This window comes from Pelagibacterium mangrovi (assembly GCF_036662815.1).
GTDB lineage: Bacteria > Pseudomonadota > Alphaproteobacteria > Rhizobiales > Devosiaceae > Pelagibacterium > Pelagibacterium mangrovi.
The window spans coordinates 1-56342 of sequence record NZ_JBAFXA010000002.1 but is presented as its reverse complement, the minus strand read 5'-3'; the positions used below and the strand labels follow the sequence as shown (position 1 = coordinate 56342).

Annotated in this window: 53 protein-coding genes, 1 tRNA gene and 1 pseudogene (1 of these 55 running past the window's edge); 29 read left to right on the top strand and 26 right to left on the bottom strand. The window is 63.0% G+C overall.

The genetic code is table 11. The features are described from left to right. The 7 genes from V4T21_RS03010 to V4T21_RS02980 form a co-directional block, all read right to left on the bottom strand. A protein-coding gene (locus V4T21_RS03010) for a sn-glycerol-3-phosphate import ATP-binding protein UgpC (protein ID WP_332712870.1) crosses the window boundary here: on the bottom strand, positions 1–838 show its 5' portion. 230 nt of this gene lie to the left of the window's left edge; the window shows 838 of its 1068 coding nt (coding positions 1–838); it begins with the start codon at positions 836–838; its stop codon lies off the left edge, out of view. Positions 839–840: 2 nt separating this feature from the next. Continuing rightward, positions 841–1680, bottom strand: coding sequence for a sn-glycerol-3-phosphate ABC transporter permease UgpE (ugpE, locus tag V4T21_RS03005; protein WP_332712868.1), 840 nt, complete (start codon positions 1678–1680; stop codon positions 841–843). Positions 1681–1694: 14 nt separating this feature from the next. Continuing rightward, complete coding sequence (gene ugpA / locus V4T21_RS03000) at positions 1695–2579, bottom strand: sn-glycerol-3-phosphate ABC transporter permease UgpA (RefSeq protein ID WP_332712865.1); 885 nt, start codon at positions 2577–2579, stop codon at positions 1695–1697. 71 nt (positions 2580–2650) lie between these two features. Next, positions 2651–3982 (bottom strand): sn-glycerol-3-phosphate ABC transporter substrate-binding protein UgpB, encoded by a 1332-nt coding sequence (gene ugpB / locus V4T21_RS02995; RefSeq protein WP_332712862.1) that lies wholly within the window; start codon positions 3980–3982, stop codon positions 2651–2653. Positions 3983–4274: 292 nt separating this feature from the next. Further along, on the bottom strand, positions 4275–5474 hold the full coding sequence (locus tag V4T21_RS02990) for a class I SAM-dependent RNA methyltransferase (RefSeq protein ID WP_332712859.1): 1200 nt from the start codon (positions 5472–5474) through the stop codon (positions 4275–4277). Next, the gene (locus V4T21_RS02985) at positions 5471–6376 is read right to left on the bottom strand and encodes a ribokinase (protein WP_332712856.1); all 906 of its coding nucleotides are present in this window, start codon (positions 6374–6376) and stop codon (positions 5471–5473) included. Before V4T21_RS02985 ends, V4T21_RS02990 begins: the two co-directional genes overlap by 4 nt. A 68-nt stretch (positions 6377–6444) precedes the next feature. Then, the gene (locus tag V4T21_RS02980) at positions 6445–7593 is read right to left on the bottom strand and encodes a hypothetical protein (protein WP_332712853.1); all 1149 of its coding nucleotides are present in this window, start codon (positions 7591–7593) and stop codon (positions 6445–6447) included. A 117-nt stretch (positions 7594–7710) separates the two neighbouring features. Here V4T21_RS02980 and V4T21_RS02975 point away from each other — a divergent pair, with 117 nt between their 5' ends. Further along, entirely contained in the window at positions 7711–8310 is a 600-nt protein-coding gene (locus V4T21_RS02975; protein WP_332712850.1) for a helix-turn-helix domain-containing protein, read from the top strand. Between the two features lie 20 nt (positions 8311–8330). Here the strand turns inward: V4T21_RS02975 and V4T21_RS02970 are convergent, their stop codons facing one another. After that, on the bottom strand, positions 8331–8723 hold the full coding sequence (locus tag V4T21_RS02970) for a hypothetical protein (RefSeq protein ID WP_332712847.1): 393 nt from the start codon (positions 8721–8723) through the stop codon (positions 8331–8333). Between the two features lie 224 nt (positions 8724–8947). On the opposite strand from V4T21_RS02970, the gene V4T21_RS02965 reads away from it, so the two are divergent. Then, a complete protein-coding gene (locus tag V4T21_RS02965; protein ID WP_332712844.1) occupies positions 8948–9745 on the top strand; it encodes a YbaY family lipoprotein in 798 nt (265 codons plus the stop codon). Here the strand turns inward: V4T21_RS02965 and V4T21_RS02960 are convergent. The 4 genes from V4T21_RS02960 to V4T21_RS02945 all read right to left on the bottom strand — a co-directional run bounded on the left by V4T21_RS02960 (position 9737) and on the right by V4T21_RS02945 (position 12109). Then, positions 9737–10228 (bottom strand): MmcB family DNA repair protein, encoded by a 492-nt coding sequence (locus tag V4T21_RS02960; RefSeq protein WP_332712842.1) that lies wholly within the window; start codon positions 10226–10228, stop codon positions 9737–9739. The two genes, V4T21_RS02965 and V4T21_RS02960, sit on opposite strands and share 9 nt — an antisense overlap. Before the next feature lie 404 nt (positions 10229–10632). After that, positions 10633–11016, bottom strand: coding sequence for an MliC family protein (locus V4T21_RS02955; protein ID WP_332712839.1), 384 nt, complete (start codon positions 11014–11016; stop codon positions 10633–10635). 77 nt (positions 11017–11093) lie between these two features. Continuing rightward, positions 11094–11414, bottom strand: coding sequence for an AzlD domain-containing protein (locus tag V4T21_RS02950; protein ID WP_332712836.1), 321 nt, complete (start codon positions 11412–11414; stop codon positions 11094–11096). Beyond that, positions 11411–12109: an AzlC family ABC transporter permease gene (locus tag V4T21_RS02945; protein WP_332712833.1), complete on the bottom strand. Its 699-nt coding sequence runs from the start codon at positions 12107–12109 to the stop codon at positions 11411–11413. Before V4T21_RS02945 ends, V4T21_RS02950 begins: the two co-directional genes overlap by 4 nt. Positions 12110–12278: 169 nt before the next feature. Between V4T21_RS02945 and V4T21_RS02940 the strand changes: the two genes are divergently transcribed. From V4T21_RS02940 to infB, 10 genes are all read left to right on the top strand, one after another. Next, the gene (locus V4T21_RS02940) at positions 12279–12890 is read left to right on the top strand and encodes a hypothetical protein (RefSeq protein ID WP_332712831.1); all 612 of its coding nucleotides are present in this window, start codon (positions 12279–12281) and stop codon (positions 12888–12890) included. Between the two features lie 127 nt (positions 12891–13017). After that, the gene (gene lnt, locus V4T21_RS02935) at positions 13018–14640 is read left to right on the top strand and encodes an apolipoprotein N-acyltransferase (protein WP_332712828.1); all 1623 of its coding nucleotides are present in this window, start codon (positions 13018–13020) and stop codon (positions 14638–14640) included. 326 nt (positions 14641–14966) lie between these two features. Continuing rightward, positions 14967–16136, top strand: a complete 1170-nt coding sequence (gene metK / locus V4T21_RS02930; protein ID WP_332712825.1) for a methionine adenosyltransferase — start codon at positions 14967–14969, stop codon at positions 16134–16136. Positions 16137–16211: 75 nt separating this feature from the next. Next, a complete protein-coding gene (gene trmB / locus V4T21_RS02925) occupies positions 16212–16916 on the top strand; it encodes a tRNA (guanosine(46)-N7)-methyltransferase TrmB (RefSeq protein ID WP_332712823.1) in 705 nt (234 codons plus the stop codon). 38 nt (positions 16917–16954) lie between these two features. After that, positions 16955–17209 carry a type II toxin-antitoxin system HicA family toxin gene (locus V4T21_RS02920; RefSeq protein ID WP_332712821.1) on the top strand — a complete coding sequence of 85 codons (255 nt, stop codon included), beginning with the start codon at positions 16955–16957 and terminating at the stop codon, positions 17207–17209. Further along, positions 17206–17544 carry a type II toxin-antitoxin system HicB family antitoxin gene (locus tag V4T21_RS02915; protein WP_332712818.1) on the top strand — a complete coding sequence of 113 codons (339 nt, stop codon included), beginning with the start codon at positions 17206–17208 and terminating at the stop codon, positions 17542–17544. Before V4T21_RS02920 ends, V4T21_RS02915 begins: the two co-directional genes overlap by 4 nt. 114 nt (positions 17545–17658) lie before the next feature. Beyond that, positions 17659–18291: a ribosome maturation factor RimP gene (gene rimP / locus V4T21_RS02910; RefSeq protein WP_332712815.1), complete on the top strand. Its 633-nt coding sequence runs from the start codon at positions 17659–17661 to the stop codon at positions 18289–18291. Between the two features lie 5 nt (positions 18292–18296). Beyond that, entirely contained in the window at positions 18297–19916 is a 1620-nt protein-coding gene (gene nusA, locus V4T21_RS02905) for a transcription termination factor NusA (protein WP_332712812.1), read from the top strand. Positions 19917–19943: 27 nt separating this feature from the next. Further along, complete coding sequence (locus V4T21_RS02900; protein WP_332712809.1) at positions 19944–20561, top strand: RNA-binding protein; 618 nt, start codon at positions 19944–19946, stop codon at positions 20559–20561. Further along, positions 20558–23170 carry a translation initiation factor IF-2 gene (gene infB, locus V4T21_RS02895; RefSeq protein WP_332712806.1) on the top strand — a complete coding sequence of 871 codons (2613 nt, stop codon included), beginning with the start codon at positions 20558–20560 and terminating at the stop codon, positions 23168–23170. Before V4T21_RS02900 ends, infB begins: the two co-directional genes overlap by 4 nt. Before the next feature lie 375 nt (positions 23171–23545). Here the strand turns inward: infB and V4T21_RS02890 are convergent, their stop codons facing one another. Beyond that, entirely contained in the window at positions 23546–24328 is a 783-nt protein-coding gene (locus tag V4T21_RS02890) for a LytTR family DNA-binding domain-containing protein (protein WP_332712803.1), read from the bottom strand. A gap of 93 nt (positions 24329–24421) precedes the next feature. On the opposite strand from V4T21_RS02890, the gene V4T21_RS02885 reads away from it, so the two are divergent. Then, positions 24422–24907, top strand: coding sequence for a DUF2306 domain-containing protein (locus tag V4T21_RS02885; RefSeq protein WP_332712800.1), 486 nt, complete (start codon positions 24422–24424; stop codon positions 24905–24907). Here V4T21_RS02885 and V4T21_RS02880 read toward each other — a convergent pair. From V4T21_RS02880 to V4T21_RS02870, 3 genes are all read right to left on the bottom strand, one after another. Continuing rightward, entirely contained in the window at positions 24902–25765 is an 864-nt protein-coding gene (locus tag V4T21_RS02880) for a LysR family transcriptional regulator (RefSeq protein ID WP_332712797.1), read from the bottom strand. The two genes, V4T21_RS02885 and V4T21_RS02880, sit on opposite strands and share 6 nt — an antisense overlap. A 198-nt stretch (positions 25766–25963) precedes the next feature. Next, positions 25964–26944 carry an iron exporter MbfA gene (mbfA, locus tag V4T21_RS02875; protein ID WP_332712794.1) on the bottom strand — a complete coding sequence of 327 codons (981 nt, stop codon included), beginning with the start codon at positions 26942–26944 and terminating at the stop codon, positions 25964–25966. Between the two features lie 35 nt (positions 26945–26979). Next, entirely contained in the window at positions 26980–27903 is a 924-nt protein-coding gene (locus V4T21_RS02870) for a LysR substrate-binding domain-containing protein (protein WP_332712791.1), read from the bottom strand. A 93-nt stretch (positions 27904–27996) separates the two neighbouring features. On the opposite strand from V4T21_RS02870, the gene V4T21_RS02865 reads away from it, so the two are divergent. After that, complete coding sequence (locus tag V4T21_RS02865; RefSeq protein ID WP_332712788.1) at positions 27997–28137, top strand: hypothetical protein; 141 nt, start codon at positions 27997–27999, stop codon at positions 28135–28137. Here V4T21_RS02865 and V4T21_RS02860 read toward each other — a convergent pair whose 3' ends face one another. Then, the gene (locus V4T21_RS02860) at positions 28138–28911 is read right to left on the bottom strand and encodes an extensin-like domain-containing protein (RefSeq protein WP_332712786.1); all 774 of its coding nucleotides are present in this window, start codon (positions 28909–28911) and stop codon (positions 28138–28140) included. Positions 28912–29043: 132 nt separating this feature from the next. On the opposite strand from V4T21_RS02860, the gene lepA reads away from it, so the two are divergent. After that, positions 29044–30858 (top strand): translation elongation factor 4, encoded by a 1815-nt coding sequence (lepA, locus tag V4T21_RS02855; protein WP_332712784.1) that lies wholly within the window; start codon positions 29044–29046, stop codon positions 30856–30858. A 106-nt stretch (positions 30859–30964) separates the two neighbouring features. Beyond that, a tRNA-Arg gene (locus V4T21_RS02850) sits at positions 30965–31041 on the top strand. Here the strand turns inward: V4T21_RS02850 and V4T21_RS02845 are convergent. The 3 genes from V4T21_RS02845 to V4T21_RS02835 form a co-directional block, all read right to left on the bottom strand. Next, positions 31012–32676, bottom strand: a complete 1665-nt coding sequence (locus V4T21_RS02845) for a recombinase family protein (protein ID WP_332712782.1) — start codon at positions 32674–32676, stop codon at positions 31012–31014. The genes V4T21_RS02850 and V4T21_RS02845 overlap by 30 nt on opposite strands. A gap of 653 nt (positions 32677–33329) precedes the next feature. Next, on the bottom strand, positions 33330–33674 hold the full coding sequence (locus V4T21_RS02840) for a hypothetical protein (RefSeq protein ID WP_332712781.1): 345 nt from the start codon (positions 33672–33674) through the stop codon (positions 33330–33332). Between the two features lie 9 nt (positions 33675–33683). Continuing rightward, on the bottom strand, positions 33684–33809 hold the full coding sequence (locus V4T21_RS02835; RefSeq protein ID WP_332712779.1) for a hypothetical protein: 126 nt from the start codon (positions 33807–33809) through the stop codon (positions 33684–33686). A 494-nt stretch (positions 33810–34303) separates the two neighbouring features. On the opposite strand from V4T21_RS02835, the gene V4T21_RS02830 reads away from it, so the two are divergent. Then, positions 34304–35170 (top strand): site-specific integrase, encoded by an 867-nt coding sequence (locus V4T21_RS02830; RefSeq protein ID WP_332712776.1) that lies wholly within the window; start codon positions 34304–34306, stop codon positions 35168–35170. A 234-nt stretch (positions 35171–35404) separates the two neighbouring features. On the opposite strand, the gene V4T21_RS02825 is transcribed toward V4T21_RS02830, so the two are convergent. The 4 genes from V4T21_RS02825 to V4T21_RS02810 form a co-directional block, all read right to left on the bottom strand. Next, on the bottom strand, positions 35405–35923 hold the full coding sequence (locus V4T21_RS02825) for a TIGR02444 family protein (protein ID WP_332712774.1): 519 nt from the start codon (positions 35921–35923) through the stop codon (positions 35405–35407). After that, positions 35920–36498, bottom strand: a complete 579-nt coding sequence (locus V4T21_RS02820) for a UbiX family flavin prenyltransferase (RefSeq protein ID WP_332712771.1) — start codon at positions 36496–36498, stop codon at positions 35920–35922. Before V4T21_RS02820 ends, V4T21_RS02825 begins: the two co-directional genes overlap by 4 nt. Then, positions 36495–38132: an FAD-dependent monooxygenase gene (locus tag V4T21_RS02815; protein ID WP_332712768.1), complete on the bottom strand. Its 1638-nt coding sequence runs from the start codon at positions 38130–38132 to the stop codon at positions 36495–36497. Before V4T21_RS02815 ends, V4T21_RS02820 begins: the two co-directional genes overlap by 4 nt. A 103-nt stretch (positions 38133–38235) precedes the next feature. Further along, complete coding sequence (locus V4T21_RS02810; RefSeq protein WP_332712765.1) at positions 38236–39192, bottom strand: LysR family transcriptional regulator; 957 nt, start codon at positions 39190–39192, stop codon at positions 38236–38238. A 286-nt stretch (positions 39193–39478) separates the two neighbouring features. Between V4T21_RS02810 and V4T21_RS02805 the strand changes: the two genes are divergently transcribed. From V4T21_RS02805 to V4T21_RS02790, 4 genes are all read left to right on the top strand, one after another. Further along, on the top strand, positions 39479–39829 hold the full coding sequence (locus V4T21_RS02805; protein ID WP_332712763.1) for a non-heme iron oxygenase ferredoxin subunit: 351 nt from the start codon (positions 39479–39481) through the stop codon (positions 39827–39829). Positions 39830–39859: 30 nt separating this feature from the next. Next, positions 39860–41140, top strand: a complete 1281-nt coding sequence (locus V4T21_RS02800; protein WP_332712761.1) for a Rieske 2Fe-2S domain-containing protein — start codon at positions 39860–39862, stop codon at positions 41138–41140. A 45-nt stretch (positions 41141–41185) separates the two neighbouring features. Beyond that, positions 41186–42049, top strand: coding sequence for an SDR family NAD(P)-dependent oxidoreductase (locus tag V4T21_RS02795; RefSeq protein ID WP_332712758.1), 864 nt, complete (start codon positions 41186–41188; stop codon positions 42047–42049). 82 nt (positions 42050–42131) lie between these two features. Continuing rightward, positions 42132–42575 carry a hypothetical protein gene (locus V4T21_RS02790; RefSeq protein ID WP_332712756.1) on the top strand — a complete coding sequence of 148 codons (444 nt, stop codon included), beginning with the start codon at positions 42132–42134 and terminating at the stop codon, positions 42573–42575. A gap of 89 nt (positions 42576–42664) precedes the next feature. Here V4T21_RS02790 and V4T21_RS02785 read toward each other — a convergent pair whose 3' ends face one another. Together V4T21_RS02785 and V4T21_RS02780 are read right to left on the bottom strand one after the other, a co-directional pair. Beyond that, positions 42665–43666, bottom strand: coding sequence for a 2Fe-2S iron-sulfur cluster-binding protein (locus V4T21_RS02785; RefSeq protein ID WP_332712753.1), 1002 nt, complete (start codon positions 43664–43666; stop codon positions 42665–42667). 85 nt (positions 43667–43751) lie between these two features. Continuing rightward, positions 43752–45185: an aldehyde dehydrogenase family protein gene (locus tag V4T21_RS02780; RefSeq protein WP_332712750.1), complete on the bottom strand. Its 1434-nt coding sequence runs from the start codon at positions 45183–45185 to the stop codon at positions 43752–43754. A 211-nt stretch (positions 45186–45396) separates the two neighbouring features. On the opposite strand from V4T21_RS02780, the gene V4T21_RS02775 reads away from it, so the two are divergent. From V4T21_RS02775 to istA, 8 genes and pseudogenes are all read left to right on the top strand, one after another. Beyond that, a complete protein-coding gene (locus V4T21_RS02775) occupies positions 45397–46845 on the top strand; it encodes a UbiD family decarboxylase (protein ID WP_332712748.1) in 1449 nt (482 codons plus the stop codon). Between the two features lie 35 nt (positions 46846–46880). After that, the gene (locus tag V4T21_RS02770; protein ID WP_332712745.1) at positions 46881–47891 is read left to right on the top strand and encodes a TAXI family TRAP transporter solute-binding subunit; all 1011 of its coding nucleotides are present in this window, start codon (positions 46881–46883) and stop codon (positions 47889–47891) included. 66 nt (positions 47892–47957) lie between these two features. After that, positions 47958–49892, top strand: coding sequence for a TRAP transporter permease (locus V4T21_RS02765; RefSeq protein ID WP_332712742.1), 1935 nt, complete (start codon positions 47958–47960; stop codon positions 49890–49892). Position 49893: 1 nt separating this feature from the next. After that, a complete protein-coding gene (locus tag V4T21_RS02760; protein ID WP_332712739.1) occupies positions 49894–51582 on the top strand; it encodes a thiamine pyrophosphate-requiring protein in 1689 nt (562 codons plus the stop codon). Positions 51583–51654: 72 nt separating this feature from the next. Beyond that, on the top strand, positions 51655–52668 hold the full coding sequence (locus V4T21_RS02755; RefSeq protein WP_332712736.1) for an amidohydrolase family protein: 1014 nt from the start codon (positions 51655–51657) through the stop codon (positions 52666–52668). A gap of 343 nt (positions 52669–53011) precedes the next feature. After that, positions 53012–53335 (top strand): helix-turn-helix transcriptional regulator, encoded by a 324-nt coding sequence (locus tag V4T21_RS02745; RefSeq protein WP_332713992.1) that lies wholly within the window; start codon positions 53012–53014, stop codon positions 53333–53335. 883 nt (positions 53336–54218) lie between these two features. After that, positions 54219–54671, top strand: a complete 453-nt coding sequence (locus V4T21_RS02740) for a hypothetical protein (RefSeq protein ID WP_332712733.1) — start codon at positions 54219–54221, stop codon at positions 54669–54671. 132 nt (positions 54672–54803) lie between these two features. After that, a pseudogene (gene istA / locus V4T21_RS02735) lies at positions 54804–56302 on the top strand (IS21 family transposase). The last annotated feature ends 40 nt before the right edge of the window (positions 56303–56342 follow it).

The following is a 56342-nucleotide window of genomic DNA, read 5'->3' as shown; positions in this document are numbered from 1 at the left end:
CGGCGGGCGGGACGAGAGCGATATCCTCGGGGCGGATGCCGATGGTGCCGCAACCGGACCCGACGCGATCGGGAAGACCACCGGCCAGCGTGCGCAAGGCATCGGTGGCAATCAGGTTCATGCCCGGCGACCCCATGAAGCCGGCGACGAACAGCGAGGCGGGATCGGAATAGATGTCGAGGGGCTTGCCGATCTGCTCGATCACCCCGCCATTCATGACCACGAGCTTGTCGGCCAGCGTCATGGCCTCGAGCTGATCGTGGGTGACATAGACCGATGTGGTGCCCAGCGCACGCTGCAGGCGGCGGATTTCTACCCGCATCTGGCCGCGCAGCTTGGCGTCGAGGTTGGAAAGCGGTTCGTCGAACAGGAACGCCTTGGGCTGGCGCACGATGGCGCGCCCCATGGCGACGCGCTGGCGCTGGCCACCCGAAAGCTGGCGCGGCTTGCGCTCGAGGAATTGCTCGATCTCAAGAATGCGCGCCGCTTCGGCGACGCGGCGATCGATCTCTTCCTTGGGCGTCTTGCGGTTCTTGAGCCCGTATTCGAGGTTCTGGCGCACGCTCATGTGCGGATAGAGCGCATAGTTCTGGAACACCATGGCGATGTCGCGCTCGGCCGGTTCGAGCTTGTTGACGATGGTCTCCCCGATGCGAATTTCCCCGCCGGTGATGGTTTCCAGCCCCGCGATCATGCGCAAAAGCGTGGACTTGCCGCAGCCCGAGGGGCCGACGAGAACGACGAGTTCGCCGTCCTCGATCGAAAGGTCGAGCCCGTGGATGGCCGTCACATTGCCCTGATAGGTCTTCTTGACGGAATTGAGCGTTATCGATGCCATTATTATTTCTCCGTTTCGACCAGGCCTTTGACGAACAGGCGCTGCATGGCGATGACGATGAGGACGGGGGGCAGCATGGCGAGCACCACCGCCGTCATGATAAGGTTCCACTGCGGATCGACTTCCTGAGCGCCGGCCATCTGGCGGACCCCCATCATCAGCGTGAAGTGCTCTTCGCGCGTTGTGACCAGAAGCGGCCAGAGGTACTGAACCCAGCCATAGATGAACAAGATGATGCACAGTGCCGCGATATTGGTGCGCGAAAGCGGCAGGAGGATATCGCGGAAGAATTTGAGCGGACCGGCGCCATCGACCCGGGCGGCTTCCATCATCTCGTCGGGGATGGTCATGAAGAACTGCCGGAAGAGGAAGGTCGCCGTGGCCGAGGCGATGAGCGGAATGGTCAGGCCAGCATAGGAGTTGAGCATGCCCAGATTGGCGACCACCTCATAGGTGGGGATGATGCGCACTTCGACCGGAAGCATCAGCGTGATGAAGATGATCCAGAAGGCCAGCACCCGGAAGGGGAAGCGGAAATAGACGATGGCGTAGGCCGAGATGATCGAGATGGCGATCTTGCCGACCATGATGATGAACGCCATCACCGTGGAATTCCACACCATCAGCCAGAAGGGTGGGGCGCCCGGCGGATCGAAGGTCCAAACGGCAATGAGATTGGATATCAGCTCGGCACCCGGCAGCAGCGGCGCGCCGCTGTTCAGCGTCACGTCGGTGTGGGTCATGGCGATGACGGCGACATAGACTGGAAAGGCCACGATGATGACGCCGACGACCAGCACCAGGTGGGTGAGAATGTTGAGAAAAGGCCTGTTTTCAACCATAGAACCGTTCCCCCTCAGTAGTTTACGCGGCGTTCCACATAACGGAACTGGATGAAGGTGAGGGCGATGACGAACAGCATCAGGACGACCGACTGCGCCGAGGACGAACCGATGTTGAGCCCGATGAAACCGTCCGAATAAACCTTGTAAACAAGGATATTGGTCGCCTGGTTGGGGCCGCCATTGGTGGTGGCTGCGATGATGCCGAAGGTGTCGAACATCACGTAATTGATGTTGACGATGAACAGAAAGAAGGTCGTCGGCGAAAGCAGCGGGAAGACGATGGTCCAGAACCGCTTGAACGGACCCGCGCCGTCGATGGCGGCGGCCTCGGTCAGCGAGTGGGGAACCGATTGCATTCCGGCCAGAAAGAACAGGAAATTATAGGAAATCTGCTTCCAGGCGGCGGCGATGATGATGAGGATCATCGCGTGGTCGCCATTGAGGTTGGCATTCCAGACCACGCCGAAATAACGCAGCATATAGGGCAGGATGCCGGTGGAGGTGTTGAACAGAAACCACCACAGGATGCCCGCGACGACCGGGGCGACCGCATAGGGCCAGACCAGGAGTGTCGTATAGGCGTGCGAGGAACGGATCAGCCGGGAAACGGCGGCCGCGAACAGCAGCGCCAGCCCCATGGAAATCGCCGTGACCGCGATGGCGAAAATCACCGTGCGGCCGATGGAATTGATATAGAGGGGGTCCTGGAACAGGCGGATATAATGGGTCAGCCCGACGAACTGGGTCGAGAGCCCGAAGGGATCGGCGCGCTCGAAGGAGGATTTGACCGCCTGGCTGGCCGGCCAGATGAAGAACACCAGCGTGATGATCAGCTGGGGCGCCACAAACAGATAGGGCAGCGCCTTGTTGGGAAATACTGTGCGTTTGGTTTCCATCGCCTGCCCGTCGCGAAAAATGTCGAAAGGCCGGCGCTATGGGCCGGCCTTTCTATCCTCATGGATACCGCTTACTGATAGGCGGCTTCGAACTCGCGCAGGATCTGGTTGCCGCGCTCGACAGCCGAATCCAGGGCTTCCTGGGCGGTCTTGCTGCCCGAGAGAACAGCCTGAAGCTCTTCGTCGATAACGGTACGGATCTGGGGCATGTTGCCAAAGCGCACGCCCTTGGAGTTTTCGGTGGGTTCGTTGAGGTTGATCTGACGGATGGCGATATCAGAACCCGGGTTTTCTTCGTAATAGCCCTGTTCCTGGCTCAGCTCGTAAGCGGCGAGGGTGACCGGGAGATAGCCGGTGGCCTGGTGCCAGGCAGCCTGGACTTCGGCCGAAGAAAGATAGGTGAGGAATTCGGCGACGCCTTCATATTCGGCGTCTTCGTGACCGGCCAGCGTCCAGAGCGTCGCGCCACCGATGATCGAGTTCTGCGGAGCGCCATCGACGTCAGCAAACACCGGGAGCATGCCGAAGCCGACTTCGAAACCGTCGGCATTGGCCATAACACCGGCGCGCGAAGCCGAGGAGTTCATGTAGATGGCGCATTCGCCGGAATAGAATTTGGGCGCGTTGTCGGCACCGCCGGCGGGGCCGCCGTACGAATAGATGCCCGCATCCTGCCATTCGGCAAGCTTTTCCCAGAGACGAACAGAGAGCTCGTGGTTGAAGGCCAATTCGCTCGACAGACCGCCGAACCCGTTTTCCAGCGTGCCATAAGGAACGTTGTGCAGGGCCGAGAGGTTTTCAGTGCCCAGCCAGGTGCCGGTGTAAGCCATCACGAAACCGCATTCGGCAGCGCCCGAATCGATGATCTGCTGGGAGAAGGATTCGATTTCTTCCCAGGTCGCGGGAGCGACTTCGGGGTCGAGGCCGGCGGCTTCGAACACGTCCTTGTTGTAATAGAGGATCGGGGTCGAGGAGTTGAACGGCATCGAAAGCATGTTGCCTTCGGTGTCGGTGTAATAGCCGGTGACGACCGGGAGGAAGGCGGAGGGATCGAAATTCGAACCGTGGTCGGCCATCAGCTGGTAAACCGGATAGACGGCGCCCGGGGCAGCCATCATCGTGCCGGTGCCCACTTCGTAGATCTGTACGATATGGGGCTGTTCATTGGCGCGGAAGGCGGCGATGGTGTTGACCATCGATTCCTCGTATTCGCCGCGATAGGACGGAACCACGACGTATTCGTCCTGGCTGGCGTTGAAATCGTCGGCAATGCCCACGAGGCGTTCGCCGAGCTCGCCGCCCATCGAATGCCACCAGTTGATTTCGGTCTGGGCAAAAGCCGAAGAGGCGCCCAGAGCGAGAGCCATGGCGGCGGTGCCGCTGGCCAGAAGTGTCTTTTTCATGATGTTCTCCCGATCAAATTCTGTCTCGGCCGCATCCGGCCGGTGGCGCGAACCACGGGGCAGATGCCTAGACCGGACGTGCAAAGCTCAGGTGACGATGACATGACGATTGCATGACGGTGGAAAAGCCCGCGCTTCCCGCGCGTGCGGCGCCATGCGATGGCCGTTCTCCTCCCTTGAACTCCTCCCGACGTCACGATCGCCGTCTTAGCCGGCAGCGCATATTTGCGTCTGCCGACGGAACTATTGTGACAGGATTGTCATGATTGGCAACCGAGGCCGCACGCAGAAATCAGACTCTGTTGAAAACCGCGAAGACTTCGGTGTGCGAGGAAAAGGCGAACTGATCGACCGGAGTGACGGGGCCGATCGCGAATCCCGCCTGCACCAGCACGGCAGCATCGCGGGCAAAACTCTGTGGGTCGCAGCTCACATAAGCGATGGTTTTGACCTTCGATCCGGCCAGTTGGCCGATTTGGGCCTGCGCTCCGGCCCGGGGTGGATCGAGCACCACGGCATCGAACCGGTTGAGCTCAAACGGGCCTAGCGGCTCGCGGAACAGATCGCGCCGCTCGGCTGTGATGGGCTTGAGACCCTTTGTGTTGCGTTTCGCCGCGTCGAGGGCGGCGACGGCCGGGCCATCGGCATCGGCGGCAAAGACCGGCGCGCGCTCGGCAAGGCGCAGGGCGAAGGGGCCGACGCCACAGAAAAGATCGGCGATGTGCCGAGCGCCGGAAACCGCGCCGGTCACCAGCGCGGCGAGCGTGTTTTCGGCTTGTTCGGTCGCCTGCAGGAAACTGCCGACGGGAAGCGGCACCTCGGCCTTGCCCATGGCGATACTGGGCTGGCGATGGATGATCAGGGGTTCGCTGTTGAGCGAAAGGCGCGCCAGATCGAAGGCGCGGGCGAGGGTCGTGAGTTTTGGGTTCGGCCGGGCGCCTTTGGCGCGGATCGCGACGTCCAGCCCCATGTCGGAGGCGGTGAAGGCGACATCGCACGGACCGATGGCTGCGGCGATATCGCGGGCGATTTTTGGCGCGCGGGCCAGCGCCGGAACCAGAATCGGGCAAAAATCGAGATCGTGAATGGCGTGGCTGCGCAGCGCCATGAAGCCGGCAGCGCTGGGCGTGGCGTGGAACGTGGCCCGGCGACGCCCCGTGCCGTGCGCTATGATCGGGTCCTTAACCTCGGCAGAAACACCGGCGCGATCAAGGGCTTGGGCGACCAGCGAGCGCTTGAACGCGAGATAAAGTTCGGGCGAAAGATGCTGGAGCTGGCAGCCGCCGCAGGCGCCGTAATGCGGGCATGGTGTCTCCCGCCGTTCCGGTGCAGGGGCGAGAATATCGATGAGTTGCGCGCGATTGCCCTCGATTTGGGCGGTGATGGTTTCGCCGGCCAGCGTCAGCGGCACGAAGACCGGCTTGCCATCAAGGGTTGCGACGCCCTCGCCCCGATGGCCAAGCCGTTCGATGATGAGGGTTTCTAGGGTCATTTCGGGGCGGCGATCCGGGCCGTGACCGCGTCGACATCGGGGATGGAGGGCTGGGCACCATTGACGAGGCAGGCCAGACCCGCCGCGACCCCCGCCCGCTCCATGGACTTCGCGAGGTCGAGCCCTTCGGCAAGCCCGGCTGCGAGATAGCCAACGAAAGTGTCGCCGGCCCCCACGGTATCGAGCGGGGTGATCGGCAGGGCGGGGGCGGAGACGGTCTGCCCATCCGTTGCCGCAAGCGCGCCGCGCGCGCCCAGGGTGGCGACGACGGTCGTGTCGATCCGTTCTGCCAGCCAGGCAACCGAGGCTTCTTCATCGAGTTCGGGCGCGCCGAGCATCGAAAGCACGCCGGCCAGCTCGGTTTCGTTGACGACCAGCACGTCGATGTAATCGAGGAATTTGAGATCGAAATCGGTGTAGGGGGCAAGATTGAGCACGACTTTGGCGCCGTTTTTCCGCGCTAGCGCGGCGGCGGCGATCGAGGCGTCGATGGGGGTTTCGAGCTGGAGGAGGAGCCAGTCGCCCTCGGCAATGCCGGCCTGTTCGAGGGCCGTGGCGGTTAGCCGCGAATTGGCGCCGGGGAGGACGGTGATCATGTTCTCGCCCTCGGCATTGACGATGATCAGCGCGGTGCCGGTGTGTCGGTCCATGCGGCGGACGGACGAGAGATCGGCCCCCGATTCGCTGAGCAGCGCCAGCGCCTGGGTGGCGAAATCGTCATTGCCCACGCAACCCACCATTTTCACCTCGGCGCCGGCCCGGCGCGCGGCGAGCGCCTGATTGGCGCCCTTGCCGCCCGGGGAGAGTTCGAGTGAGGAGCCGAGCACGGTTTCCCCGGGCCGCATCAGCGTGGGCGCGTGACCGATCAGGTCGATATTGATGGAGCCGAACACGACGATCACAGCGCCTGGTCCTTTTTCGTTGAATCGCCCCCTTGTGCCAAGGGAACCAGGCCAACTCAATGGGAAAGTCAGATCGCCGCAGAAATGCGCAGGCCGATGCGGGTTTCGTCATAAGCCGGCGCAAGGCCTTCGACCCGGCGATAGCGGGCCAGCGCTTCGAGTCGGAGCCCGCCCAGCGGCATCCAGCGAGCGATGAGTTCGGCGCCGCGCTCGGTTTCGATCGTGACGTCGAGGGCCGGGCTGCGGCGCTGGCCGGCGAACAACGCGGCTTCGAGCGCCCATTGGGGGACGGGGGTGATCAGAATGCTGCCGCGTGCCTTGAGGCGCCAGTCGGCAAGGCCGTCGGCGGGGTCCCCGGTTTCGGCGCCGGCATCGAAGGTGGCGGCCAGAGTGAGGGTGTCGCTCAGTTGCAGTTGGGTGGCGAGTGCGGTGTGAGGCGTGGCGAGGGCGTCGATGGATTGGTCGTGGGGGAGGATGGCGTCGATGCCACCGCGCAGGGAGAGCGAGGCAGCCGCGTCCTCGAGCTCGAAACCGGCGGCGAGGCGGGCGACCGAGACCGGGAGGCGGGCGAAAATCGCCTGTTCGTCAGAGGAAACGAGGGTGGCCAGATATTGAGCGCGGACCGTAAGGGCGACGGCCGGGGCTATGGAATGAGCGATGTCGAGGCCGGCGATGATCGTGTCTGTGATGGCTTCGGTGCGGGTATCGGGCAAAAACCCGCCCTCGAACCGCGTTTCGCCGGGTCGGGTAGCGCCATAGGCCAGATCGGTACCAAGGATCGCTCTGCCCAGCGCGGTTTCGGCGCGCAGCCGGGCGAGGGCCGAGAGTGTGGGGAGGGTGACGCCGACGAGGCCGAGCGCCTGGCCTTCCTCCTCGTAGGAGAGGATCAGGCTGCCACGCAGGGCGGTTTCGGGGAGCGGGCGGGCGTCGGCGTCGAGCGTCAGGGAGGTGGACCAGTCGTTTTCACGCCAGAGCACGCCATAGCGGGTGTCTTCGAAAAAGATTGCGCCGCGCAGGGCGAAGTCCTCGCCGGGCATGGCGAGCCCGATCGTGTGTGTCGTTGTGAGGTAGCTGTCCGATGTGCCGCCGGCGATGGCCTGGGCGTTGGATGTCCAGCCCGCTTCGACGCTCGAGGAGAGCGTAGGGGCCGGTTGGGCGAGGGCGGGGCCGCTCATGCCGAGGCCTGCCGTGAGGATGGCCACTCTAAGGATGTTCACCTACCGTCCCCCACAAAGAATGTTCACGCGCCCGATGGTCAGATCGAAGGCGATCATGGGGCGGCGTGGTGAAGGTTTTGGCGCCACGCGGGCCCGTATTTTTACGCGGGTGGGGGAATGGACCGAAGCATCGAGATCGGGATGGCGCTGCGCAGGTTCCGTATCAGCACGCGCATCAATCAGGACGCCATTGCGAAAACGCTTGGGGTGAGCCAGAGCCAGGTTTCGCGCTGGGAGAGCGGGCGGGACCGGCCCAGGGCCTATAATCTCGATGCCATCCAGGCGCTGATCTGGGGACGCAGCGATCCGGCGCTGGCGGGGCTGATCCACTATGTGCGCGGGGCGCAGGCGCCGCTGGTGCTGTTCGACGAAGGGCTGGAAATCGTGGCGGCGAGCCCGTTCCTGCGCGAAAGGGGCGGTCCGCTCAAACTGTTCGGCTGGCTGTTCGACAAAGAAATCAATCCCACGCTTGCCGGGATGGCGAAACGGTTCGCAGTGCTGGCGAAAGCCGATCCGGTGATGACGCTGGAAATCCCGTTTTCCCACGAGGCGCGGCCCTGGGCCTGCCATGGACGGCTGACGGTCAACAGGATCGGGCCCGAGCTCTACGCCATCGGAGAGATGAGTTTCATGCGCGACGAAAAACACAAGGTGACGCGCATCGGGCTCAAACCCGCGACCCGGCCCGGCGCAACCACTGCGACGGACCGGGCTTAGGCTTGGGCTTGGGCTTGGGCTTACCAGCCGAAGCGGGAGAACGAGCGGTAGGAATAGTTCGAGCCCCATTGGTTGCCGACCATGTTGCCGGCGCCCACCACGTTGCCCGAACCGGGAACGACTGTGTTGCCGCGTCCCGAAACCACGGTGCCGCCATGAGGCGCCGTGGCATTGCCCGAACCGGTGACATTGGTCGAGGCGTTGGACGCCCGCGAGCTGCCCAACAGGCCCGAAAGCACGTTCGAGCCGTTGAGGATGCCCCCGTTGAGGACCGAGATATGGCCGGTCTGCAGACCGAGCAGATTATTGCCAAGGCCAAGCAGGCCCGAATTGCCCGACCCGAGGATCTGGGCCTGAGCCGGAGCGGCCAGGGCCAGGGTGGAAACGATGGTCAATGCAGCGAAAAGTTTCATGTTTGCCTCCTGTTGGAAGGGATAACCCCTTCGACGCAAAAGAGAAAATCGCCGCTGGACATCTTCAGCAATACTTAACCATATTATTATGCGTTTCATGCGCGTTATGCGCCGATTGGCGCGCTTTTAACCAGCGCGATTAGCCAAGCCGGGCCGTTCAGACCCGGTTCAGCGCCGGCGCGGCAAGGAGAATGCAGGGTTTGCCAAGATGAAAGGACCCTTCCATGCGTATCAAATCCACTGCGTTTTCGATTGTAGCGCTCTCGGCCTTGCTGATGAGCGGCGCGGCCATGGCCGATGACATGACGATTACCGGCGATATTTCCTATCGCGAGCGCATCGCCTTGCCCGACAATGCGGTTGCCACGATATCGCTGATCGACGTTTCGCTGGCCGACGCGCCGGCGCAAACCCTTGCTCAGCAAGTGATCGATCCGGCCGGGCAGGTGCCGATCGGCTTTGTTCTCGATGTCGCTTCCGGCGACGTGGTTTCCGGACACAGCTATGCCATTTCGGCGCGCATCGATGTGGGGGGCGAGCTGTGGTTCATCAACGATACGCGCATCAGCGTCGACCCGGCCAATCACGATGCGCCGATTTCGGTGCCGCTGGTGAGCGCGCGTGGCGTGAGCGACACGCCCGTGGCAAATGAGGCCGGAGACGAGTCGGCCTCCCTGCCCGGCACGCGCTGGGTGCTCGTGGCGCTCGACGGCGAGGCCATTCCCGATAGCGTGGATGCCTCGCTGTCCTTTGGCGCCGATGATGGCTCCGTCGGTGGCAATGGCGGCTGCAACGTCTTCGGCGGTTCGATCGCCTACCAAGAGGACGGTACCATCGATATTTCGCAGATAATGTCCACCATGATGGCCTGCGAGGACGCCAAGATGAACACCGAGCGCGGGCTGTTCAACGCACTTGAAGCCGCGACCGGTTACACGATCGAAGGCGAGACGCTGACGCTCAGCGACGAGAGCGGAACAGTTCTGGCCGAGTTGACCGCCCAGGCCTCGGAGTCAGAATAAGCCCTCTTCACGCGTTGCCGGGTCCATCAAGGCATGGACCCGGTCGGCGCCCAGCCGCGCGAGCTTGAGCAGCATCGCCTTGCGCCGCGCGCCGGGCAGCGGTTCGTGGGGGGCGTTACGCAGGATATCGCCCCAATGGCCGTCGGCGACCATCAGCCCTTCTTCGGCGGGAAAGATTTCCGGGTCGAGTTCGGGGGGCTTGCAGAAGAAGAACCGGTCGCAGAAATCCTTGTAATTGGGCCATTTGGCATCGACCCGATAGTCGATGAGGCTGGATTTGATCTCGACGATCCAGATTTCCCCTTTTCCCCCCAGCGCGATGACATCGGCCCGTCGCCCATTGGTCAGCGGCACCTCGGCAAAGCAGGTCATGTCGTGGACCGAGCGTAAAAAGCGCATGACGCCGCGCTGCACGCGCAGCGCGGTCGGCGACTGGCGGCCATCGACGAGAAAAGGTTGCAGGGCGGATTCAGCATCACTCATGTTCTCATTTTATTCCCATCGGCGCGCGATGAACAGCCCCCGCCAAGCGTTTCGGAAATGAAACGAGCATTGCAAAACCGCCCGTAGCGCCCCGGTGCGATCCGGGCGCATGATTGTGCCTGCGAGGGGGCGTTCAGCCCCATTGATCATCGAAATTTCATCAACGGGTTTGGGTGGCGCGTCCGGCGCCGCCGGAGGTTTGCCATGCCGTTTTTCATGCCCCGTGTGCTGGCCGATTGGCTGGCGTTTCAGTCCACCTATGCAGCGTTACGCCGCCTCGATCCCTATCTCAGGGCCGATCTGGGGCTGACCGACGCCGATCTGCGACGCATCTGCCGCCGGGCGGTGCACCATAAGGGGCCGATATCGATCTATCTTCTGGTCGAGGAGGATTCCGCCCGCGATCAGGGCGTGTCCACGACGCTGTGGCACGAGATCGGTTCGGCTTCCGAATCTTCCTCCTCGCCCACGTCCATGGCGTCGGTGAAGAAGGCTTCATTGCCCCGGCTCCACCATTCGTACTGGCCCGAGACATAGCGTGCGCCCGATGCCGAGACGACGTTGACGAAGATCAGGTTTTCGCCCTCGATGGGGACGATGGCCAGAAAGATCGGATGGGCGTTGATGTATTCGACGACCATCGGATTTTCGATGCCTTCGCACTGATAGGTCATAACGTCCCGCTGGGCGTTGCCTTCGAGTTCGAGCACGAGCTGCATTGAGGTTTCGACGGCGCCGGCGGGAAGCGCGGCGAGGCTGAGGGCTGCGGCGAGCAGAAGGGGTTTCACGGACGACCTCCTCGAATCCGGTTGATTCTGATGCGAATCGTAACACCGGTGACGTGGCAGGACCATGACCGCCTCGATCACACGAGGGCGAAGACGATTCCATAGACGATTGCACCGCCCACCGTGGCTATCGAGATATCGCGGCGCCAGAGATAGAACAGAACGACCGCGGCCGACCCCAGGAGCAGCGGCGCGATAGCCCGCAGGTCGGGCGAGAGCATGGGCAGCACGGCCCCCACATAGAGCGCGGCGATGGCCGCCGGGCCGGTGGCCGCAAGGAAGCGGCTGAGGGGCGCGCGCGGATTGCCCGTGCCGCGCATGAAGCACGTCGGCAGGTAGCGCAGCATCCATGTGCCCAGGCCCACGAGCACGGTGATGATGATAAATTCGGTGTTCACGCCGGTTTCCTTCCGCCGAACGCAAGGCTCGAGCACGCCCCCACCACCATGCCGCCCAGGATGCCGACGGTGGGCGAGGTTAAGAGGATGAGCACCAGGGTGACGCAGACGGTGACGATCACCACCGGGACGTGCACGCGGTTGATCAGCGAGAGCACCATCGAGAGAAACAGCGCGGGCATCAGAAAGCCCATAGCGGCATCGATGGCCGGATAGGCGCTGAGCGCGCCGCCCGCCACGGCCCCGATCGCCGTGCCGATCAGCCACGCGAAATAGGGACCTGCGCCGATGCCGAACATGAAGCGCGGCGAAAAATAATCCTTGGAGCGGTTGAGCGCGACAATGGCCGAGCCAAACGCGCCGTCAGAGAGAAAGAAGCTCCAGGCCCAGGCGTGGCGCTTGGTGGCGTTGCCCCGTGCCGCCTCGATGATGGCGGGGCCGTAAAAGACGTGCCTGAGATTGGTAGCGATGATCGAAAGCGCTGTGACCAGGATCGGCGCGCCCGACCCCACCAGCGCCAGGACGAGGAACTGGCTGGCTCCGGCATAGACGACGGCGGAAAGCAGCGTGGCTTCGAGCGCGGTGAATCCCGCCTTGATGGCCGCCACCCCGAACGCGATGCCGACCGGAACATAACCTATGGCAATGGGCATCGAGGCGCGGGCGCCGGAGCGGAAGGTCGGGAGGGCGGGCATGGGAAGGACGGGCGGCTATGGGGCGGGGCGGGAAGCTTAGAATGGATTGGAAACCTTGGCCAGTGGCCTTTGGGAGCGCCTCGCCCCCCGGCGTGCAACTGGATGGGAGCTGGCCCGTTGCTAACCCTCAGAGGGGCGGTAAATCACGAAACTTCAATGGAGAAGTGAAATGAACAAGCTCTCTGCTCTTGCCCTCGGTACGGCCTTGACCCTGTCGATGCCGCTTGCCGCTCTCGCCCAGGATGCCGATGCGGGCGTGACGCTCGACGGTGGCGTGACCACCGAACTCGGCGGCGAGGATGCTGGTGTTGAAGCGGGTGTTGGCGCCGGAGTTGATGCCGATGTCGACGCGGGCGTTTCCGACCTCACCTATGGCGACCTCGATACCGCCCTCCAGGGTGCAGGCACCGCCGATCTTTCCGGAGTGACCGCCGACACCCAAATCGAGATCGTCGATATTTCGACGCTCGGCGAGGATGGCGAGTTCACCGCCAGCGCCTATGCGGAAACCCAGGCCGATTATCAGGCCGATATCGACGTGCTGCAGGGCAATGTGGAAGGCAATGCCGATGTGGTCGCCGCCGTCGAAGCGGCGGGCTATACCCCCGCAGACGTGATTGCGGTGTGGATGGATGGGGATGCGGCGCTGACCGTCTTCGTCGAGAGCCAGCAATCGCCCGAGGCCGAAGCGGCCGAGGACGCGACGACCGACGAGGCGGCAGACCCCAACACCGACGCGGGGCTCGAGCCCCCGACCCAGGGTGAAACCACCACCCAATAAGCCAACCCGGACGGCGGGGTGCTTTGGCGCCCCGCCGTTTTTCATGCGCGCCTGCTCGCGCCAGTTGACCTGAGGCGCCCGGCACGGCCACCGTTCGGCAGATGTGATTCGGCGCCAAAGGATAGCCATGACCGCTCTTGCCGAGTTTGCCATGCTCGCCCATGGGTGGCGGCGCCTTTTGCTTCTGGCGGTGGCCGGCGCGGTGGCCGGCCTCTCCGCTCCGCCGCTGTTCTTCCTCATCGCCCTGTTTTTCGGCATGCCGGTGCTGGTGTGGGCGCTCGACGGCGCTGAGCGGCGGCGCACGGTGCGGGGCGTGCTGCTGGGCCCCGCGTTCCGGATCGGGGTTGCCTTCGGGTTCGGCTATTTCGCGACGACGCTCCATTGGGTGGGCGCGGCGTTTTTCGTCGATGGCGGCTGGCTTCTGGTGCTGATGCCGTTCGCGGTGGCGGGGCTGGCGTTGCTGCTTGCCCTGTTTTGGGGGCTGGGCACCGCTTTTGCGCATTTCTTCTGGTCGGCGGGCGCCGGGCGCATTTTCGCGCTGGCGGTGGGGCTGACGCTGGCCGAGCTGGCGCGCGGATATCTTTTCACCGGCTTCCCGTTCAATTTGCTGGGCTACGCGCTGACCGCCAATGAGCAGATGATGCAGGCGGCCTCGCTGGTCGGCGTCTATGGGCTGGGCTTTGTCGCCATCCTCGTTTCGGCGGTCCCGGCGCTGGTCTGGCCGGCCGCCGAGCGCTCGATCATCGCCCGCGTCCTGCCCCTGTTCGCCGCCTTCGGGCTGATCGCACTGCAGCTCGGGTGGGGCAATTATCGGCTGGCCGAGACCCGAACCGAGCCGTTCGACGATATCAATTTAAGGATCGTCCAGCCGGTCATCTCCCAGGACATCAAATGGCAGACCTTCGCGCGCCAAGAGACGATCACAAGGCTGCTCGATCTGTCGACCATGCGGGCCGGGCCGCAGGATCAGGGGCTGGACGACGTCACCCATCTGATCTGGCCGGAGGCGGCGATCCCGTTCTTTTTATCCGAGGAGCCGCAATATCTGGCGCAGATCGCCCGCGCGCTGCCCGATGATATCTGGCTTTTAACCGGCGCGCCGCGCGAGCCCTATGGCACCAATGGCCAGATCGTGCCGGGAGCAAAACCGTTCAATTCCATCCTCGCCTTCAATGGCGCGGGCGAGGTGGTGACCTCCTACGACAAGACCCATCTGGTGCCGTTCGGGGAATATCTGCCGTTCGGCGATACGCTGCGCCAATTCGGCATCAACCAGTTCGTGACCGGCTCGGAAGGCTGGGCGGCGGGGACCGAGCGGCGGCTGATCGAATTGCCGGGTTCGCCCGCCATCATGCCGCTGATCTGCTACGAGATCGTCTTTCCCGGCGCGCTGGGGGACGCGGTGGCCGAGGCGGGGTTTATCCTGGTTGTGACAAACGATGCCTGGTTCGACGGGTCGATCGGACCGGCCCAGCATTTCCATCACGCGCGGGTGCGGGCGGTGGAAGAGGGCATCTCGATGGTGCGCGCCGCCAATTCGGGGATTTCGGCCATCGTCGATCCGCTCGGGCGGATCGACGCGATGATGGCCGAGGGCATGGTGGGCGCGATCAAGGGCGTGCCCGACCAACCGCTGGGCGGGACGGTTTATGGGCAGTACCGGCATTGGCCGTTGGTGGCGATGCTGGTGTTGGGCGCCGTGGCCGCGCTGCCGGGGTGGGAGAGGCGGCGCAGGCGGATGGTGGATTGACAGGTTCGGCTCGCTGCGAGGCCGCTGCTGGATTCCGGGAATAAATCCCGGAATGACATTGGTTTGTGTAGGGCACCTCATTGTTCCCACCCGATCCTGTCATTCTCAGAAATGACAAGGGGTTGTATGGGGCCGCCTCGTTGCCACTATCCCGGAATCCAACGGCAGCGCCCGCCAAGCCGCCAATTTGGCAATATAAAGCTTTCTTTATATCGCTCTTGATTTCCACTCCTCAAACTGCGAAAAGCAGGACTGAAAGTGTCAGGAATAATCTCCCGACACGCGCACTTCCGCGTGCGCCCTCGCCGCTAGACAAGAGGTTTAACGTGGCCAGTTCTTCCTATCTGTTCACCTCGGAATCCGTTTCCGAGGGCCATCCCGACAAGATCTGCGATCAGGTGTCCGACGCCATCGTCGACGCGTTTTTTGCCGAGGACCCCTATTCCCGCGTCGCCGTTGAAACGCTGGCGACCACCAACCGTATCGTCCTGGCCGGCGAAGTGCGCGGCCCGGCATCCATCGATCATGATCGCATGGAAGAGCTGGCGCGCGGGGTGGTCAAGCGCATCGGCTATGAGCAGGACGGCTTCCACTGGAAGACGCTCGATTTTTCCTGCCACGTCCACGAACAGTCTGCCCATATCGCCCAGGGCGTCGACGCTTCGGGCAACAAGGACGAGGGGGCTGGCGACCAGGGCATCATGTTCGGCTTCGCCGTCAACGAAACCCCCGAGCTGATGCCGGCGCCGCTGCTTTACGCGCACAAGATTTTAAAGACCATGGCCGAGGCGCGCCATTCGGGCGCGGCGTCCGAATTCGGGCCCGACGCCAAGAGCCAGGTGACGCTCAAATACGAGAACGGCAAGCCGGTGGGCGTTTCCGCCGTTGTCGTTTCCACCCAGCACGACGAGGATGTGTCCCAGGAGCGCGTGCGCGAACTGGTGCGGCCCTTCGTTGAAAACGTATTGCCGGAAGGCTGGATGCCGCCCGAGGACGAATTTTACGTCAACCCTACCGGCGCCTTCGTCATCGGTGGGCCGGACGGGGACGCCGGGCTGACCGGGCGGAAAATCATCGTCGACACCTATGGCGGCGCTGCGCCCCATGGCGGGGGCGCGTTTTCGGGCAAGGACCCCACCAAGGTGGACCGCTCGGCGGCCTATGCGGCGCGCTATCTGGCCAAGAACGTCGTGGCGGCGGGACTGGCGGAAAAATGCGTCATCCAGCTTTCCTACGCCATCGGGGTGAGCAAGCCGCTCTCGATCTTCGTCGATACCTATGGCACCGGCACGGTGGATGAGGATCGGCTGGGGCTGGTGCTGCAAAAGGTCATGGACCTGTCCCCGCGCGGCATCCGCACCCATCTGGGATTGAACAAGCCGATCTATGAGCGCACGGCGGCCTATGGCCATTTCGGGCGCGAACCGGAGGCCGATGGCGGGTTCTCCTGGGAGCGGACCGATCTGGCCGAGGTGATCAAGGCCGAATTGAGCTGATCCTTGCCATCGGCAAGCCAATGACGCTAAAGCGCAGCGCAACAGAAGCTGCGCTTTATTGCGTTTAAGAGTGTCATGACCATCAAACCCATTCCGCAGGACCCCAAGGGGCCGCGCGCCTTTTTCGGTCGCCGGGCCGGCAAGAAGCTCCATAGCGGCCAGAAGGCGCTGTTCGAAACGCTGCTGCCGCAATTGAGCGTGGATATTTCCGCGCCCGTCGACCCGCGTGCGCTGTTTCCCGAAGCCAAACGCATTCACCTCGAAATCGGCTATGGTGGGGGCGAGCATCTGGCGCGTATCGCGAGGGAAAACCCCGAAGACGGGTTCATCGGCTGCGAGGTGTTTACCGGCGGCATCGGCAAGCTGCTCGAAGCGATCGACGAGGACGGGATCGGCAATATCGCGCTGTTTCCCGACGACGTGATCAAGCTGCTCGCCGTGATGCCCGACGCCTCGGTCAATTGCCTCTACGTGCTCTATCCCGACCCCTGGCCCAAGCCGCGCCACCACAAGCGGCGGCTGATCCAGTTTCCGGTGCTGACCGAATTCGCGCGGGTGGTCAAACCCGGCGGGACGTTCCGGTTCGCGACCGATATCGAGGATTACGCCAATTGGACGCTGGGCCATATCCTGCGCTCGGAGGGGTTTGTCTGGCCCATCGCCGAGCCGGGCGCCTGGCACGAGCCGTATCCGGGGTGGCAGGCGACGCGCTATGAGCAGAAGGCGCGGAGGCAGGGGCGAATGAAGAGTTTTTACTTCGAGTTCGTGCGGGTCTCTTGAAGGCTGGTATATAGTACCAATATATGGTACCAAGCGCCATGAAGCGCAAACATGAGACGACGCTGCGGCAGATTTATTCGCGTCCCGTCAGCGGGTCGGTCCGCTGGAGCGACATCGAAGCGCTGTTCGTCGCTCTGGGAGCCGAAGTCTCCGAACGCGAGGGGTCGCGGATCGCGGTGGTACTGTTCGGCGAGGTGCGGATATTCCATCGCCCGCATCCCTCGCCCGACACAGACAAGGGCGCGGTGGCCAGCGTGAGGAAATGGCTCGAAAGCCGCGGAGTGAAACCATGAAGAACGTCATCGAAATCGGCGGTCACAAGGCGGTGGTGAGCTACGATCCGGAAATCGGCATGTTTCGGGGCGATTTCATCGACCTCGCCGGTGGGGCTGATTTTTATGCCACGAGCGTGGAGGCTCTCCATAGCGAGGGGCAGGCTTCGCTTAAGGTCTATCTCGAAGTCTGCGCGGAACGGGGAATCGAGCCATTCAGATCCTTTTCGGGCCGTTTCAACGTGCGGCTCAACCCCCAGGTCCATGAAGCGGCGGTGACCGCGGCGGCGGCCGAGAACAAGAGCCTCAACGAATGGGTGGCCCAGGTGCTGGCCGATGCGGCGAAGGCTTCTTAAGCCCGCCTTGCGTTTTCGCGTTTCGAGCGCTATATAGACGCAACAATCTCAGATCAAATGAGAGTGGGTGCCCAACGGCCCCCGCTCTTTTTTATTGCCCTCGTCAGGGGAAAGATGACAACGAACACGAAACGCTACATCCGTGAAACCGCGCTCGAGGGGCGCATTGCGGCAATCGTCGAGCCGGTGGCCCAGTCGCTGGGCTATGATCTGGTCCGCATCCGCGTGACCCAGGACAATGGCTGCACGCTGCAGATCATGTGCGAGGACGACAGCGGGCACTTCACCATCGAAGATTGCGAAAAGCTCCACAACGACCTCAATCCGATCCTCGACCTCGAAGACCCCATCGATCGCGAATATCATCTCGAGATTTCCTCGCCCGGCGTCGACCGGCCGCTGGTGCGGGCCCGCGATTTTACGGCCTGGGCCGGTTACGAGGCCAAGGTCGAGCTTTCCGACATGGTCGATGGCCGCAAGCGCTTCAGGGGCGATATCGTTGGGGCCGATGACGACACCTTTTCGATCCGCCTGCCCGATGCGCCCATCGGCACCGATCCCGTCCACACCCTGCCGCTGTCGCTTCTGGCCGACGCCAAGCTGGTGATGACCGACAAGCTGCTCGACGAAGCCAAGCGCCGTCAGGACGAAGACCCCGACTACGACACGTCCGACGAGGACATCGAAACCATCTACACCGACGAAACCGACGGCGAAGCCGCCGACGAGCGAAATCAGGAGAATTGATCGAAATGGCCGTTTCAGCGAACAGGTTGGAACTTTTGCAGATCGCCGATGCTGTGGCGCGCGAAAAGTCGATCGACCGTATGATCGTCATCGAGGCGATGGAAGAGGCCATCCAGCGCGCCGCCAAGGCCCGCTACGGCGCCGAGACCGAGGTCAAGGCCGAGATCAATCCGCGCACCGGCGAACTCCGCCTGTGGCGCCTGCTCGAAGTCGTCGAGCGCGTCGAGGAATACGGCCGGCAGATTTCATTGAAGGAAGCGGTGGAGAAAAATTCGGCCGCCAAGCTGGGCGATTATGTCACCGAACCGCTGCCGCCCATCGAATTCGGGCGCATCGCGGCGCAATCGGCCAAGCAGGTCATCGTCCAGAAGGTGCGCGACGCCGAGCGCGACCGGATGTATGAGGAATATTCCGACCGCGTGGGTGAGATCATCAACGGTTCGGTCAAGCGCGTCGAATATGGCAATGTGATCGTCGATCTGGGGCGGGGCGAGGCCATCATCCGCCGTGACGAACTGATCCCGCGCGAGCAGTTCAGATACGGCGACCGCGTGCGCGCCTATATCTACGACGTGCGCCGCGAGCAGCGGGGGCCGCAGATTTTCCTCTCGCGCACCCATCCCCAGTTCATGGCAAAGCTGTTCGCCCAGGAAGTGCCCGAAATCTACGACGGCATCATCACCATCCGCTCGATCGCCCGCGATCCGGGCAGCCGTGCCAAGATCGCGGTGACGAGCTCGGACTCCTCGATCGATCCCGTCGGGGCATGCGTTGGTATGCGCGGCAGCCGCGTTCAGGCGGTCGTGGGAGAATTGCAGGGCGAAAAGATTGATATTATCCCCTGGACGAACAATATAGCAGATCTGGTCGTCTCGGCGCTCCAGCCCGCCGATGTCGCCAAGGTGGTGCTCGACGAGCAGGCCGAACGCATCGAAGTGGTGGTGCCCGACGAGCAGCTTTCGCTCGCCATCGGCCGTCGCGGCCAGAACGTGCGTCTGGCCAGCCAGCTCATCGGCTGGGACATCGACATCCTGACCGAGCAGGAAGAGAGCGAACGCCGGCAGAAGGAATTCACCGAGCGTTCGACGCTGTTCATGGACGCGCTGGACGTCGACGAAATGGTCGCCCAGCTCCTGGCGTCCGAAGGCTTCTCCTCGATCGAGGAACTGGCCTATGTCGATATCAGCGAAATCGCCTCTATCGGCGGGTTCGATGAGGAGACGGCGGGCGAGATCCAGAACCGGGCCACCGAATATCTCGACGCCCGGGAACGCGAGCTCGACGATGAACGCAAGGCGCTCGGGGTCGAGGACGCGCTCTACGACATCGACGGCCTTTCGGCCGCCATGCTCGTGGCGCTGGGCAAGGACGACATCAAGTCCGTCGACGATTTCGCCGGCTGCGTGGCCGACGATCTGATCGGCTGGACCGAGCGCAAGGACGGCGAAACCAAGCGCTATGAAGGCACGTTCTCGGCCTTCCCGCTCTCCAAGGAAGAGGCCGAGGACATGATCATGGCGGCACGGCTGAAGGCCGGCTGGATCACCGAGGACGACCTGCCCCAGGCGGTGGAAATCGCCGAGGGTGAAAGCGAGGTCGCTGCCGAGGACGGGGCCGCCCAGTAGGCGGACAGGGCGAGAAGGACGCCGCAATTGGGCCGCGAAAAACAGGTATTGAGGATGTGCGCGCTGACGCGGGAGGAAAAACCCGGCTCCGCGCTCATCCGTTTCGCGGTTTCCCCCGACGGGGTCCTGGCGCCCGACGTTGACGCCAAGGCGCCGGGCAGGGGCGTGTGGATCACGCTTTCGTCCGACGCCGTCGCCGAGGCGGTGCGCAAGAAGGTCTTCGCGCGCAGCCTCAAGGAGAACGTTGCCGTGCCGCCCGACCTTGCGGAACTGGTGCGGACGCGGTTAGAACAGCGCCTCGCGGGTGCTCTTGGCCTGGCGCGCAAGGCGGGCGCGCTGGTGACGGGCGCAGCCAAGGTCGCGAGCCTTCTCGAAGGCGCGCGCGCGGCGGCGCTGATCACGGCCAGCGACGCGGCCCCCGATGGGCGCCGCAAGATGATGCAATCGGTCCGGCGAGGGGAAAACCCCCAGACGCTGGTCCATATCGAATCTCTTTCGTCGGCCCAATTGGGTTTGGCATTGGGGCTCGAAAATGTGATACACGCTGCGCTGACTCCCGGCCCGGCGGCAAATTCGGCGATCGAGCGGGCAAACCGGCTCGCTCTCTACATCGCCACAGACAGAGAAGAAGACGGCACCATATGACCGATAAGGACAAGACCAGCGACGATTCGGGTTCGGGCAAGAAGACCCTGACCCTAAAGGGCGCGCCCAATCTGGGTGCCCGCCCCGGCATGTCGCGGTCCTCACGCACGGTGGTTGTTGAAAAGCGCACGCGGCGCGTCGGCGCGCCCGGCGCGGGTGCGCCCCAGCAGAGCCAGGGTGGCGGACAGGGCGGCGGTGGCCGGCCCCAGTCCGGCAGCGGCCGTCCGGGTGGACGCCCGGTCAGCCCGCGCCAGAACCCGACAAATTCGGCGAGCCTGACCCAGAACGAGAACCAGGCCCGCGAGCGTGCCCTGCGCGAGGCTGCCGCCCGTGCCGAGGAAGACCGCCTCAAGGCCGAAGAGGACGCAAGGCGCTACGCCGAGATCGACGCCCGCCGCAAGGCCGAGCGCGAGGAAGCCGAACGCCGCGCCGCCGAGGAGCAGGCCGCGCGCGAAGCCGAAAAGATCAAGGACGAGCTCGACGAGATCGTTCCGGTCAAGGCCGGCCAGGCCCGGCCCAAGCCGGTGGCCAAGCCCAGCCCGCGTGCCGCCCAGCCCGACATGCCGCCCCCGCCCCCTCCGGGTGAAGGCGAGGACGATCGCGTGCGCCGTCGCGCGGCCCCGGCCCCCAAGGCCCTGGTCGACCGCGACGAGCTCGAACGTGCCAAGCGCAACGCCGCGCCGCGCCCCGGCGCGACCCCGGTGCGCCGGGGCAATGACGGCAGCTCGCGCGGCCGGCTCAACGTCAATTCGGCGCTCGACGACAGCGATCGGCGCGGTCCTTCGCTGGCCGCCATGCGCCGCCGGCAGAACAAGAAGATGGGCCGCAACGTCAAGGCCGCCCAGCCCAAGCTCAGCCGCGAAGTGATCATCCCCGAAGCCATCACGGTTGCCGAACTGGCCAACCGCATGGCCGAGCGGGCCGTCGACGTGATCAAGCTGCTGATGGCCCAGGGCCAGATGCTCAAGATCAACGACGTGATCGACGCCGATACGGCCGAACTGATCGCCACCGAGCTGGGCCACACCGTCAAGCGCGTGGCCGAGAGCGACGTGGAAGAGGGCCTGTTCGACGACGTCAAGAACGACGAGGCCGGCGATCTGGTCTCCCGTCCCCCCGTCGTCACCATCATGGGCCACGTCGACCACGGCAAGACCAGCCTGCTCGACGCGCTGCGCGAGGCCAATGTGGTCTCGACCGAAGCGGGTGGCATCACCCAGCACATCGGCGCCTATCAGGTGGAAAAGAACGGCCAGAAAATCACGTTCCTCGATACCCCGGGCCACGAGGCGTTCACCGCCATGCGTGCCCGCGGCGCCCAGGCGACCGACATCGCCATCCTGGTGGTGGCGGCCGACGACAGCGTGATGCCTCAGACCATCGAATCGATCAAGCACGCCAAGGCGGCGGGCGTCCCGATCATCGTGGCGATCAACAAGATCGACAAGCCCGCTGCCGACCCCACCAAGGTGCGCACCGAACTGCTCCAGCACGAAGTGTTCGTGGAATCGATGGGCGGCGACGTGCTCGACGTGGAAGTCTCGGCGCTGAAAAAGACCAATCTCGACGGATTGCTCGAAGCGGTGCTGCTGCAGGCCGAAGTGCTCGAGCTCAAGGCCCCCGAAAAGGGCCGCGCCGAGGGTCTGGTGATCGAATCCAAGCTCGACAAGGGCCGTGGCGCAGTGGCGACGATGCTCGTCCAGCGCGGCACGCTTTCGGTCGGCGACATCGTGGTGGCCGGCACCGAATGGGCCAAGGTTCGCGCGCTGATCGACGACAAGGGTGCCCAGACGAAGGCCGCCGGTCCCTCGACCCCGGTCGAAGTGCTCGGCTTCTCGGGCGTGCCCGACGCCGGCGACCGCTTCGCGGTGGTCGAGAACGAAGGGCGAGCCCGCGAGATCACCGAATACCGCCAGCGTTCGATCCGCGAGAAGACGGCGGGCGGCGGCGCGACCAGCCTCGAGCAGATGATGAACCAGCTCAAGGCCTCGGGCATCGCCAAGTTCCCGCTGTTGATCAAGGGCGACGTGCAGGGTTCGGTCGAAGCGATCGTTACCGCGCTCAACAAGCTCTCGACCGACGAAGTTTCGGCGCAAATCCTGTATTCGGGCGTGGGCGGGATCACCGAATCCGACGTGACGCTGGCCACGGCCTCGAACGCTGTGATCATCGGGTTCAACGTGCGTGCCAACAAGCAGGCCGCCGAACTGGCCCAGCGCGAGGGGATCGAGGTCCGCTACTACAACATCATCTACGACCTTATCGACGACGTTAAGGGCGTGATGAGCGGCATGCTGGCCCCCGAGGTGCGCGAAACCTTCATCGGCAACGCCGAAATCCTGGAGGTGTTCAACATCTCCAAGGTCGGCAAGGTCGCAGGCTGCCGGGTCACCGACGGCATGGTGGAACGCGGCGCCGGCGTGCGCCTGATCCGCGACAACGTCGTGATCCACGAAGGCAAGCTCTCGACGCTCAAGCGCTTCAAGGACGAAGTCAAGGAAGTGCAGGCTGGCCAGGAATGCGGCATGGCGTTCGAGAAGTACGAGGACATGCGTCCCGGCGACGTCATCGAATGCTACCGCGTCGAGAAGGTGCAGCGCTCGCTGTAGGCATTTCGGGCGGCGTCTCTGCCCTGACCATTCCCTGGACCCCGGGATTTATTCCCGGGGTCCAGCGGCAGCTTTTCCGCGACCGGCAGCGCACGGGTGGTATTGCGCCGCTACATCTTCTGCACGCGTGGCGGCGTTGCGGATTGTCGGGTCAAGCCCGACAATGACGAAAGGAGAGGGTGGAGCGGTTTGAGGCGAGAACGCCCGGAGCGTAAGCGAAGGGCCGCAGGCTGAGCCACACGTTTCTTAACGCTCACCTCGTGGTCTTCGGGCTTGACCCGGAGACCCGCAAGGCTTCCGTGCAGCTCAACGGAGGTTTGTTCCCTCAACCCTGCAGTGGGCTCTCGGGTCAAGCCTTAGGGAGGATTTGCTCCCTTATGCCTCCGAAAACGCGGCGCGCACTTCCGCCAGATAGCTGCGGGACACCGGGAGGATTTCGCCCGATTTGAGTTCGATCACCGGGCGGCCGTCGATGCGTTTGAGGGTGGCGACGGCATCGGTGGCGACCCAGTGGCTGCGGTGAATCTGCAGGCCCGGAACGCCGCGCGTTTCGGCGATGGCGTCGGCCAGGCGCATCAGCACCATGGCCTTGCCCTTTTCGGTGAACACTTCAACGTAATGATCGGCCATCGACATATGGCTCAGCGAACCCCGGATCGGCTTGGGCAGGCGGTCGAGGATGGGCGGGGCCTCGGGCAGCTTCTCGGCGTCCTGGTGCCGGCGGCGGGGCAGCACTATGGCTTCGAGCAGGGCGATGAGGCCCAGGCTGATGGCAAGGTTGTAGATATAGAGTTCGTGCAGCGCGATCCCCGTAACGCCGAGGTCGGGGAAAAATCCAAGGGTGATCAGCACCACGACGATGGTGACGGGAACCGAGGCGGCAAGGCCCAGAAGCGCGATGCGCAGGGCCATGGTGCCGCGTCCCTGGAGCCACAGGGCATCGGCCAGCACCGAGCCGAAAAGACCCGCGCCATAGGTGCCCAGCGCGATCAACAGCCAATAGAGGAGGCGCGGGGCGAGGGGGAGGTTTTCGAAAGTGCCGAACGGACCCGTCAGCCCGGCGGCCGCGCCGATGCCGACCATGACGGCAAGCGGCAGCGGGTCGGTATAGGCGCGGCGCAATTCACGAAGCGCCAAGTGCACGGGCGTGTCTTTCACGAAGCCAATCCTGCCGCTGGCGTAATCGATATTGCCCGATTGGGCGAATTCATCGGTTCTGGACGTCGCTGCCTTTCATGCCGGAGAGAAAAAATGGATGCAACAGCCCTCGCCCAATCGAGCCTTTTCATTCAGATCCACGTCGCCTGCGCGATCCTGGCGCTGGTGGTGGGTACGCTGATGCTGTTCTGGAAAAAGGGCACCCGACTGCACAAGGGATTGGGGCGGTTGTGGATCGGGTTGATGCTGGGGGTGTCGCTCACCTCGTTCTTCATCACCGAAATCAGGCTTTTGGGACCCTATAGTCCCATCCATGTGCTCTCGCTCTTCACCTTGGTCGGGCTTTGGAGCGGCTGGCGCGCCATCAGGGCCGGGGACGTGCGCACGCACCGGATCACCATGATCTCGGTCTATGCCGGGGGGCTGATTGGGGCGGGCATCTTTACCCTTATCCCCGGACGGATCATGCATCGGGTGATCTTCGCCGATGGCGGGGCGGCGGCATTGCTCGTTACGGTGATCGCCGCCGGGGCGCTGGTGGCGCTTCACTACCAGCGCCGGCAGCGGCTGGCCTCATGAGGTTTCGCCGGCGAAAAGGGCGCGATTGTCCTTCATGAGCCTGCCGATCCGCTCGGCCAGCGTGCGCACGGGCGGGCTGTGGCGCTCCTCGTGGTGGAGCACCAGCCATTGGTCGGCGGCGAGATCGGCGATAGGGCCCCTTATGCGCGACAGGCGCGGATCGGCATCGCCGATGAAACAGGGCAGAACCGTCAGCCCCGCGCCCCCGGCCACCAGTTCGCGCACCGAATGGGCGTCATTGCCGCTGATGACGATCCGGTCGCCGTGATGGGCCATCAGCCAGCGGGCCGAGGCGGTGTTGCCCGCCCGGCCCGTGACGCCGACGAAGAGCCCATCGCGCACGCCTGGTACCAGGCGCGGCGCGCAATAGAGCGCATAGGCGACCGGGGTCATGCGGCGGGTCGCCAGATTGGCTTCGAGCGGGCGTTCGGACCTGATGCCGATATCGGCGGCGCGGCGGCCGATATCGATCTTTTCGTAAGCGGTGACCAGTTCGACGCGGAACCCGTCGCCGGGCGACCAGAGCGCATCCATGTGACGGGCGAGGAAATCGCTGGTCCATGTGCCGGCCGAAACCCGCACCACCCGCGCCCCGACGGCCCCCTCGCGCCAATGGGTCAGCGCCCGCATGGCCGCCTCCACATCCTGGGCGCGCTCGAGCAGGGCTTCGCCGGCCCTTGTGAGGGTGAAGCCGGTCTGCGTGCGGATGAAAAGCGGCTCGCCGATCTGGCGTTCGAGCGCGGTCACGCGCCGACCGAGGGTCGCCGCGCTCAGCCCCGTCGTGGCGCGCGCCGCCGAAAGCCCGCCCAGCCGGGCGACATCGAGGAACAGCCGGAGATCGTCCCAGGAAAAATCCATGTTTCAATTATGAAATGCCGGGGAGGATGGGGCAATGCTTTCGTCTTCCCTCCCTCGTCATTGTCGTCCTCGGGTGCGGAGGGATTGGGGGCGCGACCTCTGCCGGGAGTGTGGAGGCTTTGCGGGTCTTCGGGTCAAGCCGAAGACGACGAAGGAGAGGATGAGGTGCGCGTGTGGCTGCGCGCTTTCGGGAAAAGGCTAGGCGCTGCCGATGATGATGCCGGCGGCAAAGACCAGGGAGCCGCCGAGGACGATTTGGGTGACCGCCCGCCAGAAGGGCGTATCCATGAACCGCTTTTGAATCCAGGCGATGGTCCAGAGCTCGATAACGACCACGGCGATGGCGATCCAGGTGGCGGTCCAGAAATGGGGGATGAGATAGGGCAGCGCGTGGCCCAGGCCCCCCAGGGCGGTCATGATGCCCGAGGCAATGCCGCGCTTGATCGGCGAGCCGCGCCCGGTGAGCTTGCCATCGTCGCTGGCCGCTTCGGTCAGCCCCATGGAAATGCCCGCGCCCACCGATGCGGCAAGTCCCACGAGAAAGGTCGACCAGGTGTCGCCCGTCGCAAAGGCGGCGGCAAAGATCGGGGCCAGTGTCGAGACCGAACCGTCCATGAGACCGGCAAGGCCGGGCTGGACGTAGGTGAGGAGGAAATTGCGGTGCGCTGTGTCCTTTTCGGTCTCGCGGGTGTCGGCATCCAGATGCGCATCTTCCAGGCGCTCGGCGGCACGTTCGTGCCCGCGCTCGGCCCGTTCGAGATCGCCCAAAAGTTTTCGCGTGGCCGCATCCAGCGTGCGGCTGGCGGCCTGGACGTAGAAACGGGCGGCGTCCTGTTCCATCTCGCGGGCCTGGGCGCGGACGGTATCGAGATCGAGTTCGGCCATCAGCCAGACGGGCTTGCGGGTGAGAAAGCCGCGCACATGCTCGCGCCTGATCGGCACGATGGTGGGGCCGAACCGCTCGGCATAGCGCTCGATCAGTCGCCGGCGGTGATTGTCCTCCTCTTGCGCCATGCCATCGAAAATGGCGGCGGAGGCGGGGTAAGTTTTGCGCAGCCGGTCGGCATAGGCGGCGTAGATGCGGCCATCCTCCTCTTCGGCGGAAATGGCCAGCGCCAGGATTTCCTGTTCGGACAGCGATGAGAAATCGCGTTTGGCGGCGAGGAAGCGGGAGAACATCGGCGATGACTTTCATAGTTTAGAATTATTCTAAACTATGATGCGCGCTTGGCAACCGCCTTTCGTGTCGCATCCTCGCAGGCGTTCATCTGGTCGAGCAGCCAGCCGCGGAATTTTCGCGTGCGCGCCGGCAATTGCCGCCCCTTGGCCCAAGCGAACCAATAGCCGAAGCGCGAGCGGGTGATGGTTTCGAACGGGGCGACGACCTGCCCGCGTTCGAGCGCGTATTCGGCCATGATGCCCAGCGCCAGAAGCACGCCCTGGCCGGCGATGGCCGCATCGAACGCCAGGGCGGGATCGGAAATGGCGGGGCCCGACAGCTTGAGGCCGGGCGCCCCGGCCGCATCGAGCCAATCGGGCCAGGAGAGCATGGATGCCTGATCCATGATGACGGGCACATGGGCGAGATCGGCGGGGGATTTGAGCCGGGCGGCAAGCGCGGGGGCGCAGACGGGGAAGACGGCGTGCGTGCCGATCGGTTCGGCCTCGACCCCCGGCCAATCTCCCGCGCCGAACCGTATGCCGCAATCGACGTCGGGGCGTCCCAGATCGACCAGCGTGCCGGTGGTGAGGAGCCTCAATTCGATTTCCGGATGGGTGGCGCCCAGATCGCCCAGTCGCCAGATCAGCCAGCGCGAGGCAAAGACGTTGCCCACGGTAACGGTCAGGAGATTGCGGCCCTGGTCCGGCGCCATCAGTCCCGCTTGCGCCCGGGCGAGGGCGGCGAACCCGGTATCGAGATCGCCGAGCACCGCCAGCAGCGCGCGGGTGGGCACCAGCCCCTTGGGCGTGCGCTCGAACAGGGCCAGCCCTGAGCGTTCCTCGGCGCGGCGGATATGCTGGCTCACAGCGCCCGACGTTACCCCCAGTGCCTCGGCGGCGGGCCGCAGCGCGCCGTGCCCGGCGACCAGAGCCAGGGCGTGCAGCGCGTTGAGGGGGATGAAGGGGGCCTCGCTCATATAGATTTTCTAAACGAGCGGCGAGAAAGAGTCGATTGGTTTTGTTGCTCGATCGCGGGATGCTGGGGCCGTCGCTTTTCGCGGAGAAGAGAAATGCTAAAGCTGATCCTGCGTCTTCTCACCCGGCCGGTCTTTGCCCATTCGGGCAATCAGAAGCCCTCCGAGCCGCCCTGCTATCTGTCGCTCAGGGAGATGGCCGACATGCCCGCCTTCCACCCGCGCGGGCGGGAGTGATCATTCGCAGATCTGGGCGGTGCAGGTCTGGCCATGACAGCCCAGATCGAAATGGAAATGATCCTCATGGTCGGCATTGGCCTCCGGCCCGAGCACCGTGGTGAACCGCCCGCAGGCGGCCGAATGGGCAAAGCCGAGCAATTTGGCCGCAGGGAGCTCCGGCCGGGTGTTCCAATCCTCGAGCACCGAGAGCGTGCTGCCATCGGCCAGCGTGATCGCCGTGATGTCGACGGCATTGCCCAGGGCGTGCTCGGAGACGAACCCCGTATCGGCGCCGTTGCGCAGCCGGCACTGATAGCCCGGACCGGTCGAGAGGCTTTCGATCCGGGTATAGAGCACCGCGCCGGCATAGGCATCGACCTCCTCGGCCCAATCGGCCAGCGTTGTGGCCATGGCGCAATTGGTGACCGGATTGCCCGAAAGGGGAATCTGCCGCCCGTTGACCACCAGCGCCGAAACCGTCAGCGGGCTTTGAAGCCCGCAGGCGCCCTCCGACAGCGGTGGCACCATTTCGCCCACGATCCGTCCGGTCAACAGCGCCGGGCAGGCGGCCTGATAGATGCGCTCGGGCTCGTCTTCCTCGTTTTCGGGCTGGTCGTCGGAGGCAGGCTCGGGCTCGGATGCGTTTTCTTCAGTGTCCGTCTCCGCCGGCTCGTCGGACTGGCCCAGCCCATTGGGGCGCGGCAAGGGAAGGGGCGGTTCATCCTGGGCGAAGGACGGCATGGCAAGGGCCGCGAACAAGGCGATGAGCGCGATCGGGCGGAGCGGGATCATGGAGATTTTATCCTCGGAAACGGTCAGGCGGGCCCCCGATAACGGTTCGACGCGCCCAAGCGTTGCCTTTCGCGATTAACCGCTCACAAACCATCTTCCCGAAACGGCGGATTTGCTGCTATCAGCGGCCCCATGAAAACACCGCAGAAGACCCCGCTCTCCCGCATCCGCAATTTTTCGATCGTGGCCCATATCGACCACGGCAAATCCACGCTTGCCGACCGGCTGATCCAGATGACCGGCGGGCTCGATACGCGCGAGATGAAAGAGCAGGTGCTCGATTCGATGGATATCGAGCGCGAGCGCGGGATCACCATCAAGGCGCAGACCGTTCGGCTCGAATATACCCACACCGATGGCGAGCATTACGTGCTCAATCTGATCGACACGCCGGGCCACGTCGACTTCGCCTATGAGGTCAACCGCTCGCTCGCCGCCTGCGAGGGCTCGCTTCTGGTGGTCGACGCCGCGCAGGGCGTGGAAGCCCAGACGCTGGCCAATGTGTATCACGCGATCGAGGTGAACCACGAGATCGTCCCCGTTCTCAACAAGATCGACCTGCCGGCCGCCGAACCCGAGCGCGTGAAACAGCAGATCGAGGACGTGATCGGCATCGACGCTTCCGACGCGGTCGAGATTTCCGCCAAGACCGGGTTGGGCATCGACAAGGTGCTGGCCGCCATCGTCGAGCGCCTGCCCGCCCCCAAGGGCGACGAGAACGCGCCGCTCAAGGCGATGCTGGTCGATAGCTGGTACGATCTTTATCTGGGCGTCGTGGTGCTGATCCGGGTGATCGATGGCCGGATCAAAAAGGGCCAGAAGATCCGCATGATGCAAGCCGGCGCCACCTATGAGCTCGACCGGGTGGGTGTGTTCACGCCCAAGCTCGTGGATGTCGGCGAGCTCGGACCGGGCGAAATCGGGTTCTTTACCGCTTCGATCAAGGAAGTGGCCGACACCAATGTCGGCGACACCATCACCGATGACAGAAAGCCCACGGCCGAACCGCTGGCCGGCTTCCGGCCAGCCCAGCCGGTGGTGTTCTGCGGGTTGTTCCCGGTCGATGCGTCCGATTTCGACGATCTGCGCGCCGCCATGGGCAAGCTGCGATTGAACGATGCGAGCTTTTCGTTCGAAATGGAAACCTCGGCCGCGCTGGGGTTCGGCTTCCGCTGCGGGTTCTTGGGGCTGCTGCACCTGGAAATCATCCAGGAGCGGCTGAGCCGCGAATTCAATCTCGATCTGATCACCACGGCGCCCTCGGTGGTCTATGAAGTGGTTTTGACCGACGGGAGCGAACTCCAGCTCCACAACCCCGCCGACCTGCCCGATCCGGTCAAGATCGAGGAAATCCGCGAGCCCTGGATCAAGGCGACCATCCTGACGCCCGACGAATATCTTGGCGCGATCTTGAAACTCTGCCAGGAGCGGCGCGGCATCCAGACCAATCTTTCCTATGTCGGCAATCGCGCCATGGTGGAATACGATCTGCCGCTCAACGAGGTTGTGTTCGATTTCTACGACCGGCTGAAATCGATCTCGAAAGGCTATGCGAGTTTCGACTATCAGCTCGACGATTATCGCGTCGGTGATCTGGTCAAGATGAGCATCCTGGTCAACGCCGAACCTGTCGACGCGCTTTCGATGCTGGTGCACAGGAGCCAGGCCGAGCATCGCGGGCGGCAGATGTGCGAGAAACTCAAGGAACTGATCCCGCCCCATCTTTTCGTCATCCCCATCCAGGCCGCCATCGGCGGGCGCATCATCGCCCGCGAAACGGTGCGCGCCATGCGCAAGGACGTGACCGCCAAATGCTATGGCGGCGACGCGACGCGTAAGCGGAAACTGCTCGAAAAGCAGAAGGAGGGCAAAAAGAAGATGCGCCAGTTCGGCAAGGTGGAAATCCCCCAGGAGGCCTTCATCAAGGCCCTCAAGATGGACGATTAGGCCGGCGCCGGACGATCGGGAGCTGCACAAATCCCTGTTGCGCGTGCCCGCCGCTTACAGTAGGTTCGCGCCGAACCGATCTAGGGCCTTGCTTCGCTGGCCCCGGGCACCCGTAGCTCAGCTGGATAGAGCGCTGCCCTCCGAAGGCAGAGGTCACACGTTCGAATCGTGTCGGGTGCGCCATTCCGGTACACATTTCTGAACGTTTTCACCCGAATTTGCCGATGCCGCCACGGCGGCGTTGAGCACGTCCTTGCTGCCGACGATTCGGATGTAGTCGGCATCGACCTCGACCTTGGAGATGAGAGATCGCAGCCATGCCTTGCGCGCGGGGTTTTCTGCCGAATCGAGAATGCCGGTCATGAGGTCGGAGAACGCCGTGATTTTGGCCGGATCGATCACGGTGTCATCGCCCGAATGGACCCGGGTACGTTCAAGCGAGGCTTTCGCACGCTCATGGTCAGCCCGAAGCTTGGCGATGCGATCGCGCAGCACATCATCGAGTTCGGCGCCATCCTCGACAAGCTTGTAGAGCCGGTCGAGCTTGTCCCGGGCAGAGTCTGCCTCTTGCTGCAGGCCAATGAGTCGTTCGTTGATCGCTGCGGCTCTTTGGGTCCGGCGCTCTGCAAAGGCGGCCAACATGGCCGCGAGGCGGTCGGGTGCCAGCAGTTTTTCGCGCAGGGCATCCACAACGTTGGTGTCGAGGGCATCCATGCGGATTGAATTGCCCTTGCAGGCAGTCGGGCCACGCTGGGCCCGGCCGGCGCAGGTGTAGTAGGAATAGACTCTTCCCGAACTGGACGTTCCGGTACGTTGGGTCATTCCGGAACCGCAATGGGCGCAGGTGGCAAGACCGGTAAGAAGGATGGGGCCGCTCACGGCGCGTGCGGGATTGATCCTGGGATTGTTGGCGGCAAGCTTGGACTGCACCGTATCGAATGTCCTGTCGTCGATGATACGCGGCACGGGAACATCCACGACATCGGCGGGTTCGCTTTTCTTGCCTGTGGCCTTGTTGCGAACATTATAGCGCCATTGGCCGACATAGGCGGTGTTGGTCAGGATGTGATGGACCGGACCAACACCGAAGGCGCCGCCCTTGCGCGTGGTGTATCCGTGAGCGTTAAGCCACTTGGCCAGTTCCTTGATCCCGAGCGGTGGCGTGCCCGACTTGCGGTCACCGTCGATATAGAGCCGGTAGATCTGCCTGACCGTTTCAGCCTCTACGGAATCGATATCGAGCTTCTTCTTGATCTTATGGCCGCGGCGTTCCGCTTTGATGATTTTGTAGCCCAGCGGCGGCGTGGCCCCGTTCCAGAAGCCCTGCCTAGCGTTTTCCTTCATGGCACGGGTGACCTGCCGCCCATTCTCCTTGGACGTGTATTCGTCAAAGATGCCGATCACCTGGCGCAGCATCTGCGCGGCGGGGTCGTCCTCGCGGGTTGGCTGCGAAATCGATTCGACCGTTACGCCGTGCTTACGCAGGCGGCGAATGAGCAATTCCATCTCCGCGCCGTCGCGGTAGAATCTCGAAAAGGCATGGACGATGATGACGTCGAAGGGATGATCGGGATCGCAGGCCCGGTCGATCATTTCGAGGAAAGCGGGGCGACGATCGTCGGTGGCCGAGCGGCCGGGCTCGATAAACTCTGCTGCCACCGAAAGTCCCTCGCGCTCGCAATAGGCAAGCGCCTGGTCGCGCTGGGAGGGGATACTGACCTCGCCTTCGGCCTGTCTGGTCGTCGAGACACGAAGATAGAGCGCAGCCTTTCGCACGGGGCTGATGTCTCCAGACTGGTGCTGCCGTCTCTGTGCCATGGTTGCAGTGCTCACTTGGTCATTCGGATCAGTCCCGAGGCGACCCCGACAGGAGTCAGGTGCCGCCTCGGGTGTCGAGGATGCGGTCGATCTGCGTGCCCAGATACCGCTCGAGAGCCTCCAGTTCGGCCCGGGCCAGACCCGGGACTTCGGGAAAAACAAGCACGACATCTCGGCTGCATCGTCCCGTCGCGTTCTTCTGTTTTCGTCCACCCTCTCTATTGGTTCGGGGCGGTTTGGGTGCACCGGCTACCGTGCGCTTCTCATGTGCCGGCTTTGATGCGCGAGCCGCGCGTGGCGCCGACGGACCCGATCGTTTCGACGCCATGCGCAACCATGATGTCCCACGCCAGCCGACGGCCTACGCGCAGAGGGATGGCCGCCGACTGACGTGGGAAATTTTCCTCACCTACCCTCGCGGGTGGCCGACAAATGAGGGAGGAGGTCGTTTTCATTTGCCAGCCACGCAACAAGGGTCAGATGGATTCTTTTCGAAGGCAAACATAATTTTGTAGAAGAAATCAAAAATTTGCCTCCAGCTGCGATCCCCTCCGGGAATCCGTGCGGCGCAGCTTACGTCTCCGCGGCCGGTTTCAGCCATGGGCGGCGCGATCGGTGCTTGATTTCACGCGAACGGGTTGACCCCATCTCCATCAATGCGCCGGGTCCAGAATTGGAGCCGCCCGCTGAAGCCGAAGCTTCCGGAGCAGGCGCATGCGGACTTTGCGGGTCACGTACTGCAGTCTGGGCCTCATATGCACATGCCAGACCGCAATACGGCGAACGGCGTCGGCATCGATAGGTTGCTGCGTACCGATAATCGCCTTGAGTTTCACAGCAAACTGTTCGGCTGACTGCCCCAGCGGTGGGACAGCGGCAAAGATGAGGTCGGCGCTTCCCGTCTGGGCGGAAATCTCCCGCCGCCGCAGGTCGGGCGCGCGCGTGGCTTCGATGTGGAGCGTCCCGGTGGCGTCCACTATGATCGTCAGCAATTTCATGATCGCCCCCTATGCCGACGGTTTCGGCATCGCGACGCGCACGACGATGCACAGGCGCCAGAGATAGCCGTGGGGGAGGGGCGAATAGACGGGATTGACGGCGCGCGGGCGCACGTCCAGAAGATGGATAGCCATGTTGAACTCCTGTGTCAGCAGTGAGCGATCATGGTCAGGGTGTCTGCGGAGGTTGCAGCCTCCGTGGCACCCGCCTTATGCGGGCGCCAACCATGACGACCGGCTCCTGGCGAGAACCGGCACCATGCCCTCTATCACCTTTCATGGGAAAGTCGAGCGAAGTCCGCCGTCAAGGTTAAGAGCCTCCGCCGGTACTCGATGGCTTTTTATCGATCTCGGCAGCAGCGATGACAGGCCTATCTGCTGTTGCAGATCGGAGCCCGTGTCACCCGCGACCGCGTGGTCAGAGCGAGCGTCATTGTGCTGGTCATTGTGATCGATGCACGTGGTTCGATCTTTCCGCTCTGGATACTTTCATCGTCTCAAACCATCCTTGTACTAACGTCGAGTAACAATGGGAGACGATGGACATGGCAAGGGATTGTACGGGCAGGATCGTCAGCCGGACAAATCAAACGAAAACGGCATATCAGGAACGGTTCCAGAGGCTCCGCATGATGGCGGAACGGGAGGAACGCGCCGGCGGAGATGTTGTGGACGTCATCGACTGGTTCTGCCGGCAGGACGATCGCTGGTCACCGAGCACCGTGCGACAGTACCGGGCCGCGATCCTCCATGAACTGGAAACCACCCGGCTCTTCCCCACCGTGCGTGCTCAACTCGAGATGTGGCTGCACAAGGGGCCGGCACCGAGAGAAAAGGGACCGAAGCGGACCTCGGCCAGAAAGCGCAAGAGCCTGCCGATCGCGCAGTTCACGAGGCTGGACCGGTTTCTGAAATCTTCCGGTCGGGACGACGACTGGCTCATCAGGTGCTTCATGGGTTTTGGTGTGGCGCTGTTTCCGCGGCCGAGCGAATATCTCGGGGCATGGATTGAGGGAACGTCACTGTTTATTCGCAACGCCAAGGCGACAAATGGGCGTGCCAACGGTGAACATCGGGAGCGCGACATTGCGGACATGGGTCCTCGGGCCATATCCGCCTTGCGAAAATTCCTGCACAAGCTCAAAGAGGCCGTCGCGGCCGCCGGGAGTTGGAAAAAGCTTCATGACCGGCTTGCATCCCGGCTGGCCCGCGTCTGCAAGACTCTGGGTATTCCCAGGGTCAGCCTCTACACCTTGCGTCATGTTGGCATGGCGACAGCCAAGACCTGGATGACCCCTGCGCAGGTTGCCGCCGCTTCCGGACATGCTTCGATCCGCACCGCCACAAGCCACTACGCCAAGCGCCGGACCGGGTGGGTAGGGCTTAAGATGGCGGGCAGGCCCTCACCCGAGAGTGTCGCTCAGGTGAGAGGTACCCTGAAGCTGTTCGAGCCAAAAACGTCAGCACCTCGATTGGAGCCAATGCAGCTTCATTGAAGCCAGAACTGCCTATATCGACAGCCTGGGCTCCTGATGGTGATTGAAGCATTCCGAAGCCAATTGAAGCGTATCAAAGCAGAATGAGGAAACCGCCCAGATCGATAGCAGCTATATCAAAGCCCATCGCTGTGCAGGCGGGGGAAAGGGGGGGCGCGAGCCAATGCCATTGGTTTTTCACCGATCAGAGCGCATGAGCATTCCGGGAAGAAAGACAATTGGCGGTTGCGGAGGTCAGTGACCCAATGTCATAGCCGCGCTGACGATCGGGCTAACAATATGATCCAGGGTGTGCCGGTCCACTTCATCTTGAGCAAAGAACCGGGTAACTAACGCTAGTAAATCAAGCATTTGCAGCCGGTTTGGCGACACTTGGCCTGAAAAGCTCTTGGCCAACGGAGCCAGCAGGGCCAATTCGATCTGTTCGCTCCGCAACTCACTCGATTTGACAATTTCGCGCAGGCGTTCGGCGGCCTCGCCCATATCCGCCATTTTGAGATAGCGGCGGACCTCGCGCAGCGGATGGACAACGGCGTGGCGCCATTGGACAATGGCGGCATCCATGCGTTCGATGTCGTCCGCGCCGGGCGCCTTGCCCAAAGCGACCGCGCCGTAGAGGGCGGCCATCAGCACAATGACATCGACGCCGAACCGGTCCTGCAGGGCAAGGCAGGCCTGGGAAACGCCGTCCCGCGCGTAGAGATCGACGGCAAAGCGCCAATGGGGGGCCTCGAGCGCGGCGGGTTCGGTCACGCCTCCGCCTCCTTCCAGCGTTTGACGAGGCTGGTGTCGATGTCGAACAAATCGAGGGCGCGGCCCACGCTCTGGGTGACGATGTCGTCGATGGTTTGCGGGAGGCTGTAAAAGCCGGGAACGGGCGGCATGACGATGGCGCCGTTGAGGGTGGCGCATTCCATGAGCGCGATGTGGCCGGCGTGGAGCGGGGTTTCGCGGAACATCAGCACCACGCGCCGGCGCTCCTTGAGGCACACATCGGCGGCCCGAACGATCAACTCGTCGTTGTAGCAATTGGCGATGCCGCTCAGCGTCTTTACTGAGCAAGGCGCAACGAGCATTCCCAGCGTCCTGAACGAACCCGACGAGATGGCCGCCCCGATATCGCGGGGGCTGTGGACGTGGTCGGCCAGCGCCTTGACGTCGTCGGCGCTGAGTTCTGTTTCCTCGCCCAGCGTGCGGATGGCCGCGGGGGTCATCACCAGATGGGTTTCCATGTCGGGGACGGTGCGCAGGATTTCGAGGGCGCGCACCCCATAGATGACCCCGGAGGCCCCGGAAATCCCCACGATCAGCCGGCGTACCCCACTCATGCGTAGCTTTCCTCGAGAAGGCGGAGATCGGCAGCATCTCCTCGGCTGCGGGCGAGGATGCCCGCCGCCTCGTCAGGCGTCGGCGAATTGCCGGTCCAGCATACGAACTGATCGGGCCGCACCAGGATGCAAGGGGAGCCGTAATCGTCCCGACCCTCATTTTCATCGTCGGAGACGATCGTCAGCGGGACGCCCAGCGCCCGTGCGGCGGCGGCGAAACTGGCCGTGCTCCTGTCGTCGGTGCCGAACGAGAGCAGCGTATAGCCCGGCCCCAGCGCCTCATAGACATTGCGTCCGTCCGAGAGCATGCGCGGCGTTAAATGGTGTCCGGGACGCGCTTTCGCGCTGTGCGATCCCTTGGCGTTGCAGAGTGCGCCGTCGGGCCCGAAGACCAGCGAGGAGCCCGCGTAGTTGGGCTCATAGGCGTTGACTTCGCCGCGCGCGCCCGAGCCGCGGGAGGTCCATTCGGCTTCGAAAGCGCCGCGGTCGGCTTGGGGATCGAATTCGGCGAGGAAGGCCTTGTCGGTTTCGATGGCCTTTTCGATGAAATCCTTTGCCGTCGAGGCAAAGACCGGACGGCGCTCCTCGTCATAGGTCGCGAGCAGCATCGCGCCGCCCCAACCCTCATGCGTTGCGGCGAGCTTCCAGCCGAGATTGCGTGCGTCCTCGAGGCCGGTGTTGATGCCGTAGCCGCCATAGGGGGGATGGCTGTGGGCTGCGTCGCCGGCCACGAAAATCCGGCCCTTTGAATAGGTTTGCGCGATGGCGACGCGCAAATCCCAGAAGCCGATATGGTCGAAGGAAACGTCGAACTGTTCGCCGACGGCCCTGTGGAGATATCCGGCGAAGTCGAAATTATGGCGCGTGGTTCCGAGCGGGACGGGGGCGTGGAAGAACCAGGTATCGCCCAGGTCGACTCGGCCGAAGAACAGCCAATAGCCTTCGAGATCGGGGTGCAACACGTTGTAGAATGACTTGCCGGGGAAGCGGGTGAGCAGTTGGTGCAGTTCTTTGGACTTGAAGACCAGCAGCACCATCAGCCGGTCGTGGTCGGACCGTTCCTGGTCGATTCCGGCGCTTTCACGCACCGCGGATTTACTGCCGTCGCACCCCACGAGCCAGGGTGCGCTCACCGCTTTCTTTTCGCCGGTGTCGCGGTTCACCAGGCGGGCTGTGGCGCGCTCGGCTGTCTGGTCGACCGAAACGCAGGTCCAGCCGAACATGGTCTTAACGGTAGGCAATTGGGTGACACGTTCGCGCAGCACCGCTTCGGTGGCATATTGGGGGAGCCGCTCGTTGTCGGTGAAATAGAACGGGCGGACCAGTTCGCGCTGCAGCCAGTCATAGTGGTAGTCGCCGAGCAGCGTTCCATAAGCGGTCAGCCCGCCGATGCCGTAATCCTTCGGGATGGTCCGGGCGGCGCGCAGTTCGTCTTCGATGCCCCAGAAATGGAAGTGCTCCATAGTGCGCTGGGTGAGGTTCTGGCCCTTGGGGACCTGCTGAGGCTCGTGGTATTTTTCGACGACGAGGACGTCGATCCCCCGCTGCCCCAATTCAATGGCAAGCCCCATTCCAACCGGGCCGCCGCCCACGATCAGGACGCTCGCGTCCATGCCCGTATGAGCACTCATCATTCAACCTCCTCCCGGCCCCAACATTACGTGGGACCGCTTTCATAAGGACCAAAGGCCCGGTTACACTTGGCCAAGCACCAGCAATCCCGGACCTTAAAGGAGGTCAGGACGATTGCGCGGTGGTGCTTGCGGCGTCCGGCTGACGCCAATGATAATCACCGAGCGCGATGTGCTCGGCGATAAGGGGTTTGACCATCTCGAACAGCCGTCCTACCGAAATGGCAGGTATCTTGCGGCTCAAGGCCAAGCACATTGTGCGCGAGACGGTCGGATTAACGATGGGCCGGCAGGCTATCTGCCCGTTCTGGATGTCGCTGAGAAACAGGCCGAACGGGGCGACCGTGCAATAGTCGTAGTGGATCAGGAATTCGCGCTTGAGCCCGATCAATTCGAGTTCGACGACCGGGGAGATCGTCGCGCCATGCTCGCGGGCCCGGGCCTCGATCATCTCGCGCAGATGGTTGGGGCGGGGGCTGAGCACAAGCGGCAGTTCGGTGAGTTCGGAAAACTGCACCGGCCCTTGCGTCCCGATCACCTGGGCGGGGCCGACCAGGCACAAATCCTCAGTATAGAGCGGCGTGATCGAGAGCATTTGCTCGGGCGCAGGGTCGTAACAAAAGGCGCAGTCGAGTTCGCCGGTGCGCACCATGTTGATGAGCTTGTCGGAAACCCCTTCCTCGCACTCGACGCGCATCGCGATATCGGGTTGGGCGGCGCGGTGCATCATATGGGCGAGAATTGTGCGCCCGATGGTGGGTGTGATGCCCAGCCGCAGCGAAATGGGCTGGCTGCCGCGAAAGCTGGCCATGGCCAGCTCGGCCTCCTCGAGCTCGCGCAGCATGACTTCGGCATGCCTGAGATAGGTCTGCCCGGCGCGGGTGATCTCCACCCCACGTGAATGGCGCTCGAAGAGGGGAACGCCGAGACGGTCTTCGAGGAATTTCACCTGCAGTCCGACCGCAGGCTGGGACACGTGCAGTTCTTCCGCCGCGGCCGTGAAACTGCCCGTGTGGGCCACGGCCACGAAATAGCGGATCTGTCGAAGCGAACTAGCTGTCATGGCACTTTGTGAGGTTGGCGCCCACGCATCGTTGTCGTGCGCGTAGCGGCGTGGATCGGCGCAGGTTGGCTCCCAGGCTCACCTGCATGGCTTATCACTGAATAGGTGCTGCCACAGGCAACAAATCCCACACTAAGACATAAGGAAAACTCATAGCAAGTCACAGCAGACGGTATTTGCTGCCTGCGATGGTCGAGGGCTAAGCCTTGGTTCATTGAGGAAAATCGTCGCTGCCGCCACCGTCTGGTTGGATCGTGCGCGAGGAACGAACGGTGGAGAGAAATCGATGGGCCATCACGCGATCTGCGATGTCGACGAGGTCACGCCGGGCGAGCCGCTCAAGGTGGATTTTGAGGACCGCGAACTGGCCGTCTTCAACGTCGAGGGGACGGTCTACGTCATCGACGACCAATGCACGCACGGGCCCGGCTCGCTCTCGGAAGGCGAGCTCGATGGCTATGTCATCGAATGCGACTTCCACCAGGGTGGCTTTGATATCCGCACCGGCGAGGCGGTCATTCCGCCCTGTATGATCCCGGTCCGGACCTACGCCGTCGAGATCAGGAACGGCAAGGTGATGATCGATCTCGATCAGGCCGCAATCGCCTGCGCGAACAAAATCGCGGCGAACTCTTAAGACTGAAATTTGGCATCAGGGAGGTTTGCCATGGCGAGCCAGGAACAGAACGAACTCTTGACCCGGACCGGGCCCGGCACGCCGATGGGCGAATTGATGCGCCGCTACTGGATACCGGTAATGCTCTCGGAAGAGCTACCCGAGCCTGATTGCCCCCCGGTGCGCGTCAAGGTTCTGTCCGAGCGCCTGATCGCCTTTCGCGATACCAATGGCGAACTCGGCATGATCGACGAATTCTGCGCCCATCGTGGCGTTTCGTTGTGGTTCGGCCGCAATGAGGAAGGGGGCATTCGCTGCCCCTATCACGGCTGGAAATACAATACCAAGGGCGAGTGCCTGGAGGTGCCGTCCGAGCCTGTCGAGAGTGGGTTCTGCCAGCGCATCAAGCTCACCTCCTATTCCCTCAAGGAAAAAGGCGGAGTGATCTGGGCATATATGGGCGATCCGGCCGAGCAGCCCGAACTGCCGGGGTTTGAGTGGATGGACCTGCCGGCAGAGCATGTCTATATCTCCAAGCGCTGGCAGGAGAGCAACTATCTCCAGGCCATGGAGGGGGGCATCGACTCCGCTCACGTATCCTTCCTCCATTCGGGCGAGCTTCACACAGACAAGCTGCACCAGGGCACCAAGGGCGCGCAGTATCAGCGCGACCGCATGCCGAAATTCGAGGTGGTCGACTCATCGGGCGGGCTGTTCATCGGCGCGCGACGCAATGGCGAAGACAACCATTACTACTGGCGCATCACGCAGTGGATCATGCCCTGGTACACGATGGTGCCGCCCTATGGCGACAACGCGCTCAACGGCCATGCCTGGGTGCCGATCGATGACGAGAACAATTTCGCCTGGACCTTCACCTACCACCCGACCCGGCCGCTGACCGAGGAAGAGGTGGAAACCATGAGGGCGGGTGGGGGCATCCACACCAATCTTATTCCGGGCACGTTTCAGCCGGTGCTCAACATGCGCAACGACTACGGCATGGACCGGCAAGCGCAGAAGGAAGGGCGTTATTATAGCGGCATTCCCGGCATCGCCATGCAGGATGCTTCGCTGCAGGAGAGCATGGGCCCGATCCAGGATCGGACCAAGGAAAACCTGACCTCGACCGACAACGCCATCATCATGGCGCGCCAGCGGCTGCGCAAGGCGGCCAAGGCGCTGGAGAAGGGCGATCTGCCGCCGGGGCGCGACCCCAATTGCCACCGTGTGCGGTCGGCATCCTTCGTGCTTCCGGTCGGCGAGGCCTTCCAGGACAAGAAGCTGGACGACCTCACCGCCCGCCCGGGTATTCACCACACCTCGATCTAAGCGGCCCGTGCCCAAGGGTGCGTTGCTTGTTGAACGGAGTAGATCATGGTTCCTAAGACACTGCCAGGAACAACCACGGAGGCTGCCGCGCTTGATCCGAAAGCCGCCGGCGCGCGCCGATTGCAAGACAAGGTTTGTATCGTGACCGGCGCGGGGCAGGGGATCGGCCGCGCGACCGCGCGACGCTTCGGCGCCGAGGGTGGCAAGGTTGTTGTGGCCGAGCGGATCGAAGAAACCGCTCGGGAAACGCTTGAGCAGTTGCAGTCCGCCGGAGTGGAGGCGATGCTCTGCTTGTCGGATGTCAGTAGTTTCGCCGGTGCAACCGAACTTGTCTCAAAGACGGTCGAGCGTTTCGGACGCGTCGACGTGATGGCCAATGTGGTGGGCGGCACCATCTGGTGGCAGCCTCTGCATCTTTATAGCGAAGAGCAAATTCTCCAGGAAGTGGAGCGCTCGCTTCACACCACCTTGTGGTGCTGCCGCGCGGTCCTTGCGGTCATGGTGGAGCAGAACGGCGGATCGATCGTGAACGTTAGCTCAAGCGTGACCAAGGGGGGGTTCTTTCGTGCGCCCTACGCGGCATGTAAGGGCGGTGTCGAGGCGCTGACACGAGTTCTGGGTGCTGAATATGGTCAATACGGCATCCGCGTGAACGCGGTCGCCCCCGGCAGCACCGAAATCCCGGACAGGCGCACTTCGCGACTGACATTGCGCCCCGGAATCGAGGCCGAGCCGGCCAAGGATACGGAGAAATACTACAAGCAGATGCTCGACATGCGCATGGATGGCTCTCCGGGGCTGGGACGCAGAAGCCAGCCAGAGGAGCAGGCTGCGGCGATAGCATTTCTTGCAAGCGACGATGCCTCTTACATTACCGGGCATGTGATCGATGCAAGCGGGGGATGCTGATGAAGGATGCAACAGCGCACGGGGCGCTCAAGACGGTCGACGGAGAAGGCCGTCCGGCAGCCACTCACTGCACGGTGAAGCCATGGAAATCCTGAATTCGCTCGCCAACGCCAATCCGGCCCACCGGATACAGAAACCCAACTCCGTGCCGCGGCACATCGCGATGTTCGGGCTGGGACAGGGCGGTTCGGCGTTGGCCAAACGGGCGGTGGCCGAAGGCGTGGCGGTGACCGAACTGGGGCTGGATGTACTGACAGGCGGCCGTCCGGGCGAGGCGCCGGACCTCAATGCCATCGTCGTGGTCGGGCGGCCGGACGAGCCGACGGGCGAGGACGCTTCGCGCATCTATGCCTGGGCCAGGCAGATCGGCGTTCTGGTGACCGCGGTCGTCGTCTCGCGCGATACGAGCGGGCTGGCGGTCGGCGCCAATGTCAACGCGATGCGGCTCAATGCCGATCTCATCACCATGACCACCGACGAGGACTACCTGCCCACCATGCTCCAGTGGATCGGCAGCAGCAGTTGAGCCGATGAGCGGACCGGTCCAGCCCATACCGGTTCTCGTGAGATTTGACGAGGCGGCCACGCGGGCCGCCTTCGGCGATATTACCCCGATCAGTAGAATTCGTCGTAGTGGACCTGGTCCTGCGGCACGCCGCGCTCAAAAAGCATCCGCTTGATCGCTTCGGCCATGGGCGGAGGGCCGGCGAAATAGATCTCGAATTCGGCGAGCCGGTCGCCATAGTGCTCGGCCACCGCTTCATGGACGAAGCCCTGCGCGCCGCTCCAGGCTTCGGCGCTGTCGATGGGGTGATGAGAGAGCACCGGCACGTAGTGGATGCGCTTGCCATAGCCGGGCAGGGCTTCGAGCATCGATTCACCGCAGATATCCCGCACCATGCGCCCGCCATAAACGAAGTGGATTTCCCGATCGGCGAGAGCCGAGTCAGAGGCTGCGGCGCGGGCGATGGAGATCATGGGTGAAAGACCCGACCCACCGGCGAGACACAGGATGTCGCGCGGAGCGTCGGGGCGCAGATGCGCGGTGCCATAGGGACCATCGATGGTGATTTCGTCGCCGGTCTTCAGCGCCTGCAGCGCGCTTGAGCCGGCACCGCCCGGGACGAGCTTGATCTGGAACGACCATTGCGATCCGGCCCCGGCAATCTCGCACATCGAATAGGCGCGTGGGGCGTCCATGCCCGGCAGATAGATCAGCGCGTATTGTCCCGGCAGGGCCTGGGCAGGTTCGAAAAGCGTAAAGGTGAACTCTCGGATGTCATGCGTGATGGGCGTGGAGGCCGTAAGCGTCGCTCCCATGCGCCGGGGGCGGTGAGTGGGAACGCAGGCGGGATCGAGGCGTACTTTGATTGTGCAGTCGGAAGAGGGGCGGGCCTGGCAGCCCATCCAGCGGCTCTTCTTGAGGTCGCGTTCGGACCAGGCCGGTGGCTCGGAAATGTGGGTGACTTCTCCCTCGACGAGCGTGAAACGGCAATTGCCGCATGAGCCGGTATTGCAGGCGTAGGGAAAGCCCAACCCGGCTCGAAGGGCGGCGCGCAGGATCGTGTCATCCCCGCAGACGAATGTCGTTTCGGTGCCTTCGATGGAAATATTCATGCTCTGCCTCCGGACTTTTGCGCACGCTAGGGCGTGGACAAATCGGGGAGAAGAACCGTCATCTGGTCAGAGCTATTAGAAAGACTTAGATCGCTTCGGGCGTGTGCTGAAGGAAGACGTGCTTGGTTTCGAGGAAGTCGGCCAAGCCTTCGACCCCATGCAAGCGACCCAGCCCGCTCTCGCCGAACCCGCCAACTTCCGCTTCGGCGAACTGACGGCGGTGGCAATTGAGCCAGACCGTGCCGAAGCGCAGCCTGCGGGCCATGCGGTGCGCGCGTTCGAGGTCTCGTGTATGCACACTCGCTGCGAGGCCGTAGACGGTGGCGTGGGCCTTGGCCAGCGCTTCGTCTTCATCGCCGAACGTTTCGAACGTGATGATGGGGCCAAAAAGCTCGGTCTGGACGTAGCGTGATTGCGGATCGTCGATGCCGACGAGGGTGGGGGTGAGGAAATTACCGGTCCCGCCGCGCGCTTCTCCAGCGACAATGACATTGCCGGCCTCGTTTGCGCCTTCGATCAGACCGACAAGCCGCTGGCGATTGGTCTCGTCGATCACAGGGCCCATCTGGCTTTCGGGCGAGGAGGCGGGGCCGACCCGGATGGCGCGAAAGCGTTCGGCGAGGCGCCCGCGCAGGGTCTTTTCGAGATCGCTGTGGACGAGAAAGCGGCTGGCGCACATGCAGAATTGACCTGCGACGGACAACGCGCCGAAGGTCAGTTCCTGCACTGCGCGGTCGAGGTCAGTGTCGGGGAAGACAATGGCCGGCGACTTGCCGCCGAGCTCGAGCGATAGGCGCTTCATGGTCGGCGCGGCGGCGGCCATGATGGCCATGCCGGTGCTTGATGACCCCGTGAAGCTGATGACGTGGATGTTGCGCGAGGCGACGAGGGCGCGGCCCACTTCGGTGCCGTTTTCGTTGACGATGTTGGCCACGCCGGGTGGCAGGTCAGGGTCGGCGAGAAGGGCATCGAGAATGGCCCGATTGATGAGCGCGGTCTGAGGGGCAGGCTTGACCACCACGGTGCAGCCGGCGGCGAGAGCCGGTGCGAGGGAGCGCACCAAAAGGGTCACGGGTGCGTTCCAGGGCACGATGACTGCGGCAACGCCGGCGGCCTCTCGCGAAAGAATCGAGAGCCCACCGGGCACGACTTCGCCGCTTCGGCCCTGCGGCAGGCGGGTAAGTCCCGCGTAGAACCGCGCTTCGGAGATTGCGGATGCCAGTTCGCCTTGGGCCTCGTGCTTGAGCTTGCCATTCTCGAGCGAGAGCAGGGCAACGAGCTCGTCCCTGCGCTTTTCGAGCCGGTCGGCGAATTTGCGCAATATGGCTTCGCGGAGCCGGGCATTGGCCGGCCAATCGGTCTCGAAAAAGATCCTCGCCGCCGTGGCTGCGGCTTGCTCGGCTATCTCGGCCGATCCTGCCGCATAGCGGCCGATCACAGCTCCGGTTGCCGGATCCAGGCTGTCGATCCATCGTTCCCCGGCGCGATCCTGCCCGCCGATATGGTTGAGCGCGTCCATCCCTGTTCCTCCCGCAGACCAATGCGGGCCATGTTATCGGGCGGTATAAGCTACGCGCATACCGAAACATATTAGCTGGTGAAATGAATTCTTTCTTGTGGTTTAGGCCCCTCGCCTTAGCCTGACAAAAGCATCGCTGACATGCGAGATGGCTTTGGCCCCGTAGCCGCCGGACGAGGATGGTCGGCTTTGGGGCGCCCCGGGAGGAGATATGACGGATACAGCGCCCACTTGGCGGCATAATGATTTGCGCGATCTCATCGGCAAGTTCGAAGAGCTCGGTGAAATCGCCCATATCGACAATGCCGATTGGGATCTCGAAATCGGCGCGGTGGCCGAGATGGTGGCCCAGCATACGCCGGGCCGTTCCCCTGCGGTCCTGTTCGACAACATAAAGGGCTACCCCAAGGGCTTCCGCATTCTATCGGGCGCCGCCAATTCGTTCCGCCGGCTGGCAACGGTCCTGGGGCTGCCGATGCCTAAGGACGAGACCGATCTCGTCCAGTCTTACCGCGGCCGGCTCAATTCCGATTTCAAGCTCATTCCGCCCGTCGAGGTCGAGGACGGTCCGATTCTCGAAAACGTCATCGAGGGCGACGATATCGACCTGTTCAAGTTCCCCGTGCCCAAGGTGCACGAGCTGGACGGCAACCGCTACATCGGCACTGACGACATGATCGTCATGCGCGACCCCGAAAGCGGCTACATCAACCTGGGCACCTACCGCATCGCCGTTCACGATCGCAATACGGTCGGGATCTGGATCAGTCCGGGCAAGCACGGCCGGTTCATCCGCGACAAGTATTTCGCCAAGGGCGAGCCTTGCCCCGTTTTGATCTCGTGCGGGCAGGACCCACTGCTGTTCCTGGCCAGCCATCAAGAGATTCAGGGTGGCATTTCCGAACTCGACTATGCCGGCGGCCAGCGCGGTCGGCCCTTCGAGGTGGTCAGGTCCAAGACGCACGGGCTCCCGATCCCGGCCAATGCCGAGATCGTGCTGGAGGGCTGGATTCATCCGGGCGACGAAAAGCTCGAAGGCCCGTTCGGCGAGTTCATGGGCTATTACGCTTCGGAAGCTTCGATGCAGCCTGTGGTGCGCATTGAGCGCATCTATCACCGGAATGACCCTATCCTGACGCTCGCCGTCCCGTCGCGGCCGCCGGAGAATTTCACCTTTGCACGATCCGCCATCAAATCGGCCATGATCTGGGACGAGGTGGAAAAGGCCGGCCTGGCGGGCGTGACCGGCGTCTGGTGTCACGAGGCTGGGGCAGGGCGGTTGTTCAACGTCATATCGATCAAGCAGAACTACCCGGGCCACGCCATCCAGGCGGGGATGCTCGCCGCCAATTGCCGGGCCGGTAATTATGCCGGGCGCTGGACGATCGTCGTCGACGACGACATCAACCCGGTCGAGATCAATGACGTGATCTGGGCCATTTCGACGCGCTGCGATCCGGTAGAGGACATCGATTTCATCCGCAAAGCCTGGTCGACCCCACTCGATCCCATGCTGCCCAAGGCACCTTGGGAATCCAATCGCGCCGTGGTCAATGCCTGCAAGCCCTATGGGCGGATCGCGACGTTCCCCATCACAGCCGAAGCGGGCCCCGCCCTGCGGCGCTCGATAAATGAGAAATGGCCGGACCTTTTCCGGTAAATGCCTCACTACGATCGACATAACGGGAGGAACAGATGACGATCACATTGAACCGCCGCCAGATGCTTGTGGCCTTGGGAGCAACGACAGCCGCCGCAGGCATGCCATTCTCGGCCTTTGGCCAGACTCAGGCAGTGCGGATCGGGACGTCCAGCGTAGGCTCGGTCTTTTATACGCTTGCCATCGGGGCAGGCGAGATCATTAGCGAATATGCGGGCATCAACACCACGGTCGAGCCGGTCGGTGGGTCGGCCGCGAACATCAACGGTCTGGTCCTGAACAATATCGATCTTTCGATCAACAACTCTTTCTCGGCCTATTCCGGCTTTACCGGCCAGTTCGGCTTTCCCGAACCCTTCAACATCCGCCTCCTGATCCAGGGGCAGCCCAGCTACCGCTGGATCTTCGTGCGCGAAGGATCGGGGATCGAAACGCCCGCCGACCTCAACGGCAAGACGATTATCGGCGAGCGGCGCGCGCTGCCTGAATTGCGGTTGCTGCTCGATGCGTTCATCGAACATTTCGGGCTGGACGAAGGCTCGATGAACGTCGTCGAGACCAATGAGACTACCGGCGCGATCGAAGCCATGCGCATCGGCAGCGTCGATGCCGTTATCCTGCCGTTCAGCCCGCGCGCGGGGCAGATCGAGGAGCCGATGCTGGCAGGGGCCATGAAGTTCCTGCGGGTCTCGCCCGAAGATCGCGATGCGCTGCTCGAACTGCTGCCCGCCGCGTTCTTCGGCGTCGACCAGCCGGCCAACGATTTCTCCAACCAGCCTGAAGTCGTGCCGCTGACGTCGCTCAACACCTACTTGATCTCCGATGCGAGCCTCGATGAGGAAGTTGCCTATCAGGTGGTTAAGGCGTTGTTTGATAACCACGAGGAATTCGTTTCCTACCACGGGACCGCAAAGGACTGGACGGTGGAAAATACCCTCCGATCCCCCGCCGTTCCGTTCCATCCCGGCGCCGTCCGCTATTTCGAGGAAACTGGCGTGTGGACCGAAGAGCTGGCCGCAAAGCAAGAAGAGCTGCTCAACACCTGATCAGCACCAATTGAAGGCCACCCGCTTTGCCGGGCGGCTTGGTTCCCTTTGGCGAGGAGCGTATCCATGAAGCTCTTGGATCGAATAAACATTTCTTCGGGCTTCCTGTTGGCCCTCACGACCATTACGGCGATATGGCACCTGGTCATGATCGCGCAGCTTCCGACCTGGTTCGGAATTTTCATCCCCCAGGAATCGGTTCGCGCCATCAGCCTGACCCTGGCCGTTCTCCTCATATTCCTTACGCTCAATAACAAGCACAGCGACACCGACGAGGTGCATGTCACTAATGTGAGACTCAAATGGTATGATGGGCTGCTCTGGCTGGCGTTGGCGATAAGCTGCGGCTTCGTCGTCTTTTTCAACGACCGCCTTCTCGACTACGGCTTTTACGGCACGCTCGACACGTTCGGTGTGGTGATGGCGCTTTGCCTCGTTGTGCCGGTGCTCGAAGCGGTTCGGCGCAAGACCGGCATCGTGCTGCCCATCATCATCCTGACCTTTGTCGCCATTGCGATGCTGCAGCGCTACCTGCCCGGCGTCCTCTACGGCCAAGGCTATTCGCTCGAACGCCTGCTTTACAGCGCATATGTTTCCAATGCGGGCGTTTTCGGCATGCCTTTGGGCATTGCGGTCAATATCGTCATCGTGTTCCTGGTGTTCGGAGCGCTGATGGAGCGGGCCGGCGCGAGCCGCTGGTTCATGGATCTGGCGCTGTGTCTCACCGGTTGGTCGCGCGGCGGACCGGCCAAGGCGGCGGTTCTCTCTTCGGCCATGTTCGGGTCGATCTCGGGCTCGCCTTCGGCCAATGCGGCGACCACCGGCGTTTTCACCATCCCGATGATGAAGAAGGTCGGCTACAAGCCTGAATTCGCCGCTGGCGTGGAAGCCGTCGCCTCGACGGGCGGCATGATCCTACCGCCGGTGATGGGCGCCATCGCGTTCCTGATGGCTGAATGGATTGGGCGGTCCTATGTCGAAGTGGTCACTGCCGCGGCGCTGCCGGCGATCCTCTATTTTCTGATCGTCTTCTTCTCGGTGCACTTCGAGGCTCGCCGCAACGGTATCAAGGCCATTCCCAAGGTCGACCTGCCCAATCTCTGGCACACGCTCAAGACCGGCTGGTACAATGCTGTTCCGATCCTGGCGCTCATCTGGTTCCTTATCCTGATGGCAATGCCTCCGGGCATGGCTGGCATCTATGCCTCGCTCGTCGTCCTCGCTTGCAGCTTCTTTTCGCGTGACCGCAACTTCTGGCTGCTGCCCATGAACATCGTGCTCGCCTTGCGCGATGCGGTGATGCGGTGGCTGGTGATCGTCGCGATCACCGCGTCGGTGGGCATCATGATCGGTGCGCTCGAACTCTCGGGCGTCGGCATCAACGTCTCCCGCTTCATCGTCGATTTGGGTGGCGGCAATCTGCTGGTGACGCTGATCCTCGTGGGTATAGTGAGCCTGATCGTCGGCATGGGGCTCGACGCGACGCCGGCCTATGTGACGCTCGCAACGCTGATGGCGCCGGCACTCATCCGCATGGGCGTGCCCGACATCGCGGCCCATCTTTACGTGATCTACTGGGGGCTGGCCTCGTTCTTCACTCCGCCCACCTGTATCGCGATCTTCGTGACCGCTCCGATTGCCGGTGCGTCGATATGGGGCAGCGGGTGGCAGGCGGTGCGGCTGGGGATTGCTGCGTTCCTTGTGCCGATCGCGTTTGCGCTCAATCCGGCGATGCTGATGGATGGCGACCTGTTCTCCATCGTGCATGTGGCGCTAACCGCGCTGGTCGGGGCCGTTCTGGTAGCAGCAGGGCTGCGCGGGTTCGCGTTCTCTATGCTTAACATGCCCTCACGGGTGCTGATAACGATCGGTGGCGCGTTGCTGATCATGCCCTCACTTTATGCCGAACTGGCCGGAGCTGCCCTTGCGATCGTGGGGATCGCGCTTTCCAGCTTCCCCATTCCCGGGCTTGCTCCGGCATCGCAGAAGCAGGACGTCTAGAATGGCCTTGATCCTAAAAGGCATGACAGTCGCGGAGGCCTATCTGCGACTGCTCAAACTGCGCGGCATCGACTATCTGTTCGCCAATGCCGGCACCGACTTTGCGCCGATTATCGAAGCCTTCGCCAAGGCCGGTTCGGATATTGGCCTTATGCCCGAGCCCGTTCTGGTTCCGCATGAAAACGTCGCCGTCTCGATGGCCATGGGCCATGCGCTGATGAGCGGCAAGCCGCAGGCAGTGATGGTGCATGTCAATGTGGGCACGGCCAATGCGCTGTGCGGGCTGATGAATGCCAACCGCATGCAGGTGCCGATGCTGTTCACCGCCGGGCGGACACCGATCCTCGAATCCGGTGCCCCCGGTGCGCGGTCGGGCTTCATCCACTGGCCGCAGGAAATGTACGATCAAGGTGGGATCGTGCGTGAGATGGTGCGCTGGGACTACGAGTTGCGCGACCCGCGCCAACTCGAAGCGGTCGTCGACCGCGCACTGGCGATGGCGGGTTCGAGCCCCGCCGGACCGGTCTATCTTACGTTGCCGCGCGAGATCCTCGCCATGGAAGTGGATACGATCAGCTTGGCCGACACCAGCGCGATCGTGCCAGCCCGTGCCGGCCTGCCTCCGGCTGCCGCGCTCGATGAGGTGGCCGGATGGCTGAGGGAAGCGCAAAACCCGGTGCTGGTCACCTCGGCGACCGGGCGGACGCAGGAGGCGCTGGATGCATTGGAGGCCTTTGCCGAAACGTTTGCCGTTCCCGTCATTCCCTTCAACCCCCGCTTCATGGAAATCTCCCACGACCACTCCATGAACATGGGGCCGGATCTGGCGCGGTTTCTTCCCGAAGCCGATCTCGTCATCGTCTCGGAAACCATCGCGCCGTGGATGCCGGATCAGGTCCGCCCGCCCGAGGGGTGCAAGGTCGTACAACTCGGCGAAGATCCGCTGTTCCGCGATCTGCCCATGCGCAGCTTCCGCGCCGATGCTACGCTGGCTGGCTCACCTGCCCAGATATTCCGCGCGCTTCTTGATCGCGTCGAAGCGGGCGACAAGGCGGCGGCGCGGCGCGAGCGGCTGCTCGACCGGACGCCCTCGGCCATCACGGCGGCGGAACGCGACGGGGCCGCAATGCCTGCACCCAAGGACGTCACCCGGGCCATCGCCGAAATCTGCGCCGGTGTGCCGGTCTTCAAGGAATCTCCGGCACTTCTCGACGATTTCGGGCTCGATAGCGCTGGAACCTTCTTTTTTTCTGGCGCTTCGGGTGGGCTGGGTTGGAGCATGGGGGCGGCGCTGGGTGCGTCGCTGGCCAAGGACCGCCAGCCGGTCGTCGTCACGGTCGGGGACGGGTCCTACATGTTCAACACCCCTCTCGCCGCCCATCACGTGGCGGCATCGCAATCGATCCCGTTGCTGACGGTCATCTACAATAATTGCGCTTGGAACGCTGTCCGCCGCTCGACGCATGGCATGTATCCGTCCGGCTACGCCAAGGCGGCCGCCAAGGAACCGCTAACCGATTTCGCCATCGATTTCGATTATGCGCGAATGATGGACGTGGCGGGCGGCCATGGGGAACGCGTCGACAGGCTCGACCAGCTCGTCCCGGCGCTCGAGCGCGCCATGGCGGCCATACGGTCGGGGCGGCAAGCCCTTGTCGATGCACGCATCACGGCCGGCCGCAAGTCCTGATCCCCAACCGTTATTCAACCCTTGCGCCGGCCCGGCCGGCGCATGTCCATTGCAATGAAAGCGAGTTTCCGCATGCAATATATCGACGCGTTCAACCACTTCTTCCCCAAGCCGCTTTGGGAGAAGATCCAGAGCTTCGAGGGCGCGGGCAAGAACATCGGCAAGCGCATGCAGGGCATCCCCTGCATCTACGACCTCGAGGAGCGCTTCAAGGTCATCAAGCCGTTCGAGAACTACCGCCAGATCCTCTCGCTTGGCATGCCGCCCATCGAGCAGATGGGCACGCCCCAGGAAACGCCCGAACTGGCGCGCCTGGGCAATGAGGGCTTTGCCGAACTGGTCGCCAAACATCCCGAGCATTTCCCCGGCTACCTCGCCGCCGTGCCGATGAACAACCCCGATGCGGCGGTCAAGGAACTCGAGCGGGTGTTTTCGGCCAATGACGGGGCGGTGGGCGTGCAGCTCCACACCAATGTCAACGGCGCCCCGCTCGACGACGAGCGGTTCTTCCCCATCTTCGAGACGGCGCAGAAATTCGACCGGCCGGTGTTCCTGCATCCCTCGCGCGGCGAGGAGATGCCCGATTACCTCACCGAGGACAAGTCGCGCTACGAGATCTGGTGGACGTTCGGCTGGCCCTACGAGACCAGCGCGGCGATGGCGCGCATCGTGCTCTCGGGCATGATGGACAAGCTGCCGAATCTGAAACTGCTTGCCCATCACCTTGGCGCCATGGTGCCCTATTTCGAGGGCCGGGTCGGCCCGGGCCAGGATCAGCTGGGCAAGCGGACCTCGACAGAGGATCTGAGCCATGTGCTCAAGGACCTCAAGAAGCGGCCCTTCGACTATTTTAAGGATTTCTACGCCGACACCGCCGTGTTCGGCTCCCGCGCCGCAACGGTGTGCGGGCTGGAATTCTACGGCGCTGACAAGGTTCTGTTTGCCTCCGACAGCCCGTTCGATCCGGAAAAGGGTCCCGGCTACATCCGCGACACCATCGCGGTGCTGAACTCCCTCGACCTGCCGGCCCAAGACATGGAAAAGATCTGCTTCAAAAACGCCCAGAAGCTGTTCCGCATCGAATGAACGATATGTTGCCACACCCTAGCACTACTTTGGCATGTTTAGTTGCGGGCGCGTTTTGAGGATTCCCGCGAGGCGTTTTCGATGATTCATGGGCGGTCGGCTTTTGGAGGGGCCGGCCATGGATGGGAACTAGCACGTTGATCTGGAGCGCTGGCTGACGCCGTTTGTTGCAGTGCTGCGGCACAAGACGCGGGCCCGGATGTGCCCGGCATATATCACGGGCTTGATTGACCTCTCGCGGGTGCCGCGTCCAGCCGCGAAGGTCTTCGCAGGATGCGAGGAGCTTCCCATCGCCCACCTAGACGCGGGCCGAGACCTCGACTTCATCTGCCTTAGCGGCCGAATGAGCTCGGCCATTCGAGCCATTCATGCTGATCCGGGGCATGACTGGCGGCTCGGCGAGCTTGCCGCTATCAGTCACCTGTCGCGCTCGCAGTTTTCCGCTCGTTTTCGGGAGTCCGTCGGGCGATCGCCGATGGACTATCTGCTGCATTGGCGAATGACAGTGGCGAGAAGAGCTCTTGCGACGCGCGGGGCTTCCGTGGGCGCGGTGGCTGCGAATTTGGGCTACACGTCGGAAAGCGCCTTTGGCGTGGCATTCCGTCGCGTGACGGGCATCACGCCTCGTCGTGCGTTGGTGAATCTGAAAAACAAACCTACATCGTGAATTCTCATGATGTCATCACTTCGATTCACGAAGAGGCTTAATACCACTGGTGGCCAGACGGGGACTAGTCACGGCAACCACTCGACATGCGCGGGAATGCCCGTGCCTACGAGAGAAAGATCACCTGGTGGCGAGCAGAGCTTGCACCCTATTGCCAGTGGCAGCTTCCGGGACTATGCGATTCAGCGGCAACGTCTAATAGGGGGTCGGATGCCGAACGTCGGCTTTCTTCGTTTCTTTGCCAATACCGGATCGACAGCAAACGGCCCCTTCCCGGCCATACCATATACGGCGACAATGGGCACGAAGCTCTCATTCATGACGCCAAGTTATCGAGCAATTTCAACTATATAGATGTTCGCTGATCTGTTCTGACCGGCGCGCCATTTAACTACTTGAAATTACTGCGCTATTTCTACTTCTTCGGGCGTGGTGCTTCCAAGGCTTTCCATTTTGGAAGCGATATGGAAGCGCGGCGGTGGGAGTTGCCCTGCGCCCGGCATGCCTTTAGAGCGACTACCTGATAACCGCCTCATCTCTTATCAATCCGTCAGCCCGCCACCTAACCGATTAATGGTGCGATGAGGAAAGGCTTGCGTTCTCATTCTCTTAGTTGAGACCGACAGATAATCCCATCAGCCCTCATTTTGCGGACGTTGGCCATCGGCTTGGGGCGATATCCAGCCGATTCGCCGGGCCATACCCCCACCCCTATCTGGCTGGGGCCCCACCGCCCACCCTGGGGTTGGTCATTCCTCGCGCGGGAAAACCACTATGCCGCAGATAACGGTTCATTTCGGTTATGATATGATATATCATTACTATTATGGCCAGGCCCTGCACCACATGCCAGCATATCCATCGATCCGCCATCGACAGACGGTTGGCCGCTGGCGAACCTATCAAGCGGGTGGCGATGGACTATGGCCTTTCCCCTGTGAGCCTTGGTCGTCACAAAGCCAATTGTGCCGGGATCGCCCCCGGCCCGACAATCACCAAGACTGCAAGTCGAGCCGAAGTCGCCCTTGCATCGCTGCCAACCCGTGATGAGCTTGGCGAGGCCCATCGCGACCTCCGTAAGCGAATAGATGAGATTGTCAGCCAAGCACAGAATGCTGGGTCCCTCGCCGTGGCCCTGCAAGGGTTGAACGCGCTGCGACAATCGCTCGACAGCCTTGCCCGGATCGCCGGTCACGATAAACCGGCTACCTCGCAGGTAACGGTGGATGTTTCGATCAACATCAACACAGCTGTCGAGCAGATCATCGCCGTGATTGGCCCTTCACCATCGCGCCATCAGATCATGCAACTGGAAAGGCTGGTCGATGATGAGTGAGGCTTTTGTCTGGGATCGGCGGTGCAAAATTCGTCCACGGTAGCGGCGGGATAGTCCCGCTTCGGGCGGCGTAAAAGTCGTCCACCTATTGTCCTTCTGCAATGAGCGCAGGAGGGTTCGGGGATCTACACCGTGGAATTGTATCTGAAGGTCCGTCTGGCCTGCTCGGAAGGGATGACGCAGCGCCAGGCCGCGAAGCATTTCAACATATCGCGCGACAGTGTTCGCAAGATGCTGTCGTATTCGACCCACCGGGCTATCGACGCCAGTCACCAATCCGGCGGCCGAAGCTCGATGCATTTGTTTCGACCATCGATCGATGGCTGGAAGAGGATGTAAAGGTCCCGCGCAAGCAGCGCCATACGGCCAAGCGGGTGTTCGACCGGCTTCGCGACGAATGCGGGTTCACCGGCGGGTATACGATCATCAAGGATTACATGCGCGAACGTGATCAGCGTCGCCGGGAGGTGTTCGTGCCGCTGGCGCATCCGCCCGGCCACGCGCAGGCCGATTTTGGCGAGGCGATGGTGGTGATCGGTGGTGTCGAGCAAAAGGCGCACTTCTTCGTGCTCGACCTGCCGCACAGTGACGGCTGCTATGTGCGGGCCTATCCGGCGGCGGTGTCGGAGGCCTGGGTCGACGGTCACGTCCATGCGTTCGCCTTTTTCGGAGCCGTGCCGCAATCGATCGTCTACGACAATGACCGCTGCCTGATGGCCAGGATCCTGGCCGACGGCACCCGCAAGCGGGCGACGCTGTTCAGCGGTTTCCTGTCCCATTACCTGATCCGGGACCGCTATGGCCGTCCCGGCAAGGGCAATGATAAAGGAAGCGTCGAAGGTCTCGTCGGTTATGCGCGGCGCAACTTCATGGTTCCGATCCCGCAGTTTGCGACATGGGCTGCGTTCAACACCTGGTTGGAAGAACAATGCCGCAAACGCCAGCTCGACAGGCTGCGCGGTGAGAGCGAGACGATCGGGGAACGGCTGCAGCGCGATCTTGCCGCCATGCGCCCGTTGCCTGCCTCGCCTTTCGATGCGTGTGATCAGGCCAGCGCCAAGGTGACGGGGCAGTCTCTGGTGCGCTACAAGACCAACGACTATTCCGTCCCGGTCGCCTATGGCCGTCAGGACGTCTGGGTCCGGGGCTATGTCGACGAAGTGGTGATCGGCTGCCGCGGCGAGATCATCGCCCGCCACCCTCGAAGCTGGGATAGAGAAGACGTCGTCTTCGATCCGCTGCATTACCTGCCGCTGATCGAACAGAAGATCAATTCGCTGGATCAGGCCGCGCCTCTCCAGGGCTGGGACCTACCCGAGGAATTCGCCACGCTGCGCCGCCTCATAGAAGCGCGGATGAACAAGCATGGCCGGCGGGAATACGTGCAAATCCTGCGTCTGCTGGAAAGCTTCGAGCTTGCCGACCTGCATGCGGCAGTGAAGCAGGCCCTACAGCTCGGCGCCATCGGCTTCGACGCCGTCAAGCATCTGATCCTGTGCCGGGTGGAGCGTCGGCCGCCGAGGCTAGACCTGTCCATCTATCCCTACCTGCCGAGAGCGACCGTCGAGATGACTTCGGCGAAGGCCTATATGCACCTGCTCGGCGGTGCTGAAGCGGAGGACGCGGCATGAACACCGAAGCTCCCGAGATCCTGCTTTCCCACACTCTCAA

What these genes read in the sequence shown, in the direction of transcription:
- ugpE (WP_332712868.1), bottom strand. Translation starts at nt 1,680, where the DNA reads ATGGTTGAAAACAGGCCTTTTCTCAACATTCTCACCCACCTGGTGCTG.
- ugpA (WP_332712865.1), bottom strand. Translation starts at nt 2,579, where the DNA reads ATGGAAACCAAACGCACAGTATTTCCCAACAAGGCGCTGCCCTATCTG.
- ugpB (WP_332712862.1), bottom strand. Translation starts at nt 3,982, where the DNA reads ATGAAAAAGACACTTCTGGCCAGCGGCACCGCCGCCATGGCTCTCGCT.
- V4T21_RS02990 (WP_332712859.1), bottom strand. Translation starts at nt 5,474, where the DNA reads ATGACCCTAGAAACCCTCATCATCGAACGGCTTGGCCATCGGGGCGAG.
- V4T21_RS02975 (WP_332712850.1), top strand. Translation starts at nt 7,711, where the DNA reads ATGGACCGAAGCATCGAGATCGGGATGGCGCTGCGCAGGTTCCGTATC.
- V4T21_RS02970 (WP_332712847.1), bottom strand. Translation starts at nt 8,723, where the DNA reads ATGAAACTTTTCGCTGCATTGACCATCGTTTCCACCCTGGCCCTGGCC.
- V4T21_RS02965 (WP_332712844.1), top strand. Translation starts at nt 8,948, where the DNA reads ATGCGTATCAAATCCACTGCGTTTTCGATTGTAGCGCTCTCGGCCTTG.
- V4T21_RS02960 (WP_332712842.1), bottom strand. Translation starts at nt 10,228, where the DNA reads ATGAGTGATGCTGAATCCGCCCTGCAACCTTTTCTCGTCGATGGCCGC.
- V4T21_RS02945 (WP_332712833.1), bottom strand. Translation starts at nt 12,109, where the DNA reads ATGCCCGCCCTCCCGACCTTCCGCTCCGGCGCCCGCGCCTCGATGCCC.
- V4T21_RS02940 (WP_332712831.1), top strand. Translation starts at nt 12,279, where the DNA reads ATGAACAAGCTCTCTGCTCTTGCCCTCGGTACGGCCTTGACCCTGTCG.
- lnt (WP_332712828.1), top strand. Translation starts at nt 13,018, where the DNA reads ATGACCGCTCTTGCCGAGTTTGCCATGCTCGCCCATGGGTGGCGGCGC.
- trmB (WP_332712823.1), top strand. Translation starts at nt 16,212, where the DNA reads ATGACCATCAAACCCATTCCGCAGGACCCCAAGGGGCCGCGCGCCTTT.
- V4T21_RS02920 (WP_332712821.1), top strand. Translation starts at nt 16,955, where the DNA reads ATGAAGCGCAAACATGAGACGACGCTGCGGCAGATTTATTCGCGTCCC.
- V4T21_RS02915 (WP_332712818.1), top strand. Translation starts at nt 17,206, where the DNA reads ATGAAGAACGTCATCGAAATCGGCGGTCACAAGGCGGTGGTGAGCTAC.
- rimP (WP_332712815.1), top strand. Translation starts at nt 17,659, where the DNA reads ATGACAACGAACACGAAACGCTACATCCGTGAAACCGCGCTCGAGGGG.
- nusA (WP_332712812.1), top strand. Translation starts at nt 18,297, where the DNA reads ATGGCCGTTTCAGCGAACAGGTTGGAACTTTTGCAGATCGCCGATGCT.
- infB (WP_332712806.1), top strand. Translation starts at nt 20,558, where the DNA reads ATGACCGATAAGGACAAGACCAGCGACGATTCGGGTTCGGGCAAGAAG.
- V4T21_RS02885 (WP_332712800.1), top strand. Translation starts at nt 24,422, where the DNA reads ATGGATGCAACAGCCCTCGCCCAATCGAGCCTTTTCATTCAGATCCAC.
- V4T21_RS02880 (WP_332712797.1), bottom strand. Translation starts at nt 25,765, where the DNA reads ATGGATTTTTCCTGGGACGATCTCCGGCTGTTCCTCGATGTCGCCCGG.
- mbfA (WP_332712794.1), bottom strand. Translation starts at nt 26,944, where the DNA reads ATGTTCTCCCGCTTCCTCGCCGCCAAACGCGATTTCTCATCGCTGTCC.
- V4T21_RS02870 (WP_332712791.1), bottom strand. Translation starts at nt 27,903, where the DNA reads ATGAGCGAGGCCCCCTTCATCCCCCTCAACGCGCTGCACGCCCTGGCT.
- V4T21_RS02865 (WP_332712788.1), top strand. Translation starts at nt 27,997, where the DNA reads ATGCTAAAGCTGATCCTGCGTCTTCTCACCCGGCCGGTCTTTGCCCAT.
- V4T21_RS02860 (WP_332712786.1), bottom strand. Translation starts at nt 28,911, where the DNA reads ATGATCCCGCTCCGCCCGATCGCGCTCATCGCCTTGTTCGCGGCCCTT.
- lepA (WP_332712784.1), top strand. Translation starts at nt 29,044, where the DNA reads ATGAAAACACCGCAGAAGACCCCGCTCTCCCGCATCCGCAATTTTTCG.
- V4T21_RS02845 (WP_332712782.1), bottom strand. Translation starts at nt 32,676, where the DNA reads ATGGCACAGAGACGGCAGCACCAGTCTGGAGACATCAGCCCCGTGCGA.
- V4T21_RS02840 (WP_332712781.1), bottom strand. Translation starts at nt 33,674, where the DNA reads ATGAAATTGCTGACGATCATAGTGGACGCCACCGGGACGCTCCACATC.
- V4T21_RS02835 (WP_332712779.1), bottom strand. Translation starts at nt 33,809, where the DNA reads ATGGCTATCCATCTTCTGGACGTGCGCCCGCGCGCCGTCAATCCCGTC.
- V4T21_RS02830 (WP_332712776.1), top strand. Translation starts at nt 34,304, where the DNA reads ATGATGGCGGAACGGGAGGAACGCGCCGGCGGAGATGTTGTGGACGTC.
- V4T21_RS02820 (WP_332712771.1), bottom strand. Translation starts at nt 36,498, where the DNA reads ATGAGTGGGGTACGCCGGCTGATCGTGGGGATTTCCGGGGCCTCCGGG.
- V4T21_RS02815 (WP_332712768.1), bottom strand. Translation starts at nt 38,132, where the DNA reads ATGATGAGTGCTCATACGGGCATGGACGCGAGCGTCCTGATCGTGGGC.
- V4T21_RS02810 (WP_332712765.1), bottom strand. Translation starts at nt 39,192, where the DNA reads ATGACAGCTAGTTCGCTTCGACAGATCCGCTATTTCGTGGCCGTGGCC.
- V4T21_RS02805 (WP_332712763.1), top strand. Translation starts at nt 39,479, where the DNA reads ATGGGCCATCACGCGATCTGCGATGTCGACGAGGTCACGCCGGGCGAG.
- V4T21_RS02800 (WP_332712761.1), top strand. Translation starts at nt 39,860, where the DNA reads ATGGCGAGCCAGGAACAGAACGAACTCTTGACCCGGACCGGGCCCGGC.
- V4T21_RS02795 (WP_332712758.1), top strand. Translation starts at nt 41,186, where the DNA reads ATGGTTCCTAAGACACTGCCAGGAACAACCACGGAGGCTGCCGCGCTT.
- V4T21_RS02790 (WP_332712756.1), top strand. Translation starts at nt 42,132, where the DNA reads ATGGAAATCCTGAATTCGCTCGCCAACGCCAATCCGGCCCACCGGATA.
- V4T21_RS02785 (WP_332712753.1), bottom strand. Translation starts at nt 43,666, where the DNA reads ATGAATATTTCCATCGAAGGCACCGAAACGACATTCGTCTGCGGGGAT.
- V4T21_RS02780 (WP_332712750.1), bottom strand. Translation starts at nt 45,185, where the DNA reads ATGGACGCGCTCAACCATATCGGCGGGCAGGATCGCGCCGGGGAACGA.
- V4T21_RS02775 (WP_332712748.1), top strand. Translation starts at nt 45,397, where the DNA reads ATGACGGATACAGCGCCCACTTGGCGGCATAATGATTTGCGCGATCTC.
- V4T21_RS02770 (WP_332712745.1), top strand. Translation starts at nt 46,881, where the DNA reads ATGACGATCACATTGAACCGCCGCCAGATGCTTGTGGCCTTGGGAGCA.
- V4T21_RS02765 (WP_332712742.1), top strand. Translation starts at nt 47,958, where the DNA reads ATGAAGCTCTTGGATCGAATAAACATTTCTTCGGGCTTCCTGTTGGCC.
- V4T21_RS02760 (WP_332712739.1), top strand. Translation starts at nt 49,894, where the DNA reads ATGGCCTTGATCCTAAAAGGCATGACAGTCGCGGAGGCCTATCTGCGA.
- V4T21_RS02755 (WP_332712736.1), top strand. Translation starts at nt 51,655, where the DNA reads ATGCAATATATCGACGCGTTCAACCACTTCTTCCCCAAGCCGCTTTGG.
- V4T21_RS02745 (WP_332713992.1), top strand. Translation starts at nt 53,012, where the DNA reads ATGAGCTCGGCCATTCGAGCCATTCATGCTGATCCGGGGCATGACTGG.